The organism is Rhodococcus sp. NPDC059969, assembly GCF_042738325.1.
Lineage (GTDB): Bacteria > Actinomycetota > Actinomycetes > Mycobacteriales > Mycobacteriaceae > Rhodococcus_F.
The window spans coordinates 424,401-477,819 of sequence record NZ_JBHWUF010000002.1; the positions used below are offsets into that span (position 1 = coordinate 424,401).

Here is a 53,419-nt window from a genome sequence, read left to right on the forward strand (position 1 = left end):
CGACTGCGATGCCTGCCCGTACCGACCCCGTGATGGAGACGAGACCGAGGGCCGGGTTCTCCACCAACGTCGCGCCGGTTCCGCCGTTGCCGAGCACGACGTTCAACACACCGTCCGGCAGGATGCCCTTCGAGAGCTTCGCCAAGACCAGCGTGCTGCCCGGTGTGGTGTCGCTGGGCTTGAGGACGATCGTGTTGCCGGCTGCGAGCGCGGGCCCGATCTTCCACAGCGCCATCATGAACGGGTAGTTCCAGGGAGTGACCTGCCCGACGACACCGATCGGCTCACGGCGGACGTACGAGGTGAAACCTTCCATGTACTCTCCGGCAGCCTTGCCCTCGAGGAGGCGTGCGGCTCCAGCGAAGAACCGCATCTGATCGGCTCCGACCTTGACCTCTTCGTCGGCGATCATCTGGTGGGCCTGGCCGGTGTTGGCGCTTTCGGCCGCGACGATTTCGTCGCTGTGCGCTTCGATGGCGTCGGCGAGCTTGAGGAGTGCGGCCTGGCGCACGCTCGGAGTCGTCTTGCCCCAGGTCTCGAAGGCGCGCTGCGCGGCTTCGACGGCGGCGTCGACGTCTTCCTTGGTGGAGACCGGCGTACGCCCGACCACACTCTCGTCCACGGGGTTGATCAGGTCGAGCGTTTCCGTCGCGGCTGAGGCGACGAATTCACCGTTGATGTAGTTCTCGAGTACGACGATCGACATCGGTACCGGTTCCTCTCGAGGTCGAACGAGTTCCGGCTGAGGTGATCAGCGCGGAACTCGCACTTTGTGGGGCGTGTGTGAGCAAGTGTGCGCTGACTCACAGGTAAAGACAGCTGCCAAAAAGGTGAAATCTTTGATCGCGAACGCGCCGAGTTGTACAGTCCAGCGCATGACGATCGCTGTGCGGTGGATGTTGGCGCAGCCGGACCTCGCGCTGGAACTCAAAGGTGGGGCGCAGGGTGTCGGTCGCGAAATCACATTTGCGCACGCCACGGAGTTGCTCGACCCGTTCCGATGGTTGACCGGCGGCGAATTCATCCTCACCACCGGCATTCGATTGCCGTCCACTCAGCAAAAGCGCGGCCGTTATCTCCGGATGCTCGACGCAGCGGGTGTGGCGGCGGTGGGGTTCGGGACCGGACTCTCGTACCCCGAGGTCCCGGCCGATCTGGTGGCCGTCGCCGACGAGATCGGGTTGCCGCTGATCGAGGTGCCACTGCCAACGCCCTTTGCCGCCGTAGTCAAGCGCGTGATGAGCCGGTTGGCAGAGCAGGAATACGAAGCTGTCCTTCGGGCGTCACGGGCGCAACCGCGGATGACACGCGCAGTCATTTCCGGTGGGACTGCTGCGACCGTGCGTGAACTGGCGATCGCGACTTCGGCGACGGTGCTCCTGCTCGACGTCGCCGGACGGGTTCTCGAGAGCTCACCTCAACTGCCGACCGACGACGTGATCGACGAACTGCGAGCAACTCTCGGGGGCGGCGCGTCCAGCAGCGTGACGCTTGCACGTTCCGGAGCGTCCATCGCCGTGCAGCAGATCAGTGTCGGGCGAACACCGTACGGATACCTGGCGGTCATCAGTTCGTCTGCGCTCAGTTACGTCGATCAGATACTTCTCGGTCACGCGAACTCGTTGTTGGCGTTGGACTTCGAGAAACCTGCGCGCCTGCGTGCCACTCAGGATCAGTTGAATTCGCATGCCCTCGGACTGCTGCTCACCGAAGACCGCGACCCGGCGCCGGCGTGGCAACAGATCCGTCAGGCCGCCGACGGCGAGGGAATGATCCGTGGCCTGACAGTTCTTGCCGACACGTCCGATGTCGCGGGACGCGTCGCAGTCGAGATTGCCGAGTTCATGAACAAGGCAGGGCGGCAGTTGTTCTCGCGGATCAACGACACTCGCGTCACGGTGCTGCTGCGAGGAACCGACGACGTCGCGTTCGCCCGAGAGCTACTGAGCGGGGTATCGAGGTCGGATCTACGCTCACTTCGCGTCGGCCTGAGCGCGAGACGCGTGGTCGCGGCCCTTGCGGTCGCCGTCGAACAGTCCCAGCTGTGTGCGTCTGCGGCGGAAATCGGCGGTGAGCCTTTGGAATTCGCGGCGCTGACCGGAAGTGTGCTGCTGTCTTTCGATTCGACGCGTGAAGTGCTCAACACGCTGGCGGAAACGATGATCACTCCGATCGAGGATTACGACCGTGACAACGGCACCGAACTGCTGGCGTCGTTGCGGGCATTTCTCGAGGCCAACGGGCACTGGGAAGCGGCAGCCATCACGATGGGCGTCCACCGGCACACGCTGCGAAGCCGAATGGCGAAGGTGGAGAGCCTGATCGACTGTCGGCTCGAAGTTGCGAGAGTTCGTGCGGAACTGCTGCTCTCGATCATTGCCCGGCAGTCGTGACTGCCGGGCAATGATCGAGACTTGGCAAAGCGGCCGTCAGGCCTTGTTGCGGGCGATGATGTCGGCGGCGGTTCGCTGACCCATCCGGACGGCACCGTCGACGTGCTGGTACCCCTCGGCCGCGATGTCGGAGCACGAGAAGTGGATCGGGCCGACGGGCGTGCGGGAATCCGCGCCGTAGCGGTGAAGGCCGCCGAGGTCGAAGCTCGCCGCGTAGGCACCGCGTGTCCATTCCTCCGAGCCCCAGTCGGATTCGTAGTACACAACCGGCTCTTCGGCTTTCGGGCCCAGGTAGCGGGCGAGTGAGGCCAGAATCGTGGCCTTGCGCTCCTCGGCGGAAAGCTCGAACATCGCGTCGGCCTTCTCGTCGGAGACGAAAGCGACCAGGGTGCCGCGATCGTCCTCGTGGTTGGTGTTGTCGTACACCTCCTGCACTACCTCGGACGCGCCGAAGCCGGTGCCGGAGAGGCCGGCTTCGCGCCAGAAAGGCGTCTCGTACACCGCGTGCACCTTGATGACGAGGCCGAGGGACTGGTGTTGGTGCATCTGGTGCTGACGGCGCGGCAGCGGGGGATCGTAGGAGATCCGGGAGTAGAGGTTGGGCGGTACAGCCAGGATGACCCGGCTTGCCTCGACGCGAACGTCGCCGTCCGCCAACACCGTTGCGCCGGATTCGTTCCACTGCACCGTACGGACGGGCGCGTTGAGGAAGACGTCGTCACCGAGCGCCTCGGCCATGCGGATGGATACCTGCTGCATTCCGCCGACAACTCGCTTGTCGAGGATGAAGTCCTCGTCGACGAGGTGGGAGAACGAACCTGCGGAGGCGGCCATCAGGACTGCCTGCAGAGCGGAGAACGAGTGGGCGGGCTTGGTGAGCATGCCGCCGGCGATGAAGAGGCCGATGTTGTCGCGGGCCTCGGCGTCGTCGGACTGGTTGATCAGCCACTGCTTGAACGAGACGGTGTCGAGATCGCGGGCGAGGGGGTGTGCCCACGGCTCCTCCGCGCCGATCTGCGCTGCGAGATCGTCCATCTCGTCGATGAGACGGTCCATCTCCTTCTTCGTGGTTTCGTTCGTGGGGAAGGAGTCGCCCGTGTACTGCGTCCGCTCACCCGCTGACGAGATGTAGACGGATTCGCCCTCTCGGTAGCGCTCGAACGTCGTGAGGCCGAGCTCGTCGAGCAAGGAGATCAGCGCTGTCTGGTCCGGGGAGACCCACTGGCCGCCAATTTCCAGGACTGCGCCGTCGATGGTGTCGGTCCACGTGCGGCCGCCGACACGGTCACGTGCTTCGATCACGGCGACGGACAAGCCGGCCTTGCGCAGCGCGGTTGCCGCTGCCAGGCCAGAGGGGCCGGCGCCGACGATTGCAACGTCTCTCTGGAGAGTAGGCACTTGCGAGCTCCTTCATGTTGAGCACCGCTCGAGTCGAAAAGCTGCCGACGAGCGAGTGAACGGGTGTCGGTTTTCAGTCTGTCCCGAGGAGACGCACACCACACCTGACGAAACGGAGTGTTCGATCGTCGAACCTGTGCCGTTTAGGCGCGCGGCTAGCCGTTGATGACGTGACGATCGCCGAGCGGTCGGCTCAGCGGGACGTCCAAGCTGCCGAACACGGCAACCAGAATGCACATCTTGTCCGCGGCCTCGGGCAGTGCCCCGGTTCGTAGAGTGACGATCACCGTCGTATCGGTCTCTTCGACGGTTGCGTACGCGCCGTAGCACTCCGGAGTGCCGGTCACGAAGTGGACGGCCACCGTGTGATCGTCGACCTCGGACCACGATTCGAACATCGTGGCCGTTGCTCCCACGATGTCGGTGCGACTGTCGAACTCCGTGCCCATCTCGCTGTCGTCGACCTCGTCGGGAACGGGCGTTCCGAGCGACCAGTCGGCGGGACTCGCTTCGTTGGCCGCCATCGGATTCGGTGCGGCAACCGGCCCGGTTGTCTGGGCCCCGACGGAGCATCCGGCCAAAGCAAGGCAGGCCAGAACGGCGAGGGTTAGTACACGCATGGATCCACCGTAACCCTGCTCAAGCGAGTAGTGCCGTGACCAGCGCAATTGCCGGAATCGACGCCAAAGTGGTGACAAAGGCGCTGTCTCGGGCGAGGACCATTCCGCGCCGGTAGCGGCTTGCGTAGATGAAGACGTTCTGCGCAGTCGGCAAGGTCGAGACGACCACGATCGCGAACAACTGATGGCCGTCGATGCCGAGGAGGAAATGCGCCATCAGATAAGCCAGCACAGGTTGGACGACGATTTTGAGCGTCGACGCCAGCGCGACGTCGCGGCGCGGACTCGAGCCCTTCTCCAGCACCCGCACGCCGTACAGCGAGAGCCCGAATGCCAACAGCGCTCCGGGTACCGACGTGGCGCCGATCAATTCGAAAGGCTGCATCAGCGGCCGGGGCGGCGACCAACCGGCCAACGCGACGATCAATCCCGCTGCGCCCGCGAGCACGATCGGGTTCTTGAACGGGGCGGTGACGGTGTCGATCAACGAGAGCTTCTCGGCATTCTCGCCGCGAAGCGCCGTCAGATCGAGGATCGTCAAAGCGATCGGGGAGTAGACGACGATCTGGAACAGCAGGAGCGGGGCAACGAACGTGGCATCGCCGAGCACGAATACCGCGATCGGGATTCCGAGGTTTGCCGAATTCACGTACGAAGCAGACAGCGCGCCGATAGTCAGTTCGGGCAGCGGCCGATTGAGCCAGATCTTCGCAACCAGAACGTACAGAGCGCCGACGGCAAAGGCCGTCGCCGACGCAACCGCGAGCGTCGGCGAGAAGATCACCGACAAATCGGACGACGCGAGGGTCGTGAACAGCAGGGCAGGCGTCGCGACGAAGAACACGAGTCGACCGAGAACGAACTGTCCTTGGCTACCGAGGGTGCCGAGACGGCCGAGGAGATACCCGACCGCGATGACAACAAAAATTACGGTGAAACCCGCAACAACTCCCGACACGCTGCGGGCACCTCTCGACTGGAATGAACGACTTCGAGAAATCTTAGTCCGGGCAGCAAAAAGGCCGCGCAGTCGAGTGACTGCGCGGCCTCTTCGGTACTTCTACGTGTGACTACCGTGCGGCGGTGAAGGGGAGCAACGCCATTTCGCGTGCGTTCTTCACGGCAACGGCGACCTGACGCTGCTGCTGCGGGGTCAGGCCCGTGACGCGACGGCTGCGGATCTTGCCGCGGTCCGAGATGAACGTGCGAAGCAAGTTGATGTCCTTGTAATCGACATGCGTGATCTTCGCTGCGAACAACGGGTTCTTCTTGGGCTTACGACCCTCTACGGGGCGTGGCTTCTTCGACGGTGAACGCTTGACTGCCATCCGACTTCCTTACCAGCTCGACTTGTGTACGCCAGGCAGTTCCCCACGGTGCGCCATTTCTCGCACGCGAATCCGGGAGAGCCCGAACTTCCGCAGGTGGCCGCGCGGACGTCCATCCGCAGCGTCTCGATTGCGCAATCGTACCGGACTGGCGTCGCGTGGTAGACGTTGCAGGGTCGCTTGGGCCTTCGCGCGCTCCTCGGGCGAGCTTTTCGGCGAGCGGATCGCCTCCTTGAGAGCGGATCGCTGCTCCGCGTACCGCTCGACGATGACCCGTCGCTGGTTGTTCTTGGCGATCTTCGACTTCTTGGCCATGCCTACTTCTCTTCTCGGAAATCGACGTGCTTTCGCAGCACCGGGTCGTACTTCTTCAGCACGAGCCGATCGGGGTCGTTGCGACGGTTCTTGCGGGTCACGTACGTGTATCCGGTGCCCGCGGTGGACTTGAGTTTCACGATCGGACGGATCTCGTTGCGCGCCATCTGCTCAGACCTTCTCGCCGCGGGCGCGAATCCGGGCGACGACGGATTCGATGCCGTCGCGGTCGATCGTCTTGATCCCCTTGGTCGAGAGAGTGAGCGTGATGCGGCGACCCTCGCTGGGCAGCACGTAGGTCTTGCGCTGGATGTTCGGGTTCCAGCGACGGTTCGAACGCTTGTGGGAGTGCGAGACGGATTTTCCGAACCCCGGCACACGTCCGGTCACTTGGCAGTGAGCCGACATGGGTGTTCCTTTCAACTTGCAGATGACAATCATTTTCGACAATGCGGTGAGATCAATGTACCGTTCAACCTCGGTAATGACAATCATTCCCAGAAAGGCCCGCTGTGAACACGATCTTGGACGGCAGGACTCCGCTGGTCCTGGTCGCCGGCATGAGCGAATCCACCCCACACACCGCACGAGCGTTGCTGCGAACCGGAACTGTTCTGGTCCATCACGACCTGAGCCACGTCCGTGAAGGGGTGGTCCGGCGGACGGTCACCTCGATGACCGGGAGTGCCGGGTCTGCCAGCACTGTGTCCGAGCGCGAGACGATCCTCGAGCTCGCGCACGGCTGCGTCTCCTGCACCCTGCGCGAAGACTTGCTGCCGCTCCTGCGCCGGCTTCACTCGCACAGTTCGGTCCAGCGGATCGTCTTGCTGCTGGACCGCCAACTCGAGCCCGAGGCGCTGTGCTGGGCGATCGAGCACGTCGTCGTGACCGGCGTCGTCGGCCAACTGGACGGACCGGCACAGCGCGATGTCCGCGTCGACGCTGTCGTGACGTGCATCGACGCGCAGACCTGGCTCGCCGACGCGACCGGCGACGAAGCTCTCGACGACGACCGCACCCTGGCTCAGGTCGTCGTCGGGCAGGTCGACTTCGCCGACGCGCTCGTCCTGCGCGGGTCCGACGGGCTCGACGGCTGGCAGCGGTCCCGCCTGAACGCGGTTCTCGCGCGCATCGCTCCGCGGGTACCCGTCTTCGATGAGGGAGACGACATCGAGGCACTGCTCCTCGAGGTGCCTGCGGATGCGCGACGCGGTGAACTGGCCGACGCACATTCACCGTTGCTGCGTCGCCAGCCGCCGCTCGACGACGACGGCGGAGTGATGCTGGTCGAGTTCACCGCGAACCGGCCGTTCCACCCCGGGCGTCTGCACGAGGCGATCGACGTCCTGCTCGAAGGCGTCGTGTACTCCCGGGGGCGCGTCTGGGTGGCGACGCAACCGGGTGAAGCGCTCTGGCTCGAATCGGCCGGCGGTGGCTTGCGGGTTGCCAGCGCAGACACCTGGCTGGCCGCGATGACGCCGGAGCAACGAGAGCGCGTTCCGGCCGAGCGCCGTGCCCTCGCAGCCCTGAAATGGGACGAGCGTTTCGGTGATCGCGACACCTCGATGGTTGTTCTGACCTGCGGTGCGAACCCGCTCGAGATCGACCGAACACTGCAGCACGCCTTGGTCACCGACGACGAATTGGCAGATGAAACGTCGTGGGCCACCTGGGAAGACCCGTTCGGTGAGTTCCACGAAGACCCGTGTGACGAATCCGAATCGCCTTATGCCGAAACCGAATCAACGCGAGAGGGAAACGAATGAAGAAGCAGATGCACCCCGACTACCACCCGGTGGTGTTCCAGGACGCCAGCACCGGCAAGAGCTTCCTGACCCGATCGACCGTGACGAGTGACCGCACCGTCGAATGGGAAGACGGCGGCACCTACCCGTTGCTGGTCGTCGATGTCACGAGCGACTCGCACCCGTTCTGGACCGGAGCGCAACGCGTGATGGACACCGCCGGACGCGTCGAGAAGTTCGAGCGTCGCTACGGGAAGCGCAAGGCACTCTGATGGCCGTTCCTAAGCGGAAAATGTCCCGCTCCAATACGCGCAGTCGCCGTGCCCAGTGGAAGGCGACGGCGCCCGATCTGGTCGAGGTCACGGCCTTCGGCCAGACCCACCGGGTTCCCCGGCGACTGGTCAAAGCAGTTCGACTCGGGGTGATCGACCCGAGCCGCATCTGACCGTGCGATCCTTGGCCGGTGCTGCTGAGGATCCTCGAACTGGTGGGCATCGTGGCGTTCGCGGCCTCGGGTGCCCTGGTGGGCGTCACCAAGCGACTCGACATCTTCGGGGTGTGCTCGGTGGGTGTGTTCACCGGTATCGGCGGCGGTATCGTCCGCGACGTTCTCCTCGGCGTCCATCCGCCCAGCTCGCTGAGCAGTTGGCCGTACTTCGGAACGGCCGCCGCCACCTCACTCGCCGTGTTCTACCTCCACGAGCCGCTGAATCGACTGCGTCGTGAAATCCTGGCGCTCGACGCACTGGGAATGGGCCTGTTCGCGAGCACCGGCGCCGTCATCGCGCTGGACAACAACGCCAGTTCGCTGGCGGCGACGTTGATCGGTGCGACCGCTGCAATCGGCGGCGGAGTGATCCGCGACGTCCTCGTCAACGAGGTGCCGCTGCTCCTGCACAAGGACCTGTACGCGGTTCCCGCACTGCTCGGCGCTGCGTTGGTGGTCACAGTCTCGCAAGCCGGACTGTCCACCAACGCCGCGCTGGTATGCGGCACCGCATTCGCCGCAGTGTTCAGACTGCTTGCGTTGTGGCGTCATTGGAGTCTGCCGGGACCCCGGCGAACCCGGGACTGATCGCGACACGCCGGAGCCCGGAATCGGACCCTCTCAGCCGCATCTCAGCACTTCAGTCCAAACTGTCGGTATGCGTATTTTGGTGGTCGACGACGACCGGGCGGTTCGCGAGTCGCTTCGGCGGTCGCTCAGCTTCAACGGCTACACGGTCGAACTCGCGGTCGACGGACTCGACGCTCTCGAGAAGATCCTCGCCAACCGGCCCGACGCCGTCGTTCTCGACGTCATGATGCCGCGACTCGACGGACTCGAAGTGTGCCGCCGATTGCGTAGCGCCGGCGACGACCTACCCATCCTGGTACTCACCGCTCGCGATTCGGTCAGCGAGCGAGTCGCCGGCCTCGACGCCGGAGCCGACGACTACCTGCCCAAGCCGTTTGCCTTGGAAGAACTGCTCGCGCGACTGCGCGCTCTGCTGCGTCGCACCGCACCCGATCTCGACGCCGATTCCGAGATGATGGCGTTCGAGGACCTCACCCTCGACCCGGTCACCCGCGAGGTCAAGCGCGGCGAACGATCGATCAGCCTCACCCGAACCGAGTTCTCCCTCCTCGAAATGCTCATGGCCAACCCGCGCCGCGTGCTGACTCGTGGACGCATTCTCGAAGAGGTGTGGGGATACGACTTCCCGACGTCCGGCAATGCGCTCGAGGTGTACGTCGGTTACCTGCGTCGTAAGACGGAGGCGGACGGCGAACCGAGGTTGATTCACACCGTCCGCGGAGTCGGCTACGTCCTGCGGGAGACGCCTCCGTGATCACCGCTCCGTTCGGCAAGAACGCCGAACCGAAGAAATCCTCCACCACCCAAGCGTCCGTCGAAATGCGCCCGCCGATGCCACTGACCCGTTCGGTGTCGCTGCGTTGGCGCGTGACATTGCTCGCTGCGTCGGTGGTGGCCATTGCCGTCGCAGTCATGGCCATCGCGGCGTACGCGGTGGTTTCGCGTGCGCTCTACGCGGACGTCGATCACCAGTTGCGGACCAGAGCAGCGGTGCTCATCGACAGTAATGTCGTGCGCTTCGATCCTCGCTACATCTCCGGCGCGACGCTCTACACCACCGACATCAGTGTTGCCCTGATCTTCTCGGATCTGAGCACGTACCAGCCGCCCGGTTCCGACGTGCCGATCGGCGAAGCCGAAGATGCCGTCGCGCGGGGCGAATCGGATTCCTCGCTGCGAACCGTCGACGGCCAGCGCGTGCTGGCCCAACGAACCCATGACGGAAGCACTTTGGTGATCGGGCAGCGGCTCGCGCCGACCGTGGCGGTACTGGACCGGCTGGCCTGGGTCCTCTTCGTGGTCGGCGGGTGTGGTGTCATTCTCGCAGCGGTGGCGGGTACTACCGTGGGCCGCACCGGTTTACGGCCCATTGCCAGGCTGACTGCAGCCACCGAACGCGTCGCCCGGACCGACGATCTGACGCAGATCCCCGTGACCGGCAGCGACGAATTGGCGCGTCTGACAGAGAGTTTCAACACGATGCTGCGGGCACTCGCCGAGTCCCGCGAGCGTCAGTCGCGTCTCGTTGCGGACGCCGGACACGAGTTGCGCACACCGCTGACTTCGTTGCGTACCAACATGGAATTGCTGATCGCGTCCAGCCGACCAGGCGCGCCGCAGATTCCCGACGAGGACATGGCCGAACTGCGTGCCGACGTCGTCGCGCAGATCGAGGAACTGTCGACTCTTGTGGGCGACCTCGTGGATCTGGCCCGCGAAGACGCGCCCGAAACCGTGTACGAGCGCGTCGACGTCAGCGACGTCGTCGAGCGGGCGCTCGAGCGAGCACGGCGCAGGCGCAACGAAATCGAGTTCGAGGCGGTCACTACTCCGTGGTACGTCTACGGAGACCAGGCGGGCCTCTCGCGTGCCGTGCTCAACGTCCTCGACAACGCTGCGAAATGGAGCCCGAAGGGCGAACAGGTACGCGTCGAAATGCGTCCGGTCGGCCAAGGATTGTTGGAATTGACCGTAAGTGATGCGGGACCTGGCATTCCGGAGGAGGATCGGGAGTTGGTGTTCGATCGTTTCTACCGGTCGACCGCGGCTCGCTCCATGCCGGGATCGGGTCTGGGACTTGCGATTGTGCGTCAGGTCGTCGTCAAGCACGGCGGCACCATTGCGATCGACGAATCCGATCGTGGGGGAGCGCTGGTTCGAATCGTGCTTCCCGGCGAACCGGGTCCGAGCGCCGAGTAGCGTGTTCGGGCGGCTGCCCAGGCCCGTCGGTCCCGCATATCGGTGACCGAGGTCACGGGGTAATGCGTTCGGGCCGAAAGTATTTCGGGCCGAGCCGGCAACACCGGCTTTTCACGTCGAACTCTGGGTAAAGTGACAGGCACGTCTCAGCGCCTTCTCAGCAGCGCAAGGCAGCATTGTCGGCAGAACAGTTGTGACTGCCCGTCCGGTGGTCACCGTAGACGAAAGCGAGCCGATGACCGAGGACCGTAACGTCGGGCCGACCCGGCCCGAGCAGCCCAACAGCGAGCCCACCACCCAGGCGCAGCCGCAGCAGCCTCCTGTGCAGCCGCAGCAGCCGTACCAGCCGACCGAATCCTTTGCCCGACCCACCGAAAGCTTCGGGCAGGCGCCGCAGCAGCCCACGCAGGCTTTCGGCCACCCGCACGGTGCTCATGAGGCGGCGTACCAGCAGAACGCTCCGTACGGCGCACCCAACCCGGGTGGCCCCGGCGGCCCGAACGGTCCGGGCGGCCACAATCAGATCCCAGCGCCGCTGCAGGGGCCGAACTCCGGTTCGACCACCACCAAGCCGAAGTCAGGACGCATGGCGCTGGTTGCCGGCGCTCTCGCCCTGGTCCTGGTCAGTGGTGGTGTCGGTGGCGTGGTCGGTGCCGTCGTAGCGGACCGCAACGGTGGAACCGCGACGGTCACCAACTCGCTGAACGCCCCCAAGCCCACTGCCACCAACACGTCCAACGCTCCTGCCGGCTCGGTTCAGGCCGTTGCCTCGAAGGTGGTGCCCAGCGTCGTGCAGATCGAGGTGGCCACCGCGCAGGGACAGGGCGGTGAGGGTTCCGGCGTCATCCTGTCCTCCGACGGCCTGATCCTGACCAACAACCACGTTGCCGGTGCTCAGGGAGCGCAACTTCGCGTCGCGTTCTCCGACGGAACCAAGGCCTCGGCCACCCTGGTCGGTGCCGATCCCGTCTCCGACATCGCCGTCATCAAGGTCGACGGTCGCAACGACCTCACGCCCATCGATCTCGGCAACTCCGGCGACGTCCAGGTCGGACAGCAGGTAGTTGCCGTCGGGTCCCCGCTCGGTCTGGCTGGCACGGTCACCGAAGGCATCATCTCCGCCCTCGATCGTCCGGTGTCCACGAGCGGCGAGTCCGGCAACCAGAACACCGTCATCGACGCTCTGCAGACCGACGCAGCGATCAACCCCGGTAACTCCGGTGGTGCCCTCGTGAACATGGACGGCCAGCTGATCGGCATCAACACGGCGATCGCCTCCCTCGGAGCGTCCTCGGGTACCCAGGGCGGCTCCATCGGCCTCGGATTCGCCATCCCGATCGATCAGGCACGCCGCGTCGCCGACGAGCTGATCAAGACCGGCAAGGCGACCCAGGCCATGATCGGCGTGACCGTGCCGTCGCAGGACAACGCCGACGGCGCAACCGTCATGGATGTCACCGCTGACGGACCGGCTGCAAAGGCCGGCATCCCGAAGGGTGCAGTCATCACCAAAGTCGACGATCGTGTTGTCGCAGATGGTGATTCGCTGATCGCGGCAGTGCGTTCGCATGCTCCCGGAGACAAGGTCTCGATCACGTACAGCGACGGCGGGCAGACCAAGACCGTCGATGTCACGTTGGGAACCGCGGCGGCGCAGGGCGGCCGATGATGTTCGGCGATCAGCAGACGATCGACCCGATCTTCGGCCAGATCGCAACGGCGTCGGGATCGGACACTACGGTAGGAGTCATGGAACTCGAAGCCACATCGGCCGGCCGCGCTCTGGTCGTCATCGTCGACGATCGAACAGCCCACGGCGACAACACCGACTCCATCGGTCCTCTGGTCACGGAACTGCTGAACGAAGCGGGTTTTCTCGTCGATGCGACGGTTGCCGTCGCCGCCGACGAAGTGGAAATTCGCAACGCTCTCAACACCGCAGTCATCGGTGGCGTCGACCTCGTCATCTCGGTCGGCGGTACCGGGGTGTCCCCGCGTGACGTCACTCCCGATGTGACCGCCGAGGTTCTCGATCGCGAGATCCCGGGAATTGCCGAAGCACTTCGCGCTTCCGGTCTTTCGGCCGGATCACTCGATGCAGGCTTGTCCCGTGGCCTCGTCGGGGTTTCGGGCAGCACGTTGGTCGCCAACCTGGCGTCGACCAGGCCGGCGATTCGCGACGGCATGGCAACCCTGACGGCTCTGGCGAGCCACGTCATCGCCGAGCTGTCCAGCCTCGAGGGCTGAGACGGTTTGCCCGAGCAGCCAGATATCCCGAAGAAGCCGCCAGTCGACAAGAAGCGCCTGGCGCGCATCTTCGGGGACGTCTTTCCCGAGACGACGTCGGACGAGCGGGGTCCGGAAGGATCGTCGCGATCCTCGGACGACGATTGGCTGCGTAGTCAGCGCCCCCCGCACCACGGTGGTTGAGTAGAAAATCAGGCCGTCGGACGCAATGTCCGAGGGCCTGATTTGTTCTGCGGGCACTGCTTATTCGAGCGTCTTGGCGTGCGCTCCCGTGTCGGCGCCACTGTTGGCGGAGAGGATATCGCGGATCTGGATGAGCAGATCGGTTTCGCTGGCTTCCTTGTCCTCGGGCTCGGAGACGAACTTCTTCTTCGCCGCATTCGCGGGAACGATGAGCACGAAGTAGACGACCGCCGCGATGATGACGAAGTTGATGATCGCGGTGACCACTGCGCCGAAGTTCAGGAACGTCTCAGAGGTGTCACCCGTCAGCTGAATACCCCACCCGTATTCGTTGCCGCCGCCGATCGAAGCGACGAGTGGGTTGATGATGTTGCTGGTGAAGGCCGTGACGATGGCGGTGAAGGCTGCGCCGATGACCACTGCGACGGCCAGGTCGAGCACGTTTCCGCGAAGCAGGAAATCCTTGAATCCCTTGAGCATGTCGGTGTCCCCTCGAGTCTCCGATGGCAAGTGCCAGATGGTCCGTTGATACCGAACCGACTGGAAAAATCCTAGAGGAGCTTCGGCCGCTTTGTGCGGTCAGCGAAATGTCACGGTGATCGCATTGGACAGAGATGCCGCGGCTACGACGTTTGCCGCCGGTGTCGGCAGGGCCAGCAGAATCACCTGTTCCTGCTGGTTACGTGTACTTTCCGAGGTGGTGACCAACGCGACGACCGCCCCCGCGGCAAGAATTTGCGGTGCTTTGTCGGCAATCGATTCGTTGGGTGTGTCGGGGCGGGGTGTGTCTGGGCCGACAGTCAGGACGTCGACGACATCGCCGCTGCGCAAGATATCTGCAACGGCCGCATCGGCGAGTCGAACGGGAACGATGCGGGCGTCGTCGGTGCCCACCGACAACCCGGCCAACCGGGGGCTGAGAACACGCACGTCGGTGACGGTTTCTCCGGAGCGAATCGGGCCGGCAACGGTTCTGCCGACTACCAGGTCGGTATCGGAGACAACTCCTTCGGGAAGGTGTTTCGAGTCGATCTCGCTGACCTCGACATCCGAATCCGCGATCACCTGCCCCGGAGTGAGATCGCGACTCGAGACAACTACGGCGACGGTGTCGGTCGCGGGATCGCCTCGAAAGAAAAGAACAACGCCGAGTGTGGCCAGGACAACGGCTGCGAACTTGCGGACGGTCGCCGAGCGAAATCGCGTGCCGCGTGTCAGTTCGACGAGGCGATCGAAGATGTTCGGCGTGAGATCGAGTTGGGCGCGCAATGGATGGGAGCGCCTCGGCGAACGAGAACGTACTGACGGCATTCATGCACGTTAGGGCCGGAAGCGGTGCTTCCGGCCCTAACGATGTGAACCTGTGGACAACCCGGAGGTTGTGGAAATCAGCTTGCGGCAGCCTTCGCGGGCGCCGGCGTGCTGGTCGACGAACTCGAGGTCGAAGAGGAGTCCGACTTGGACTCGGACTTCGGAGCGGGTGCCGAATCGCTCTTGGCCGGCTCGCTCGCTGTTCCGGAGCCGCCGCGGCTGTCGGTGCGGTAGAAGCCGCTGCCCTTGAACACGATGCCAACAGAGTTGAACAGCTTGCGGAGCTTGCCTGAGCAGGCTGGGCAGACCGTCAGCGAATCTTCGCTGAAGGACTGGACGATGTCGAAACGGTTGTCACATTCCGTACATGCGTATGAGTAGGTGGGCACCGGGCTTCCTCCGCACTGTGATGTTCGAGCAGCCGCGTATTTACACCGCAGCCTTTAGCACTCTACAAGTGACAGTGCCAACAGCGCTAATCAGGGATCTATTCCCGCAGATCATTCGCGATGGAGCCGCGTGAGACCGCCGCCCGGCGTCAGTGCCCAGCCCATGGGAATGTCGTGGTCGTCTGCCGGCAAGGTCTCGACGAGTTCGGAGTCTCTGACGAGGGCCACCAATCGAGTCTGCGAGCCGACCGACCCGAGAGTGCGGTCGTAGAAGCCTGCGCCACGGCCGAGGCGTGTTCCGCGAAAGTCCACCGCAAGTGCAGGGATCAGCATGCATTCCACCTCGGACAGGGTTTCCGGTGGTAGGACGGGTCCGACGGGCTCCCGAATGCCGTACTTCGCCGGGCGCAAACCGTCGGCGCCGCTGTACTGGACCCAGGACAAGGGTCCGGGCTCCCCGGTGATCGGAAGTAGTACTCGCTGGGCGATCTCGGCAACGGCGTCGAGCAAGTCGGTGGATCCGGGTTCGGTGCGAGTGGGGACATACGCACATACCGTTGACCCGTCGACGATCACCGACCGCAGGTGCGTGATCAACGCCGCAGTTTCCGTGTTTCGAGTGTGCTCCGAGACTGCTTCACGGGCTGCGAGTGCGATTTGTCGCCATTGCGCTTTTGTCCGAGGTGTCACCCCGCAACGATATTCGTCTTGCTGACCGAGCGGTAACAAGCGGCGGCTAAGGTGTTGGCATGACAGACGTTGTCGCTAGCAGCACGAGGGCCTTCCGTACGGCCGTGGTCCCCGCAGCCGGACTTGGTACGCGCTTCCTGCCTGCCACCAAGACGGTTCCGAAAGAATTGCTGCCGGTCGTGGACACACCGGGTATCGAACTGGTGGCTGGTGAAGCCGCGGACTCGGGAGCCGAGCGGCTCGTCATCGTGACGTCCCCGGGTAAAGACGGAGTGGTTGCTCACTTCGTCGAGGATCTCGTACTCGAAAGCAAGCTGGAGGCAAGCGGAAAACTTGCTGCGCTGGCAAAGGTGCGCAAAGCGCCCGGTTTGCTCGAAGTCGATTCCGTGATTCAGGAACAGCCCCTCGGGCTCGGGCATGCCGTCGGTTGTGTCGAGTCGGTTCTCGATGACGACGAAGATGCCATCGCAGTCCTTCTGCCCGACGATCTCGTACTGCCGCGTGGTGTCCTGGAGATCATGGCGCGAGTTCGGGCCAAGCGCGGCGGCTCCGTTCTCTGCGCAATCGACGTACCCAAAGATGCGGTCAGTGCGTACGGCGTCTTCGACGTCGAGATCGTTCCCGACGCGGTCAATCCCGACGTACTCAAGGTCGTCGGCATGGTCGAGAAGCCCGCTGTGGAAGATGCGCCGTCGACCTTTGCCGCGGCGGGTCGCTACCTGCTCGACCGTGCGATCTTCGACGCACTTCGTCGCATCAAGCCGGGAGCCGGCGGTGAGTTGCAACTCACCGACGCCATCGCGCTCCTGATTTCCGAGGGCCATCCGGTTCACGTGGTTGTGCACCGCGGAACACGTCATGACCTGGGCAACCCCGGCGGGTACCTCCGCGCTTCGGTTGACCTGGCTCTCGACAGTGACGACTACGGCCCGTCCTTGCGCAAGTGGCTCGCGGATCGACTCGACCGCTGAGCGTGTCGCCACGGTGGTTGATCGCCCGATAACGCAGTATCAATGTGCTTGTCCCTTTTCGAAGGCAAGGCATCATGAGCTGACGGATATCACCGAATTTCCAGACACAGGAGGACGCGGACCAGATGCGGTCGGTTGAGGAGCAGCAGACCAGGGTTACCGCTGCTGCAGTGGCACCCCGTCCGGTTCGGGTCGCCATCTCGGAGGCGCAGGGACTGCTGTGTGCCGAGGAAGTGGTGACCGAACGCCCATTGCCAGGATTCGATCAAGCTGCCATCGACGGTTACGCGGTTCGCAGCGTCGACGTCGCCGGTGCGGGAGCCGATCTCCGAGGAGAGGACGGCGAGCCCACGGACCTCAGCTTGCCGGTGGTCGGCGAGGTGACGGCGGGCTCACGCCAACCGATCCGGCTGCAACCTCGTCAGGCCGTCCGAGTCGACACCGGCGCGCCGTTGCCCACGCTGGCCGACGCAGTCCTTCCGCTCGAAAACACCGACGGTGGTCGCGCTCGTGTTCGGATCTTCGAGCCGGTGCGTTCGGGCGATTACGTTCGCCGTGCAGGTGACGACGTCCAACCGGGTGATGTCGCCGTTCGTGCAGGCACCATCATCGGAGCCGCACAGGTCGGGTTGCTTGCCGCCGTCGGCCGCGACAAAGTGCTCGTCCATCCGCGTCCGCGCCTCTCGGTCATCAGTGTCGGTGGAGAACTCGTCGACGTCGATCGCACGCCGGGGCCTGGTCAGGTCTACGACGTCAATTCGTATGCTCTCGCCGCGGCCGCGCGCGATGCCGGTGCCGACGTCAACCGCGTGGGAATCGCAGGCAACGACTCGCGTCGTCTTCGTGAAGTAGTCGAGGGTCAGCTGATTCGCTCGGAAATCGTTGTCATCGCCGGTGCAGTGGGCGGCGGAGCGTCCGACGAAGTTCGTGAGGCGCTCGCCGATCTGGGGACACTCGAGGTCGAGCGCGTTGCCATGCATCCGGGATCGGTCCAGGGCTTCGGACAGCTGGGACGAGACGAGGTTCCGACCTTTCTCCTACCGTCGAACCCGGTCAGCGCACTGGTGGTATTCGAAGTCATGGTTCGCCCGCTGATCAGAATCGCGCTGGGACGACGCCAACCGATGCGACGAGTAGTGAAGGCGCGCACGGTGGGAACGATTACGTCGATCGCCGATCGCAAGGGTTTCCTGCGTGGTCAGCTGATGCGTGACGAAGCGACGGGGGAGTACCTGGTGCAGGCCCTCGGCGGTGCACCCGGCGCGTCCTCTCACCTCCTCGCGACCTTGGCGGAAGCCAATTGCCTGGTTCTTGTCGATCGAGACGTCACCGAAGTGCACATCGGTGAAGAAGTCGACGTAGCTTTTCTCGCCCAACGTGGGTAACGCCGACCCGAGTGGGGTGTGATGTCAGTCCATCCAGGATGGCCGGAAGATCTCGGCCCGCTGCGAGTGCCCGCGGGCGTGGTGACCGTCCGCCCCGTCAAACTTCGTGACGCTGCCGTGTGGAGTCGTCTCCGCATTCGCGATCGCGAGCACCTCGAGCCGTGGGAGCCCACCGGAGAATCGCCCTGGGATGCTCGCCATCACATCACCGTCTGGCCCTCCCTGTGCGGAAACCTTCGCTCCGAAGCGCGCAAGGGCAGGATCCTTCCCCTGGTGATCGAACTCGACGGGAAGTACTGCGGGCAGGTCACCATCGGAAATGTGGTGCGCGGCGCCCTGAGGTCCGCCTGGGTGGGCTATTGGGTCGCCTCGCACGTCACCGGTGGGGGCGTTGCCACAGCGGCCGTTGCGCTCACACTCGATCACGCATTCTCGAAGGTCGGTCTGCATCGAGTGGAGGCCACTGTTCGGCCGGAGAACGCGTCGAGTCGCGCAGTCCTACGAAATGTGGGGTTCCGGGAGGAAGGTCTCCTCAAACGCTATCTCGATGTTGACGGCCAATGGCGCGACCATCTTCTGGTCGGAATGACGATCGAGGAAGTCCCCACCACCGTCGTCGACAGATTGGTGCGATCCGGGCGCGCTTCGTGGGTGTGACGAAGACGGCGCCAGAAGCGTGAGAAACGCGAGCTAAACAGCAGTTACCGCTGAGTAGTCCTACTTTTGGTCGGAAATTTGTGATTTTTGATTCAACTAGAACTTGAGACTTTTGGGACTGAACCGGAAGTTCAGTTCGGTACGCGTGTGACACATGAGTATGGTGGGGTTCGGCGCGTCGGCAACGATGCGAGGGCGTCGGCCGTTAACCTTGACTCGTCAACGGCTGGCATAGGTGCTGGTAGGTGATCGGGAGGAGGCCGCGGCATGCCTAGCTCATTCGTGTGGATCGGGCTGGTGGCCGTGTGGCTGTTCGTCCTGGTGCCGATGCTTGTCAACAAGCGCCCCAGGATCCGGCAGACGAGTGACGCGGCGCTCGCGACTCGAGTACTCCACCGCGGCGACAGCAACCCTGTTCAGCGCGGGCCGGCAGCAGGACATCGAAGCGATCCGAACTGGCAACCAGAACCAGTGCGCAGCAGCTACGACGCGGAGGACCAGATGGACACTCACGCAGAAGACGATTACGCCGGCGGTCGTGCACCGGTCGGAGAATTTGTTCCCGTCAGGCGCGGCCGAGGCGGGTTCGACCCCGAAGCGGATGCCATCGCCCGGGAGGCGCGGTATGCCTTCCGTCAGCGGACATTGCTGGGACTTGCGTTCGTCGCAATTCTTTCGGGCGCTCTCGCATTGATCATCTCGCCGATGGTGTGGTGGTTGTTCGCGCTCACCGTGTGCGGCCTCGGCGGGTACATGGCTTACTTGCGTCGGCAGGTTCGGATCGAGCAGGAGATTCGCCGCCGCCGCACTGAACGCCTCAACCGATCGCGACTCGGAGTCGAGTCGCACACCGACGAAGAGCTGCGCCTGATTCCGGCGCGACTGCGTCGGCCCGGAGCGGTTGTCCTCGAGGTCGACGACGAAGATCCGGTGTTCGATCACTTGGACCACTATGAAGAAGAGGTCAGGCACACCGAGATGCGTCGCGCGTCCGGTCAGTGATCCTCTGGGCCGATCTGTCGGGCCGAAAGTTCGTGTCGGGTGATTCCAACGGGAGTAATCGTTCCTGTTAGAGTTGCCGAGCACCGCTGAGGCGGTGGCACGGGGCTGTGGCGCAGTTGGTAGCGCGCTTCGTTCGCATCGAAGAGGTCAGGGGTTCGATTCCCCTCAGCTCCACCAAGAAGTACCAGCAAAAAGGGTCTTTCAACGAAAGTTGAGCGACCCTTTCCTGCATTTTCAGGGCCTGCCCGAATTGCGAAGATTCGGTCTGAGTGTGCGCCGTTTCATACGATTGCGACCGCCGATCCGGACCGTTGAGCTTCCAAGTGAGGGATGATCCTTGGGCGGATACATGTTTGCCGGAAATGTAACGAGGGTCTGCCCGCTGCGATAGGCACGATGAGTCCGCTGCAGTTTTCCGCAGGTAGGACGTATATGTCGGGGAGGAATGTCGATGAGCCAGCCACGACGGCTAGCGATGATGCTTGTTGCTGTGATGTGCCTGATGGGAATCGGCGTCCTTGCCGTATCGGTCTTCCCCGCCATCGTCGCCGCCCAGCCTGGTGGCAATAACGGCAATGGAAACAACAGTAACAACGGTGGCAATTACGGCAACGGCAACAACGGTGGCGGCAACGGCAACTACGGCAACGGCAACGGCAACAACGGTGGCGGCAACGGCAACTACGGCTGGCATTGCCATCACCACAACTGCGGAACGACGGTAGTGCCGACGACCACGACGACTGTGCCGACGACCACGACGACTGTGCCGACGACCACGACGACTGTGCCGACGACCACGACCACGACTGAGCCGACGACGACGACTGAGCCGACCACGACGACCACGACGACGACTGAGCCGACGACGACGACTGAGCCCACGTCGACGACTGAGCCGACGACGACGACGACGACTGAGCCCACGACGACGACTGAGCCCACGTCGACGACTGAGCCCACGACGACGACTGAGCCGACGACGACGACTGAGCCGACCACGACTGAGCCGACCACGACGACTGAGCCCACGACCACGACTGAGCCCTCAGCGAACCCTTCGGCGTCGCAACGTCCGAGCAGCAGTGCGTCACCGGTGACCAGCCCAACCTCGCAGACCGAGAGTTCTCCGAGCGAAGCACCCTCCGAGTTGCAGACGTCAGAGACGCAGTCCCCTTCCGAATCGCAGCCGAGTTCCGAGCAGTCGTCCGCGGTAGCGGCTCCGCCGGCGGGACCGTCTGATCCGCAGGGACCGTCAGCGGGCGGAGGGCCTGCACCCTCTTCCGGTGGACCGGCGAACGCTGCGCCGGGCGCAGTCGCAGCACCATCGGTCCCCGAGGTCCTGGCCGCTCCGGCACCCGTGGCTCCCCAGGTGCCGTCGAATACGCCGAACGTCGCGGCTCCCAGTGACAACCCGCAGGCATTTCCGACGGCGTTCACTCAAGGGCTTCCGCCGATTCTCAACGCTGCCGCCGTCGCCGGCGGTGTGGGCGGAATGGCAGTTGTAGCGGCCGGTGCGGGAGCAATGACTTTCCGCGGAGCATCGCTGCAGAAGGCGCGATTGGCTGCCGCTCGTGCCGAATTCCTGGCACCCGGATCACAGGGAGGTGCGTGAGTCGTGCCGGACAGACGTTCACATCGCCGCGTTCTGGCTGCGGTGGATGCCGTATGTGACGCTGCAGCGTCGTCGGAGGCTGTGTCACTGCTGACGGTGGTGCAGACAGTCGCCCGCGAGCGTGGGCGCCCGATCGAGATCGATCTGGAAACCCCGCTCGCCACCGGAGTGTGCGGTCAGCGTCGAGCCTACGACGATCACGATGTCATCGTCCTGGCTCCCGGACTGCCCAATGTCGAGCGAACCCTGGCACATGAATTGGGGCACATAGTGTTTCGTCACGAGGGTGCCGAGATCGCCGAAGCGACGCTCGAAGTCAGTGACGATTTGATCGCGTACATGCTGAGTCAACGTTCTTTGCGGCGCAACGAGCCTGTGCCGATGGATGACATCGCCGAGTGGGAAGCCGAGACGTTTGCGTCCATGTTGATCATGCGTCTGCGAACGATGAGTGGCCGTGGGACACCGCTGTCGGTGTTGCGGTACGACGAGGCGATCGGATGATCTTTTGGGCTGTCGCCCTTCTCGTCTGGGTTGCAGCCGGCGCGAGACTGGGTCGAGTTGTCGCGCGCACCGCTACGCCCTTGCGAATGTCGATGGTCTTTGCCGGCTTCTCGGTCGCATTGTCCTCGACGGTCATGGTGCCGGCGGTGTGGGACATCGTCGATCGCATTGCACCGGAGCAGCATGCCGCAGCGATGATCGTCATCGTGTTGTGGACAGCGTTGTCTGCGGCCAGCGCAGTCGGTGCCGTGTCTGCCTGGCCGGTGATGTCGCGCCCAGCTATGCGCGGTCTCGCTACGGTGCTGTACTCGGTGGGGCTGCTGGTGGCGATCGCGGTTCTTTTCGGTTACCCGGCGCCGGCTCTGATCTTTGTCATAGTCGCTCTGTCCCTTGTCATTTCGACAGGTCTACGGCACGTGGCGTGGGCGCCGTTGGGCCGTGGTATCGCATTGATCGTGACGGGTTCGTCGATCCTGCTTGTCGTGGTCGTCGTGATGCTGGTCGAATCGATCGGTGGCACAGGAGCACTCGAATCGGATGTCTGGACGGGCGCAGGGGTTTGGTTCATCGCTGCGTCGAGTGTTCTTATAGCGCTGGGCATCACATGGGTGCTTCTCGAGACCTGGTTGCGCGCACGACGAGATTTGTATCGTCTGCGGCGAATGCATGCGCTTCTCGTCAAGCGATTTCCCGAGGTTGTCGACGCGGACAGTGCCGGAAGTACGTCTGTGCTGCGAGCATCGGACATGATCGCCCAGATCATGGATGCAATGTACATCCAGTCCGGCGCCGGGATGTTCGACGTCGGCGGACAGGAACCGCCACGGGCAGTCACTGCACATGCGGGAATAATGGCAGGGTGGATCGCGGATCCGTTGGCCTCGGATGTGTTGGACACCAGGTGGATTGCACCACCGGAGAAGATGTCTGCGCGCCGCTGGGTCTTGTTGTTGGCGAAAGAACTCGATGAAACGACAAAAGTAGGTCGACGTCCATAGTCGACCTACTCCATGTCATTTCAGTATTTCAGTGCTCTCGCCACTTCAGCACTTTCGCATCAGCGTGACGCGTCAGGCGGAACCTCTGGCAATCCTTCACTCGCGCGGAGCTTTTCAGCCATCGTGGTGAGCAGGTTCTGCGATTCTTCCGAGAGGTCGAATGCACGGCTCGAGAGGCGGCGAAGACCGTAGCCTTGGAGCTGCGAGAGCAGCTCGAGGTCGTGATCGATCTTGGCTGCGTAGATGTCGTTGAAGAAGTAGTCGGGCTTCACCTTGAAGAACCTGGCGAATGCGGCGACTGTCTCGTCGGACGGATTGGTGCGCTGTCCCGAGCGGAGCTGCGAGATGTACGGCTTGGAGATCTGATGGCCGTCTTCGATGAGCGCTGCCGCAACCTCGGCATTGGTGTGGGGTTTGCGCCCCGGAGGATGAACACTGTCGAACAGTTTGTTCAATCGTTCTGCAAAGTCAGCCATTGTGAACCGCCCCGTAATCCTCTCTAGCTAGCAATTGTCCGTTCAGTGAATCCTACGGTATCACGCGGATAACCGATCGGTAGCTCACCGTAGTCTGTTTAGTGGACTAGTTGTCAAATGTGTCCGAGATTCGATTCATCGGGTCGTTGAGTGCTCAGCTATGTCCCAGCGCACATTGAGTATCCGCCGCACGGAAATGCGCAGCTACGGCTGCGCTATTCGAACCTTCCAGTACTTGGCTAATATGCCCATTATCAAACTATTTACCTGTTTTGGCGATATTAGCTAAGCGTTAGCCTGGTTTTTCGAGAGTGTTTCGGTTGAAAAACTGCAGTTCAGAGGCGGTTTGAATGAATGGGGCCGCAATCTGACTGCTTATTCGCGATGTCGTGGGGATCACTTCTGGGTTGAACCTTGAACGGTTTGCCGGAATGCGATCTGTGCTAGCTAAACCCGCTGGACAGGTGCAGAATTGTGATATGAAACACACGATGAGCGATGACGAACTGCGCCGCGCAATCCGTGAAATTCAGGATCGAGCCCACGACGCGCGCAAGCGCGGGGACGATGTAGCGGCGGAAGAACTCGACCGTACGGTCAGGGGCTATCAAGAGCAGATGATGCAGCGTCTGTAGTACTGCGTGCGGTCGTCTCCACCGAACATTTTTGGAGTGCGGCCTCACTCGCAGGTCGCCTTGCGTGTTTCGGGGCGGCCGCACCGTGCGTGCGTAGACTTTCCCGCATGTCCACAGTACGAGTGCGGGGGAGTGTTCATCCATGTCTGTAAGGTCGCTCGACGGCAAGAAATGCCTGATCACCGGCGCTGGTAGTGGAATTGGACGCGCAACCGCGCTGCGCGCATCCGAGGCTGGTGCAGAATTGTTTCTCACCGATATCAATGACCTCGGATTAGAGGAGACCGTTGTGATGGTCGGTGCCGGCGGCGGCACGGTCAGCATGGCGAAGGCGCTCGACATCTCGGACTACGACGAGGTCGTGAAATTCGGTACCGAGATTCACACTCAATTCTCACCGATGGATGTCGTCATGAATATCGCCGGCATTTCAGCTTGGGGAACTATCGAGAACCTCGAACATCGGCATTGGAAGTCGATGGTGGACGTCAACTTGATGGGGCCTATTCATGTCATGGAGACGTTTGTTCCGCCCATGATTCGTGCAGGCAAGGGTGGACATCTGGTCAATGTGTCTTCGGCCGCCGGACTCTTGGCCCTGCCGTGGCACGCTGCCTACAGTGCGAGCAAGTTCGGCCTTCGCGGGGTCTCCGAGGTGCTGCGATTCGATCTGAAGCGGCACGGGATCGGCGTCAGTCTGGTTGTGCCTGGTGGGGTGAAGACGCCTTTGGTGGGAACCGTGGAAATCGCGGGTATCGACAGGGATGACCCGCGGGTAAAAAAGCTCACACATCGGTTCGAGAAGCGTGCGGTTTCGCCGGAAAAGGTGGCGTCGTGCATTGTTCGGGGGATCGAGAAGAACAAGTATCTCGTTTACACGTCCAATGACATCCGTTTCGGATACTGGTGGGCGCGCAAATTCGCCCCGCCTTACGAGTTCGTCATGCAAAAAGCGAATGACCAGTTCGGTAAATTGCTCGAGCGATGAGCATTAACTCAGTCGGGACTTTTATCTAGTCGAATAGGGACCAAGGTCATGCCGAAGAGTTTTCATTTCGATATCGATTTCAAATATCCGATCGACGACGTTCATCGAACTTTGACAGACCCGAGTTATTGGGAAGTTCGACTGGGCGATCTGTATGCCACCTCGGACATCGCGGTACTGGACGGATCCATCGAAGTATCGGTGTCCGAGGAAATCGACTCCGCCTCCCTGCCGAGCTTGGTTGCGAAGGTTGCGCCGAGTCGACTCGGTCTGCAGCGGATCGATCGGTGGGGACCTCTGTCGGACGGGCGTGCGGCAGGTTCGGTGACTGGAATTGCGCAGGGACTGCCGATACGAATCGAGACGACGCTCGATCTCACCGCTGCCGAGTCCTGCACGCGGTTGGTCGTCGACGGAACGGCTGAGGTGAAGATGCCGATTATCGGCGGCCAGATCGAGAAGTTGCTGAAGAAGACCGTCGAGGACTTGCTGGGGCGCGATCGGGACGCCGTCGAGTCATTTCTCGCCTGAATCGGCGCCGAAATCGACCTCCAGAACGCGCGCACCCGGACCGGCGGACGCGAGTTGATCGTGAGGGTTGGCGAGGGCACACCCCTCCAGCGAGAGACACCCACAACCGATACAGCCGGTGAGGTTGTCTCGTAGGCGTTCCAACTGCTCGATGCGTAGATCGAGGTGGCGCCGCCACCCGGTCGACAACCTTTCCCAATCTGCGCGGTTCGGGGTCCGGCCTTCAGGCAGTGTGCCGAGTGCCTCCCGGATTTCCGACAGCGGAATTCCGACGCGTTGCGAGATTCTGATGAAGGCGACGCGTCGAAGCGTGTCTCGTTGGTATCGACGCTGGTTGCCGCTGGTCCGGCGACTGACGATCAGGCCTTCCCGTTCATAGAAATGCAGGGCTGAGACGGCCACACCGCTGCGCTCGGAGAGTTGGCCGGGCGTCAGTTCCTTGGCTTTCCACGACGGCATCTCCATGACGACTACCGGTCCGTTGCCCGATGAAGAGTGGCGTGGAGGTGATGCGTCAGCGGGGTGTCTCCATGCGCCATCCACACGTCGTATGTCAGCGTGTCGCCCTGGACCCGCAAGACGCGTCGGACGTCGTGAACGGGTTTTGCGTCGGGCGATGCTGCGAGCGTGAGACGGGTCAAGGCGAGAGTGCCTTCGGAGTCGACGGTGCCGCGGTGGATCTCGACAAATCCGGTGGGTTGACTGACGAGCAGTTCGAGTTCGCCACCAGGTGTTGGACGCAGGTATCCCGATTCCATGTGAAGCGGTCGGCCGTCGGGAAGCCCGCGAGTGCGCGACGAGTAGGTGACAAATGGTTTGGGAGTGGCCGCGAACTCGATCTCCTCGGAGTACTCGAAGTCGTCGATGGTCGGGAAATGTCCGGCTCCAGCGCCGACCCAGCGTCCGGTGAACCTGTCGATTCCGGCGCCGCTCAGCGCCGCCTGATCCGTACTGTCCATTGCTTAGTCCTCTCGCCTGCGTCGGATCAGACGTTACGCGGGCCGGTAAGGCAGCTGCTTCTCCCTGCTGGGTGGGGCCTACGGGATTAGTGTTCACTCATGAACGCTTCTGGCTCCGTCCCCCTCGGTGTCGATTCCGAGGTGGGCCGCTTGCGATCGGTCATTCTTCATCGGCCTGGCGACGAGTTGAAACGGTTGACCCCGCGCAACAACGACGAGCTGCTGTTCGACGCGTTGCCGTGGGTGGACCGTGCGCAGGAAGAGCACGACCAGTTTGCGACCGTCCTTCGTGAGCGCGGCGTGGAGGTACTGCTTTTGTCCGATCTCCTCACCGAGTCGCTCGAGGTCAGTGGCGCAGCCAGGATCCAGGGAATCGCGGCTGCCGTCGACGCACGCAAGATCGGACACGCGCTCGGGCAACACCTGGCCGCGTACCTGCGACAGGTGGAGCCGAAGGAGCTGTCGTCGATCCTCACTGCCGGAATGACGTTCGACGAGCTGCCGATCGATGCAGACTCGACCTCGTTGGTGCGCAGGATGCATCACGGCGGTGACTTCGTGATCGACCCTCTGCCCAATTTGCTCTTCACCCGTGATTCGTCGTTCTGGGTCGGGCCGAGGGTGATCATCACGTCCTTGGCGTTGTCGGCGCGAGCTCGCGAATCCTCGATCACGGATCTCGTGTACGCGCATCACCCTCGATTCAAGGGCGTGCGACGCGCGTACGAGTCCCACACCGCTCCTGTCGAGGGAGGGGACGTGCTGCTTCTCGCTCCGGGGGTGATCGCAATCGGTGTCGGTGAGCGGACGTCACCCGCGGGAGCAGAAGCATTGGCGCGCAGCGTGTTCGACGACGGTCTCGCTCACACCGTGTTGGTTGTTCCGATCGAGCAGCGCCGAGCGTCGATGCATCTCGACACGGTCTGCACCATGGTCGAGGCCGACGCGGTCGTCATGTACCCGGCCATCCAGGACACGTTGTCGGCTTTCACCCTGCGCAAGGAAGACGACGGGGTGAGTATTCGCGGTGCGACGCCGTTCCTCGAAGCGGCAGCCGACGCCATGGGAATCGGAAAACTTCGTGTGATCGACACCGGACTCGACACGGTGACGGCCGAGCGCGAGCAGTGGGACGACGGCAACAACACGTTGGCCGTCGAACCTGGCGTCGTCGTCGCGTACGAGCGCAACGTCGAAACGAACGCCAGGCTCGAGGCCTCGGGTATCGAGGTCTTGCGAATCGCGGGTTCCGAACTGGGCTCCGGCCGCGGCGGGCCTCGGTGTATGTCCTGTCCGATCGCCCGCGATCCGCTGTGAGTGGTAGACGCTGTTAGAGAATCTCTTCCACCTTGGCTGCCGGACGCGCGAGCACGGTGCCCTTGTCAGTGACGACGAATGGGCGTTCGATCAGAATTGGGTGCTCGATCATCGCGTCGAGGATCTCGGATTCGGAAGCGTCGGCGAGTCCGAGTTCCTTGTACTGCGCTTCGCGCTTGCGAACCGCTTGACTGGGCTCGAGGCCGGCGTCGGCGAGGAGTTTTTCCAGCTCGGATCGGGTAGGCGGAGTATCGAGGTACTTGACGATGGTGGGTTCGATTCCGGCATCCCGGATGAGCCCGAGAACAGTCCGCGAGGTGTTGCACCGTTGATTGTGGAAGATGGTTGCAGATGCCATGTTCGTCATTCTGCCTCTGCGTCCGAACTCGTGGGACAAACAGGGGAACAACGGGCCGCTCCGGCGTGCTGCACTTTAAGTACCGACGTGTGAGGAGAAAACGATGACGGAACATCGAAGTGTGGACGAACGACGCGTAGTCATTGCCGGTGGGCACGGCAAGATTGCGCAGCACCTGACATACCTGCTGGCCGGGCATGGTGATCGGCCGGTAGCGCTGATCCGCAATTCTGCGCACGAGGGTGCCGTCCGCACGCTTGGCGCGTTCCCCGTGGTTATCGATCTGGAATCGTCGACGGTCGAGGAAGTTGCGAAGGTACTCGACGGTGCCGACGTCGCGGTCTTCGCCGCGGGCGCCGGACCGGGCAGCTCGATCGAACGCAAGGACTCCGTCGACCGAGCGGCGGCCGTGCTGTTGGCCGATGCCGCCGAGAAAGCAGGAGTGCGTCGGTTCATCCAGATCAGCGCCATGGGTGCTGGTGACGACGTGCCAGAGGGCACCGACGAGGTTTTTGCCGCGTATCTGCGGGCGAAGACTGCGGCGGAGGAAGACCTCCAGGCAAGGACTTCGCTGGACTGGACGATTCTTCGGCCAGGCCTCCTGACGGACGACGACCCAACCGGTGAAGTGTTGCTTGCACAGCCGCCCGTCGATCGCGGCTCTGTTCCGCGTGCCGACGTTGCCGCCGTAGTGGAGGCGCTCATCGATGCGCCGTCCAGCGTCGGCAAGATATTGGTTCTGACCTCCGGCCCCCATACGATCCGCGAGGCTGTCGAGGGTCTGTGATCGAGAAGATGCTGTGGCCTGTGACCGAGAAGATACGACGAGGGTGACGATGAAGATCGCGATCGAACACGATTCCTCCACGGCTCCGTACGACCAACTGCGGCAACAGATTATCGAGCAGGTTCACGGCGGCGGATTGATCGCGGGAACCAAGATCCCGACGGTGCGGGCGCTCGCCTCGGAGCTGGGTTTGGCGGCCAACACCGTTGCGAAGGCTTATCGCGCGCTCAGCGATCAGGGCGTCATCGAGACGCGGGGAAAGCAAGGGACCTTCATCGCCTCCGGGACCGATCCGGTGCAGGCGCAGGCCGAACAAGCGGCGACTGCGTTTGCGCACAGCGTCCGCTCGCTCGGGTACTCGGACAGTGAGATCGTCGCCATGGTGGAGTCGGCATTGAGAGGTGCGTGACACAGTGATTAAGTTGACGCTTCAAGTTAAAGCTGTCAGTCTTGGCTCATGAATTCGTCGATTGCTCGTGACCTCGGACTCCTCATCGCCCGTGTCGGCCTCGGGATCATCTTCATCGCCCACGGTTGGCAGAAGTTCTTCACCTACAAGATCGCCGGAACACAGGCTGCATTCGAAGGGATGGGCGCCCCGCTCCCCAAGATTTCTGCAGTTCTCGCCGCATCCATCGAACTCGGCGGCGGAATCCTGCTCATTGCGGGTCTGCTGACCCCGCTCGTCGGAGCGCTGCTGTTCCTCGACATGGTCGGCGCGTTCTTCATCGTGCACGCGGACAAGGGTGTCTTCATCGACAACGGTGGCTACGAACTCGTCGTCGCTCTCGGTGTTGGTTCGCTCTTGATCGCCGTGATCGGCGCAGGACGCATCAGCATCGACGGATTGATCGGCAAGGGCAACGGTTGGGTTAAAACCCCAGCTTGATCGGGGTGAGAAGGCGGGCTCAGCGTACGTTGAGCCCGCCTTCTGGCTTGCTTTTGGACCACAAAGTGACGAACGTAGTCATCTATGGTGACGAAATCTGATCGATCCGAACAAGATTCCGGGGCCAACGAAGAGCGTCCGGAGACGGGCTTTACTCGGGTAGGCGTTCGGACCGACTACGTGGTGTTTTCCGTGGCGGCCGCAGCGGTGTCGGCCATTGTCGTGTGGGGCCTGGTAGCTCCCGACAACCTCGACTCGGTAACCGGAAGTGTTCTCGGCTGGTTGGTGACCAACATCGGCTGGCTCTTCGTACTCGCGGCTTCGGCTTTCGTGCTGTTTTCCATCTACCTCGCAGTGAGCCGATTCGGCGACATTCCGCTGGGTAAAGACGGCGAGAAGCCCGAGTTCCGCACCGTCAGCTGGATCGCCATGATGTTCAGCGCCGGTATGGGGATCGGCCTGATGTTCTTCGGTGTGGCGGAACCGCTTGCGCACTACGTGACTCCGCCTCCCGGCACCGACGGCGGCGTCGGAACTGCCATGGCTACCACCATGTTTCACTGGGGACTTCACCCTTGGGCGATGTATGCCGTTGTGGGCCTTGCCATTGCGTACGGGTCGTACCGTCGCGGACGCAAGCAACTGTTCAGTTCGGCCTTCATCCCGTTGCTCGGTCGCAAGGCTGAAGGGCCGATCGGCAAGGTCATCGACATCCTGGCAATCTTTGCGACACTTTTCGGAACCGCAGCATCCTTGGGGCTCGGCGCCCTGCAGATCGGCTCCGGTTTCGAGGTAGTCGGCTGGATGGAAGAAGCCGGCGTGTTCCTGCTCGTTGCCATCGTCGCGGTGCTCACCCTGGCGTTCGTCGCTTCCGCAGTTTCCGGTGTGGCCAAGGGAATTCAGTGGCTCTCCAACATCAACATGGTGCTCGCGCTGGTCTTGGCCCTGTTCGTGTTCGTTCTCGGGCCCACCGTACTGATTCTCAATCTGCTCCCGACGACCATTGGTGCATACGTTTCCGACCTTGCCCAGATGTCCGCCCGCACGGGTGCGTCGTCGAATCCTGAAACGGGCGCGTGGCTTTCGTCCTGGACGATCTTCTACTGGGCATGGTGGGTTTCCTGGACGCCGTTTGTCGGCATGTTCCTGGCGCGCATCAGCCGTGGTCGTACGATCCGTCAGTTCATCGTCGGCGTCATCGCCGTTCCCACGACTGTCAGCTTGCTCTGGTTCGCGATCTTCGGCGGCGCAGGCATCGGCGAGGAACGCGACGGAATCGGCTTGTCCGGCCGAGGCTCGGAAGAGGCTCAACTGTTCGGCATGCTCGACAATCTGCCGTTGGCCGGAGTGACGACTGTCCTGGTCATGCTGCTCGTCGCGGTGTTCTTCGTCTCCGGCGCGGACGCCGCGTCGATGGTGATGGGCACGCTCTCGCAGCGTGGAACGCTCGAACCGAGTCGCTGGGTCGTGGTCTTCTGGGGCATGTTGACCGGTGGCGTCGCAGCGCTTCTGCTGTGGACCGGTGGTTCCGAAGCGCTAGACGGCTTGCAGACGATGACGATCATCGCTGCGGCGCCGTTCGTGCTTGTCATGATCGGACTGTGCTTCTCGCTGTACAAGGATCTTTCGCACGACCCGATCATCGTTGCGGCGAAGGAGCAGAAACGTGCACTCCTGCGCCCGCGGCGGGGGCGTCGCGTCGGTAAATCGGCGGAGTAAGCGTGAAAAGAAGGAGGCACCGAACTGGGTTCGGTGCCTCCTTCTTTGTCCTGTTACTTCCAGCTCGGCAACCAGAGGTGGTTCTGCCACGATTCCGGCGTGATCGGCATGGCGGTAAGCATCGGCCAGAGGTAGACGAAGTTGGCCACCACCAGACCGATGTACAGGCTGACTGCAAGAAGTCCGGTGGTACGACGCTCGACGGACGCGCTCGCCTTGCCCAGAACGTCGCCGAGGACGAGCGCAAATCCCATGACCATGAACGGGGCGAGCGCAACGGCGTAGAAGTAGTACATCTGGCGGTCCAGCGTCGCGAACCACGGAAGGTAGGCGGCACCGTAACCCGTCAGGACCACTGCGTATCGCCAATCCCTGCGCACGAACGTCTGCCAGATCGCCCACGCCAGCATCGGCAGGGCCAGCCACCACATCGCCGGTGTGCCGATCAGCATCACGGCCTTGACGCAGCTGGCGGCCCCGCAACCGGTGACCTGCTCACCGTCGGCGTAGTAGTAGAGCATCGGTCGCAGCCCCATCGGCCACGTCCAGGGTTTCGACTCCCACGGGTGGTGGTTTCCGGCGGAGTTCGTCAGACCGGCATGGAATTGGAGAACGTTTCCGCTGTAATACCAGAGTGAGCGCAGCGCGGCGGGGATGAAACTCCACGTGCCGCCCTCACCGATCTCGTTACCGACGGCGTGACGGTCGACGCCGGTCTCGCTGGTGAACCAAGCCCAGTAGCTCGCGAGGTACACACCGAGCGGAATGATCACCAGCGCATACAGAGCCGGTCCGATGTCGCGAACGGCGGTGCCGACCCATGGGCGCTGCACGCGGTATGCGCGGCGCGCTGACAGGTCGAAGGCAACACTGAGCAATCCGAAGAACAGAATGAAATACATGCCGGACCACTTGGTTCCGCAGGCCAGACCGAGCAGGATGCCGGCGCCGAACCTCCACCAACGGAAACCCAGTCGCGGACCCCAGGCCGAATCATCGATTCGACCTTCTTCGTATACCTTCGCCATCCGTTCACGGACTTGGTCGCGATCAACCACCAGGCAGCCGAGAGCGGCGAGGACGAAGAAAGCCAGGAAGATGTCGAGCATCCCCAGACGCGAGGAGACGAAGGTGACGCCATCCACGATGAGCAGGATTCCGGCAATCGCGCCGATCAGCGTGGAGCGCGTCATGCGGCGCACGATGCGGATGATGAGCAAGACCATCAGTGTCCCGACCAGGGCCGACGAGAATCGCCACCCCCAACCGTTGTAACCGAAGAGTGCTTCTCCGATCGCGATCATCTGCTTGCCGATCGGCGGGTGAACCACCAATCCGTAGCCGGGGTTGTCTTCGATGCCGCCGCCGGTGAGAACCTGCCAACCCTGCGGAACGTAGTGCTTCTCGTCGAAGACCGGAGTGCCGGCGTCGGTCGGATAGGCGAGCATCGTGAAGCGTGTGATAGCCGCGATGGCGGTGATGAAAGCGGTGACGATCCAGCCGCGCAATCTGTCGGTCGGGCCGAAATCAGGATCCGGTACCAGCGGCCCGGGACTACGCACTACCCGATCGCTCGTGGCGGGCGTTGGCCGCTCGTCCGTCTGCACAGTCACCTGGCAATCGTAGGCTGTCAGGTATGACTGGTCGTTTGGTACTCGCCGCAACACCCATGGGAGATGTCGGTGACGCGTCTCCGCGTCTTCGGTCTGCTCTCGCAACCGCCGACGTCGTCGCTGCGGAGGACACACGACGCACCAAGTCTCTGGCGTCCGCGCTCGACGTAACAATCACCGGAAAGATCGTCAGTTTCTACGATCAGGTCGAGATTTCGCGGCTGCCCGCACTGGTCGCCGACGTCGCCGAAGGCAAGACCGTCCTTCTGGTTACGGACGCCGGCATGCCGTCGGTCAGCGATCCTGGATACCGCCTCGTTGCCGCCTGCGTGGCCGAGAACCTCGCCGTCACGTGCCTTCCCGGCCCGTCGGCGGTGACGACTGCGCTGGCACTCTCGGGTTTGCCGGTGGAGCGGTTCTGCTTCGACGGATTCCCACCGCGTAAGCAGGGGCAGCGCAAGACGTGGCTCTCGGCATTGGCAACCGAGCAGCGAGCATGTGTGTTCTTCGAAGCACCCCATCGCCTTGCCGACTGCCTCGCAGATGCGGTGGAAGTTCTCGGGCCGAATCGGCGCGCGGCCGTGTGCCGGGAATTGACCAAGACTTACGAGGAGGTCAAGCGCGGCACTCTCGGGGAGTTAGCTGCCTGGGCGGCCGAGGGTGTTCGCGGCGAGATCACGGTGGTGCTCGAAGGCGCCGTGCTGGTGGCATCCGATCCTGCCGATCTTGTCGACGAGGTGGAAAGGCTGGTCGAGGGGGGAACGCGCTTGAAGGACGCATGCGCTCTGGTCGCAACGGCCGGAGTATCCAAGCGTGAGTTGTACGAGACGGTTCTGGCCGCTCGCAAGGACTAGCGGGAGCGGTGCACTGCTGGCGCACCGGGACGCAGGTTGGCGTCGTCGGCTGCTGCCTGGCCGGCGTGCCAGCCCTCGGCGTCGACGGATCGTCCGCGAGTCTTGCGGGTTGTCGGGAACAGTCGATCGAATTCGGCGTCGACAGCCTCGGACGTGGTGGCGAGGATCGGTAGAAGATCCGCGACGTCCATCGATGCTGCGTCGGCCGCTTCGGCTGTGGCCTTGGTGCCTGCGTCGCGTAAGCGGTGTCCGATGCGGCTGGCGAAACCGGCCAGGAACCCCTTGCGGAACGATGTGGTGCGGGAGCCGCCGCGATTGCTCGAATCGGCGAATTGCATTGCACGGGTTGCCTGTACAAGCAGTGAGGTGAACAGCATGTCGACTTGCTGAAGGTCGACCGGAGTGCCGACGACGGTCGCGAGCGCGATATCACTGAACCACACCGTCCTGACACGATTCGATTCGCCGATCTCGGTCAAGAGGTGAACTTTTTCTTTCACGTACGGGTTCTCGATGTGAATGCGTCGTGCATTCACGGACGTGTCGGTGACCCCGGCGCGACTGTGGAGCAGTGCGGAATCGATCGCATATCGCGTCATCAACTCCTGGGCCTTCGCGGTGAAGATCTCGGCTTCTTCCGCGAAGTTGGTGGCTTCCGCTTTGGCGAGTAGCCCACGAATTCGCTTGAGTACCTTGGCGTCGACCTCGGTGTCACCGACGCCGGCATAGCTGGTGTGGGTGCGTTGCGACGGCCAGGTGGATGGTGGCGCGAGCAATACCGTCCACTGAGGTAGGCGCATCCACGATCGTGTGACATCGACGATCTGCGAAACAAGGAAGTAGGGGTCCTGGAACAGTAGGCCGGCCGCGAGGGAGCGGAAAGCGTCGTCGTCCACGGTGATTCGAGAGGCGACGCGCCGAGACTTCGGGTACTGCTCGCCGATCGTCTGCAACTGCCCCACCCACTCGAGTGGTGCGCGATCCGACGCGCGGGATGCGTGCGCGTCGAACAGGATGGTGGTGGCAGCGAGATCGGCGTCGGACGCGTCTTTGCTTCGGCGAGCCAGATGGATCAGATCTGCCGGTTGCCATCCGCGTTCGTAGGCGGCCGTCAGTTCGCTGACGAGACCCTGCGCCGCAGAGACGGATTGAGGGCTGACCTCCTGAGTGGACACCCGTGCTCCGTTCCAAGGCAGTGTCTGCGCCGAAGCGCTGGTTCGAATGTATGTTCTATTCGTAGTCATGGCTGGAGTGTGCACGTGGGGTCCGACACATCCGCCGGTAGACGGATATTTCGGACCCCACATGCGGCACTCGTGCCTAGGTCATTCCTCGACGAAGCGGGGGAAGACCGGTGCCGGAGCAGGCAGTTTCCGGTTCGCGTCGATGCGAACCGCGATGTCGGTGAACTGACGGTTCTCTTCGCTCTGACCAAGCAGATCGAGGATGCGTGACGCCGCGTCGGGCATGACGGGCTGAACGAGAAGGCCGACGATACGGACAACTTCGATCGTCACGTAGAGGACCGTTGCCATCCGTGCCGGATCGGTCTTGCGCAGAACCCACGGTTCCTGCTTGGAGAAGTACCGGTTGGTCTCTCCGAGGACGCCCCAGATGGCTTCCAACGCGAGATGCAGTGCTTGCACGTCGAACTCGCTGCGGCACTTGGCAAGCAAGGCATCCGCCGACGCCAGCATCGCCAGGTCGTCTGCGGTGAACTCACCGGGGGTGGGGACCTGGGCGTCGCAGTTCTTCGCGACCATCGTCAGTGAACGCTGCGCAAGGTTGCCCAGTTCGTTGGACAGGTCTGCGTTCATTCGAGTCACGATTGCTTCGTGGCTGTAGCTGCCGTCCTGGCCGTACGAGATCTCGCGGAGCAGGAAGAAGCGGACCGCGTCGAGGCCGTACTGATCGACCATCGCGATCGGATCGACCACGTTGCCGACCGACTTCGACATCTTCTCGCCCTTGTTGTACAAGAACCCGTGGACGAAGACTCGTTCCGGCAGTTCGATGCCGGCCGACATGAGGAACGCCGGCCAGTACACGGTGTGGAACCGTGTGATGTCCTTGCCGATGATGTGCAGGCTCGCGGGCCAGAACTTCTTGAACTCCTCCGAGTCGACGTTCGGATAGCCCACGCCGGTCAGGTAATTGGTGAGGGCGTCGACCCAGACGTACATGACGTGGTCGGGGTCGCCGGGAACCTCGACGCCCCAGTCGAACGTAGTGCGCGAGATCGACAGGTCCTTGAGGCCGCCCTTGACGAAGCTGACGATCTCGTTGCGGCGAGTCGTGGGGGCGATGAACTCGGGATGCTCTTCGTACAGTGCGAGGAGACGGTCCTCGTACGCCGAGAGACGGAAGGTGTAGTTGGACTCCTCGGTCCACTCCACCGGCGTACCGGTCTCGGTGGACTGACGGGTGCCGTCCTCGAGAAGCGTTGTCTCGGCTTCGGTGTAGAAGGCCTCGTCACGAACCGAGTACCACCCCGAGTACGTGTCGAGGTAGATGTCGCCCGATGCGGCCATCTTCTCCCAGATTGCCTTGCTGGCGACCTGATGATCTGCGTCGGTGGTGCGGATGAACCGGTCGTACGAGATGTTCAGGACCTTGTCGAGGTTCTGGAACACGTCGGAGTTCCGAGCCGCGAGTTCGCGGACGTCGATGCCCTCTTTGATCGCTGTCTGCTGCATCTTCAGACCATGCTCGTCGGTGCCGGTCATGAAGAACACTTCATGTCCGTCCAACCGCTTGAAGCGGGCGAGCGCGTCCGAGGAGATGTACTCGTACGCGTGGCCGATGTGCGGAGCGCCGTTGGGATACGCGATCGCTGTCGTGATGTAGAACGGCGGTCGTTCCGCGCCTTCCGAGGCGGCGGAGTCCGGGCGCGGGGTCTGGGAGGGTGAGGCAGGCACAGTCATGGTGCGCTTACTCTATCGGGCGTGAGCAAAGACCGTCCCGCCCCCGATGCCCCTGAGCCCTTGTCGCCTCTGATCGACGCCCATACACACCTCGACGCGTGCGGTGCGCATGACGCTGCAACCGTGGCCGAGATAGTCGATCGAGCCGAGGCAGTCGGCGTCGGGCGAGTCGTCACGGTGGCCGACGACCTCGACGCCGCGCGATTTGCCGTCGACGCGGCTCATTGGGATTCGAGGGTCTACGCAGCCGTCGCAATCCATCCGACCAGGGCAAACGTTCTTGATGCCGGCACCCGAGCCGAGATCGAGCGTTTGGCGTCCGATCCACGAGTCGTTGCCGTGGGGGAGACCGGGCTCGATCTCTACTGGCCCGGCAAACTCGAGGGGTGCGCCACCATCGAGGAGCAGATCGACGGTTTTCGCTGGCACATCGACTTGGCGAAGTGTCTGGGCAAGACGTTGATGATTCACAACCGCGAAGCCGACCATGATTTGCTGCGGGTGCTGAACGAGGAAGGTGCACCGGAGACGGTGGTGTTCCACTGCTTCTCCTCGGATTCGGAGATGGCGCGGGAGTGCATCGACGCCGGGTACGTGCTGAGTTTCTCGGGAACCGTCAGCTTCAAGAACGCGAAAGCGTTGCGTGAGGCCGCGCTGCTGGTGCCGTCGGATCAGCTGATCGTCGAAACGGATGCGCCGTTCCTGACGCCGCACCCGTTTCGCGGGGCCCCCAACGAGTCGTACTGCCTGCCCTACACAGTGCGTGCGCTCGCAAGCATCCGCGGTGAGGATCCGCAAGCTCTCGCGGCAGCGTCCACGGCGACAGCGGAGCGCGTCTACAAACTCTGACGCTATGGTGGTCTGACAGGTAACTCCGCGCCCGGGACCGTCGTGTCCCGGTCCGTCTACTGCGCGGGGTATTTCAGATGAATGACTGCATCTATCCCCACGACGTCTATCCCCACGACGTCTATCGCGATGACGTCTATCGCGATGACGTCTATCGCACAGCCGAACAGTCCGCTCGATCCGGCTCGAGCGCGGCGAATTTCTCGCATCCCGGGAGGGAATGAAGGCACACAGCTTCACTGAGCCGACCCCGGTCGACTCTTCGGTCCAGATCGTGTCCGTTCATCTCGACATGGTCGAAGTCGAGTGCTGTGGGCCATTTCCGGTTGTCGGTGAACCATGCTCGTGGACGTTGACACCGCGATCGCAGGAGCCACCGCGATCGCAGTACGGCGAGTTCGACGGTTGGGTTCACGGCGGGATGCCGGCATCAGGAGTCAAGACCTCAGGCGTAGTCCTCGGGATTCTGGTGGAGACCACCAGCTACGTGGAAGTCGGAAACCCGAAGATGTGGTTACCCGTCGACGGCAGCGAGACATATCGACGGGTCGACGCCAGTCCTCGGTGGTTCCGAAGGTTCGGTGACTTCGAATTCGGGCCGCAGAATCGGATCGAGACCGGGCTGGTCGTCGAATTGGCCACCACCCGTGCGCCTTTCCGGTAGGCCCCACTACCAAAAAGGCGCACAGGGGGCTTGCCCCCTAGAGAACCTTCGCCAGGAAGTCCTGGGTGCGCTGCTGCTGGGGGTTGCCGAACAGACTCTCCGGCTTACCTTCTTCGACGATGTATCCGTCGGCCATGAAGATGACCCGGTCGGAAACCTCACGGGCGAAGCCCATCTCGTGGGTTACGACGACCATGGTCATGCCCTGCTTGGCGAGGTCGCGAAGAACCTGCAGAACCTCGCCCACCATTTCGGGGTCGAGGGCGCTGGTGGCCTCGTCGAACAGCATGATGTCGGGGCTCATCGCCAGCGCGCGGGCGATGGCGACACGTTGCTTCTGCCCACCGGACAGGCTGGCGGGCTTGGCATCTGCCTTCTCTGCGAGGCCGACCTGGCCGAGCAGTTTGACGGCGATCTCGCGAGCCTGTTCCTTGGACGATCGCCCGGTCTGCACCGGGGCGAGCATTACGTTTTCGACGACGCTCATGTGTGGGAATAGGTTGAAGTGCTGGAACACCATCCCGATGTGCTGGCGCACCTTGTCGATGTCGACGTCCTTGTTCGTGAGGTCGAACTGGTCGACGCGCACGGAACCAGCGGTGATGTCCTCGAGGCGGTTGAGGCAGCGCAGGAAGGTGGACTTGCCCGAACCGGAAGGTCCGATGACGCAGACCACTTCACCGCTCTTGATGTCGACGTCGAGGCCTTTGAGAACCTCGTTGTCGCCGAACGACTTCTTCAGTCCCTGGACCGAAATCTTGACCTCGGTGTCGGACTTGCCCATGTTGACGGCTGTTTCGGTCACTTGTTGATCCTCTTCTCGAGGCGGTTCGACAGCTTGGTGAGCGCCATGATGATGATGAAGTACATGACGCCGATGATCAGCCACATGTTGAACGACTGGAAGTTGCGCGCGATGATGATGCGCCCCGTCTGAGTGAGCTCGGCAAGTCCGATGACCGACAGGATCGACGTGTCCTTGAGGGTGATGACGAACTGGTTGATGTACGACGGGATCATCGTGCGAATTGCCTGCGGCATGATGACTTTTCGCATCGACTTCATGTAGCTGATGCCCAGGCTTCGTGACGCTTCCATCTGTCCCTTGTCGACGGACAGGATGCCGCCGCGGACGATTTCAGCCATGTACGCGCCGGCGTTGAGCGAGAGCGTGATGATGCCTGCCGTGAAGGCGGACATCTGGAAATGCAGAGCCGCCGGGATACCGAAGTAGATGAAGAATGCCTGCACCAACAGTGGTGTGCCGCGGAAGATGTCGACGTAGGTCGTGCCTATTCCTCGGACGAACATATTGGTCGACACCCGGCAGAGACCGAAGATCGCACCGAGTACCAGAGCGATCGCGATCGAGACGACCGAGAGGACGATGGTCAGCCACAGACCCTTGAGGAGTTGGGGGTAGGTGCTCTTGATCAAGCCGATGATCGAGTTGTCCGACGTCGATGCTCCCTGACCGAGGTAGGTCGAGACGATTTCGTCGTACTGGCCGTCGTCGCGCAGGTTCTGCAGTCCGGCGTTGAACATCTCGAGCAGTTCGGCGTTCTGGCCCTTGTTGACGGCGAAGCCGTAGCTCGCGCCCACCTCTTTTTCGGTGACGGTCTTGAGGCCGTTGCCCTGCGTGATGCCGTAGGCGAGGACGGGATAGTCGTCGAAGACGGCGACGGAGTTCCCGGTTCGGACCTCGTCGTACATGCTGGCGGAGTCAGCGAAATAGACAGTGGTGAAACCGTATTGGTCCTTGATGGACTCGGCGAAGCTGGCGCCCTCGGTGCCGTTCTTGACGGCGACGCGCTTGCCCTTCAGGTCTTCGTACGACTTCACGTCGTTGTCGGTCTCGAGGACGGCCATCTGCACGCCCGACTCGAAGTACGGGTCGGAGAAGTCGAAGACCTGCTTGCGGGCGTCGGTGATGGACATGCCGGCGATGACACCGTCGGCCTGCCCCGCCTGCACGGCCTGAAGGGCCGCGTCGAAGCCGAGCTGCTTGATGTCGACCTTGAAACCTTGGTCCTCGGCGATCGCATTGAGCAGGTCGATGTCGATGCCGACGAGTTTGCCGTCTTCGTTCTCGAATTCGAACGGGGCGAATGTCAGATCGGTGGCGATCGTGTAGGTGCGACCGGGTTGCGCGCTCGCGATTCCGGGGGCGAACAGCGCTGCGATCAGCGCCAGCAGGATGGCCAGGATCGGCCACCTGGCATTACGTGGTCTGTCGAATCTTCTTCGCACTATCGCCCAGCTTTCTTCTGTCGCGCCCGGGATCGCCGGACTGCTTTGAACCAGACGAGAACATACTGCGCCCAGAGCTGAATCGATACACGGGTATCGGAGCCGGAAAGTGCAGAACACACGACACGCCGTTGCCGTTCCGTGACAAAAGTCGCATTTCGTTGTGATTTGGTTGCCGATACAACGCTCGGTCGTTACCGTATTGTGATCGAACGTCGTCTGCCTTGGGATTTCCTGTGTCGCCTTTTGCCAAGATCAACTCCACGAAGTCACCACTTCTCTACTCAGTGGTGGGTGCGTTGCTTCTGACGCTCATCGTCGGGGGTGCGCTCGCCGTAGTCCGGCACAAGACGATCACCCTTGATGTCGACGGCGACATGATCTCGCTGTCCACGATGTCGAGCAGCGTCGGTGCCGCTCTCGAGGACGCCGGATACCCGGTCGATCCCAAGGACGCTCTCGCTCCCAGCGCCGATTCCTCCCTGTCCGACGGCGATACCGTCGTACTGCGCCGTGCCCGTGAGTTGGCGCTGACCGTCGACGGTCAGCCGACCACCATCTGGACCACCGCATTGACGGTCGACGAGGCATTGAAGCAAGTAGATGTTTCCGACGACTTCGCAGTTTCGGCTTCGCGCTCGCATCGTCTGCCCCTCGAACGGACCGAACTCGACGTCGTCAGCCCGAAGACCGTCAGCGTCAGCGACGGCGGCGCTCCCGCATCGGAGATCAAGCTCGCCGCCGTGACCGTCGGTGATCTTCTCGCGGCGAAGAATGCGCCGCTCGAGCAGGCCGACTCGGTTGTTCCCACCGCGGACACACCAGTCACCAACGGCCTGACCATCCAGGTCACCCGCTACCGCACGGACACTCGCGTCGAGACGCAGCCGATCGCGCCGCCCGAGAACAAGGTCGAAGATCCCGAGCTCGAGAAGGACAAGACCGTCGTCGAGAACCCGGGTGTTGCGGGCGAGCGCACGGCCACCGTCGAGGTCAAGACCGTCAACGGCGTCGAGGCCGGCCGAACCGAACTTTCCGCGACCGTGATCAAGGAACCGGTCGCAGCAGTAGTGAAGGTCGGCACCAAGCAGACTTCCGCGCCCGCCGTGTCCAACGCGTCGACGTGGGACTCCATTGCTCAGTGCGAAGCGACCGGAAACTGGGCCATCAACACCGGCAACGGTTTCTACGGCGGACTTCAGTTCACCCAGAGCACCTGGGAGGCATTCGGCGGCGGTCAGTACGCGGCTCGCGCCGACCTCGCATCACGTGAACAGCAGATCGCGATCGGCGAGAAGGTCCGCGCCGGTCAGGGCTGGGGTGCGTGGCCGTCCTGCACCAGCAAATTGGGCCTGCGCTGACCCGCCCTCACTCCACACAGAACTCAGGAACCCATGTCACCGTTCGCCAAGATCAACTCGACCAGGTCGCCGTTGTTGTACTCGGCGATCGCCGCGCTCCTTCTCACCGTCCTCGTGGGTGGTGTTCTCGCTGTCGTCCGGCACAAGACCATCACCCTCGACGTCGACGGTGAGCAGATTCGCCTGAGCACCATGTCGACCAACGTCGACGGCGCTCTCGAGGATGCGGGTTACCCGATCGGTGACAAGGACGCAGTTGCTCCCGCGGCCGACGCTTCGCTGTCCGACGGCGACACCGTGGTGCTCCGTCGCGCGCGAGAGATCACGCTGACGGTCGACGGTCAGCCTCAGAAGCTCTGGACCACCGCTTTGACCGTCGACGACGCGTTGAAGCAGTTGGATGTCGCAGCAGATGTGCACGTGTCGGCGTCGCGCTCGCAGCGTCTTCCGCTCGACGGCGCCGCGCTGGACGTGCTGACACCGGTTGTCGCAAAACTGGTCGACGGCGCAAACGCGGCAGCAGACGTGCGTATCGCGGCTCCGACGGTAGGGGAGTTCCTCACCGCAAACGGAACGCCGCTCGAGCAGTCGGACACGGTTGTTCCCGCCGCAGATGCTCCGCTGACCGAGGGCCTCGAGGTCACGGTGACGCGTAACCGCACCGAGAACAAGATCGAGACCTTGCCGCTCGATCCGCCGGATCAGCGCATCGAGGATCCGACGATGAACCAGAGCCGTACGACCGTCGAGAACCCGGGCGTTCCCGGCGTGCGCGACGTGACGTTCGCCGTCAATCTCGTCAACGGTGTCGAGGCCGGACGCACACAGGTGTCGGAGACGATCACCACACCGGCTCAGCCGAAGGTCGTGCGTGTCGGAACGAAGCCGGGCACCGAGGTGCCGCCCGTCGAGAACGGTTCGACGTGGGATGCGCTCGCACAGTGCGAGGCCACCGGTAACTGGGCTATCAACACCGGCAACGGTTTCTACGGCGGCGTGCAATTCGATCAGAACACCTGGGAGCGACAAGGCGGGTTGAAATATGCGCCCCGCGCCGACCTCGCCACCCGTGAAGAGCAGATCGCGATTGCGACCCAGACGCAGCGCACTCAGGGCTGGGGCGCATGGCCGTCGTGCTCGGGTCGCCTCGGACTGGGATAAGTTCTACTGGTGTCAGACGCCGAACAATCGAACGAACCCATCGCTACTCCGCGCGGGCAGGCAGCCCTGCTCGGTCCGGTCGAGGTGCGCGCTCTTGCCGAGGAATTCGGTGTCCGACCCACGAAACAGTTGGGGCAGAACTTCGTTCACGACGCCAATACCGTGCGACGCATCGTCACCACCGCAGGCGTCACTCGTGACGACGTCGTCCTCGAAGTAGGGCCCGGTCTCGGTTCGCTGACGATGGCGCTGATGGACGTGGTCGATCGGGTCATCGCGGTCGAGATCGATCCCAACCTCGCGGCCCGCCTCCCCAAGACGGTGGCCGAGCGAGCGCCGGAACTGGCCGATCGCCTGACCGTCGTCGAAGCCGACGCAATGCGTGTGTTGCCTTCGCAGATACCCGGCGAGCCGACCGCGCTGGTCGCGAACCTTCCGTACAACGTCGCGGTGCCGGTACTGCTGCACCTGTTTGCATCGTTGCCGAGTCTGCGGACCGCACTCGTGATGGTGCAAGCCGAGGTTGCCGATCGCCTGGCGGCTGATCCGGGAAGCAAGATCTACGGCGTTCCCAGCGTCAAGGCCAACTTCTTCGGCGAGGTTCGCCGCGCCGGCGCCGTCGGACGCAACGTCTTCTGGCCGGTACCCAAGGTGGAATCAGGTCTGGTTCGTATCGACCGGTATGCGGAGCCGCCGTGGCCGATGGACGAGAAGCATCGCAAGCAGGTTTTTGCGGCGATCGACGCCGCATTCGCGCAGCGCCGCAAGACTTTGCGTGCCGCGCTCAGTGGTTGGGCAGGTTCGCCTGCCGAGGCCGAACGACGGCTCCTCGCTGCCGGCATCGAGCCACAGACGCGTGGCGAGATGCTCGACGCAGCAGCCTTCGTTCGGCTGGCTGGAGGCGAATAGCCCCGTGCGCGGTTAAGGAGTGCAGGGACTCCCTAACCGCGCACAGGGGCCTTGCCCCCCGCTATTTGAACCGCCGCAACCTCAGGCTGTTGCTCACCACGAACACACTGCTGAATGCCATTGCGGCGCCGGCGAGCATCGGGTTGAGCAGACCGGCCGCAGCCAGCGGAATCGCTGCCGTGTTGTAGGCGAATGCCCAGAACAGGTTGCCCTTGATGGTCTTGAGCGTCTTGCGGGACAGTCGAATTGCATCGGCTGCCGACCGCAGGTCACCGCGCACCAGGGTGATGTCGCTGGCCTCGATTGCAACGTCGGTACCCGTGCCCATTGCCAGACCGAGATCGGCCTGGGCCAGGGCTGCCGCGTCGTTCACGCCGTCGCCGACCATGGCCACGACGCGTCCTTCCGCTTGCAGTTTCTTGACGGCGTCGACCTTGTCGGCCGGCATGACCTCGGCGAACACGGTGCTGATTCCGACTTGATCCGCGACAGTGCGGGCGACGGTGGCGTTGTCACCGGTCAGCAGAACCGGTTCGAGGCCGAGTGCCTTCAACTGCGCGATCGCTTCGGCGCTCGTGTCCTTGACCGCGTCGGCGATCACGAGGATGCCGTGCGCCTTGCCGTCCCAGCCCACCGCGATTGCGGTGCGCCCGGCCTTCTCTGCTGCAGCCTTCGCCTCGCGGAGATTTTCCGGCAACGGCATCGACCAGTCGGCGAGCAGCGCGTCTCGGCCGGCGACGACGGCGTGACCGTCGACCATTCCCTGTACGCCGCGCCCGGCGACGTTCACGAAATCCTCGACCGTAGGCAATTCGCCCACGGCTTCGGTCGCACCCTTCGCGATCGCTGCGGCGATGGGGTGCTCGGAGCGATGTTCGAGTGCGCCCGCCAGCCGAAGGACCTCGTCGACGGTTGTTCCTTCGCCCACCACGGTGTCCAGCAATGTCATCTGACCGGTAGTGACGGTTCCCGTCTTGTCGAGCACGACGGTGTCGACTGCGCGCGTCGATTCGAGCACCTCGGGTCCCTTGATGAGGATTCCCATCTGAGCTCCGCGACCCGTGCCCACCAACAGGGCTGTGGGCGTTGCCAATCCGAGGGCACAGGGGCACGCGATGATCAGCACGGCGACCGCAGCGGTGAAGGCCATCTCGATAGGGTTACCGGTACCGAGCCAGTAGCCCAGTGTCGCAACGGCAATCGCGATGACGACCGGCACGAAGATACCGGCGATCCGATCGGCGAGGCGCTGAACTTCGGCCTTGCCGTTCTGGGCGTCTTCGACCAGTGCCGCCATCTGGGCGAGTTGGGTGTCGCTCCCGACGCGGGTGGCCTGGACGGTCAAGGTTCCACCGACGTTGACGGTGGCGCCGACTACGGTGTCCCCGACACCGACTTCCTCCGGCACGGATTCACCCGTCAACATGCTCATGTCGACGGCTGAGCGGCCCTCGGTGATGATGCCGTCGGTGGCGATCTTCTCGCCGGGCCGAACGATGAAGGAGTCGCCCGCTGCCAGTTCTTCGGCGGGGATTCGTACTTCGACGCCGTTGCGCAATACCGCGACGTCTTTCGCACCGAGCTCCATGAGTGCGCGTAGTGCGGCGCCGGACGTGCGCTTGGACTTGTGCTCGAAGTAGCGTCCGGCCAGTACGAACGTGATGACGCCCGCGGCAACTTCGAGGTAGATGTTGGCGCTGCCGTCCATCCGGTCGACCGTCAGCCGGAAGGCGTGCTTCATACCGGCTTCGCCCGCGGTGCCGAAGAACAGTGCGTAGAGCGACCAGACGAATGCCGAGATGGTGCCCAGGGAGATGAGCGTGTCCATCGTGGCGGCGCCGTGACGCAGGTTCACCCATGCGGCACGGTGGAAGGGAAGGGCCGCCCACACGATGACCGGTGCGGCCAGCGTGAGGGAGAGCCACTGCCAGTTGTCGAACTGCAGCGCAGGAACCATCGCCATCGCGATGACCGGTACTGAGAGCAGAGTCGAGATGATCAGGCGGGTGCGAAGCTCGCGCAGATCACGATCCTGCGGGGTTTCCGCGTCCGGGTCGACGGTGTCGGGCGCGCTCGGCGGCTTGGGGAGCGCGGCAGCGTAGCCGGCATTCTCGACGGCAGTGACCAAATCTTCGACGGGTACCCCGTCCGGGAAAGTGACCTTGGCCTTTTCCGTCGCGTAGTTGACGGTGGCTGTGACGCCGTCGATCTTGTTGAGCTTCTTCTCGATTCGTGACGCGCAGGAAGCGCAGGTCATTCCGGTGATCGCGAGTTCGACGCTACTCGAGTTGGCAGCATTGTCGACCACAGTCGGTGACGTCATCAGTGCCCTCCCTCGTGATTGTCTGGAACTGAAGCCGTGGAAGTGCCTGCATCAACAGTGAATTCGGCGGTCCGAACCACGCCTTCGTGCTGGAAGTCGAGGAACAGCCGGTATGTGCCTTCGCTCGGTGCCTGTGCGTGGAAGGAAATGTCCGGACCAGGAGCTGTGACGCCGTCGCCCGGCTCGCCTTCGGGGTGCACGTGCAGGTAGGCGAGGTCGCCGGTGCGCAGGGCAACGAGGTGACCGAAGGCACCGAGGTACGGATCGAGATCGGTGACCGGGGCTCCGTCGCGAGCAACGCTCAGCGTGATCGGGCCGCCGGCAGTGGTCAGATCACCGTCGAGAGTCACGGTGTATCCGTCGACAGTTGCGGTCGCACTCTTCGCAGGCAGCGGAGCAGGAGCGAATTCGCCTGCCACGTCGAAGTTTCGGCCGAGTGTCAGTTGGGTGCCGTCGGTGGGGTCGAAGTCCGCGAAGACTCGGTAGGTACCGGCGACAGGCCAGGTCCAGTCGATCGACCAGGTGCCGTCTGCGGCGAGCGAAGGATGCACGTGGCGGAACTCGCTGGTGTCGTTTCTGACGACGATGAGGTGGAGCTCCTTCTCGTGCAGAAGGTCGAAATCGACGACGGGCTCGTTGTTGCTGTCGAGAATCCGGAAGGTCAAGGTTCCCGGCTCCCCAGCTCGATCGGGTGCGGTCACTTCGGTGAGTGTGTATCCGCCGGAGGAGACTTCGAGCCCTGAGGGTGTTGCCGAATCCATGCCTGGCATCGATTCGATGGTTGATTCGTGGGTGCTGTGCTGGGTAGTGGACATGTCTATCGGGCTTCCGATTGCGGCCCCCACACCGAGGGCGGCGCCGAAGACGGCGACCAACCCTACGGCGTAGGCGGCAAGTGTTGTCGAGGTGCGCACGGCTGACTCAGCTTGGTGCGACTGCGTAGCCGGCTTCGTCGACTGCTGCGACGACGTCGGCTGCGGAGACGGGAGCATCGCTGGTGACAACGACGCGTCCGCTCGCCAATTCGACATCCACCGCGGTTACGCCCGCGATGTTGCCGATCTCTTCCTTGACGGATCCGACGCAGTGTCCGCAGGTCATTCCGGAAACGGTGTATTCGGCGGTGGTCATCGCAGATCCCTTCGGTTGTGGAAAACTCATTTTACGGATACCCGGTGTAGGTATCGCTCTGCCATCGAAGGTACCCCCAGGGGGTATGCCTGTCAACGGGTTGGTCAGTGATGAAGACCTCAGGGAAGACAACACGGCGGATGTGTGGTCTACTTGTGTTGGTCGTAAGTGTTTGTGTTTGTGTTTCCACGCTCGCAAATGGTTAGGTTGCGAGCGTTTGGACATCCTCCACGGATTTGTCTCAGAACGGTCGTAGTAAGTGACCCGGGCGGTCGAAGCGACTGCCTGTTGACACTGTGTTAGAGGAGATTTACATGGCAGAGGGCATCGTGAAGTGGTTCAACTCCGAGAAGGGGTTCGGCTTCATCGCTCCCGAAGACGGCAGTGCTGACGTCTTCGTTCACTACTCCGAGATCCAGAGTGGCGGCTTCCGCACTCTCGAGGAGAACCAGCGCGTGGCGTTCGAGATCGGTCAGGGCAACAAGGGCCCGCAGGCCACCGGCGTTACCATCGTCTAAGACGTCCATGTAAGTCGGGCAACCGACGCATGACGTACTGACAAGACCCCAACTCTTCGGAGTTGGGGTCTTGTTGCGTCTGGGTGAAAAACGCTGTCACGCATCGAGATACCGCTGAGCGGCGACTGTCGTTTCCGCCGCGATGGTCCGGCATTCTTCGCGGAGTTCAGGTGGATTCACAACGGTGAAATCGACGTCGAAAGCCCTGAGCCACTGTGCGATCGACCGTAGGGAAGTGCCCGAAAGCACTATGACGCAACGCCCTTCGTCGGTGGACTCCACTGACCCCCACTGTTCGCTGACCATGGGTGCTACCTGCTCGATGGGTGCGTGCAGTAGAACTGTTGCGCGCGTGGAGGAATAGGCCCGAGCGACACCGCGGGAAACGAAGTCTGCTGCACCGCCCGCAGGTAGTTCCCGAGGCGTGAACCGCGGACCGGTGGGGATCTTGGGTTCCATCCTGTCGACGCGAAATGACCGCCAGTCTTCGCGAGCGAGATCCCAGGCCACCAGATACCACCGAACACCCGACCTCACGAGCCGATACGGTTCCACTTCGCGCCGGCTCTGCGTGCCGTCGTGTGTGCTGTAGTCGAATCTCAAGCGTTCGTGGTTGTGGCACACGGACGCGATGGCGGACAGGACCGACGCATCGACCGCGCTAGCTGCCGGTTCGCGCGGCACGACGTCGATCGACAGTGACTCCAGACGGTGCCGCAGCCTCGACGGCATGATCTGACGCAGTTTCGCCAGCGCGCGCATCGAGGCCTCGCCGATGCCGACCACGGAGCCGGTCGCTCCGGACTGCAAGGAGAGCGCAACCGCGAGCACTTCCTCGTCATCGAGCTGTAGCGGGGGCATCTCCGCGCCGGCACCCAGGCGATATCCGCCGCCGACGCCGACCGTTGCGTCGACGGGGTAACCGAGATCGCGGAGGCGGTCCACGTCACGTCGAACCGTGCGCGGGGTAATCGCGAGTTTGTCTGCGAGTTCGGCACCGGACCAGTCTCGACGCGTCTGGAGCAGTGACAGCAACCGCAGTAGGCGAGCCGATGTCTCCTTCATGGCAAGAAGTCTGCCAAACATTTAGGACCGTATGAGTCCTCAATTGAATTTAGGTTGGTCCATATCCGACCAGTCGAGCAGAAATTGGGGCCACATCATGAGCAGACCGATGATCGAGACGAAGGCGCTCACCAAGCACTTCGCTCAGGGCAAGAAACTCGTGGAAGCAGTCAAGGGAGTCACGCTCGACGTAGCGGAGGGCGAATTGGTCGCCTTGCTGGGGCCGAACGGTGCCGGAAAATCGACGACGTTGCGAATGCTGACCACCTTGCTCGAGCCCACCTCCGGCAGCGCGCGAATCGCAGGATTCGACATCTCCGCGGCACGAAACGAGGTGCGCTCGAGCCTTGGATACGTAGGACAGGGGAACGGCGCCGGCCACAACCAGCGGGTTCGCGACGAGTTGGTGACGCAGGGGTTGTGCTACGGAATGTCCAAGGCCGATTCGCAGGTCCGGGCCGACGAGTTGCTGGGTGATCTCGAACTCACCGATCTGGGCACTCGGAAGGTCAGCACTCTGTCGGGCGGGCAGCGTAGGCGGCTCGATATCGCTCTGGGCCTGGTCCACCGCCCACCCCTCCTGTTCCTCGACGAGCCGACCACGGGAATGGACCCGCAGAGTCGGGCCAACCTCTGGGACCACATCCTCCGCTTGCGGCGCGAGATGGGCACGACGATCGTGCTGACCACGCATTACCTCGAAGAAGCGGATTCGATGGCAGAGCGGGTCATCGTCATCGACGAGGGCACTGTCATAGCGGACAACACCGCTGCCGCGCTCAAGGCGGACCTTGCGGGAGATCATCTTCTGCTCACCTTCGACAGCGTCGAGGCGGCCGGCGTCGCAGCGTCGGTGGCCGAGCAACTAGTCACTGTCCGTGAAGTCACTGTCGACGCAAGCACGGTGAGTATCCGTGCCGGCGAGGGCGATTCGACGCTACCGGTGTTGCTGCGTGAAGCGGATGCCCGAGGTGCCCGCGCTCTCACCGCCGACATCACCAGGCCGACTCTTGACGATGTCTTCCTCACCCTCACCGGTCGCAGCCTGCGCGAGAGCGCCGCCGCGGTCGCTTCCTGAAACCACGACAAAGTACTTCGAAGAACAGGAATCTGCCATGACAATCACGCTCGATACCCCACGTACCGTGCACGGCAACATCGTTCGAGACAGCGCAATCGTGATGGGTCGTGAACTGCGACCGATGTTGCGCGACCCGGTCAGCGTTATCTTCAGCCTGATTCAGCCGCTGATCCTGTTGGCGTTGTTCGGGCCCCTGCTCAAAGGGGTCCCGGGTACCGGTGACGGCGTATGGAATTGGTTCATTCCCGGTGTGTTGGTGATGATCGCGATCTTCGGAACGACGATGACTGGGTCCAACCTCCTGATGGAGATGCAGCAGGGATCGCACGAGCGAATGTTGGTGACTCCGCTCAGACGCTCGTCCTTGTTGATCGGGCGAGCGTGCAAGGAGATGGTTCCGCTTGCCGCGCAGGCGATTTTGATCATTCTGGTTGCGCTTCCGCTCGGGTTGGACGTCAACGCAGCGGGCGCCGCGCTCGGGATCGTCCTGCTCGGAGTGTTCGGCGTCGGACTCGGTGCGCTCTCGTACGCTCTCGCTCTGGCTGTGCGGGAGCAGGATTGGATGTTCTGGGTCGTTCAGCAGACGCTGATGTTCCCGCTCCTGATCCTGTCCGGAACCATGCTTCCACTCGATGATGCGCCAGGTTGGATGAAGGTCCTCGTGAACGTCAATCCGCTGGGCTATGTCGTCGATGCCGAACGGGCACTGTTCGCCGGTGACTTCGCGTCGGGCAGCGTTCTGGCAGGAATCGTGGCCGCTGTGGGCGTTGCGGTTGTCGGTCTGGGCGTGGGTGTGCGCGCGGTGAAATAGCGTGGGTGTACTGGCTGTCGGACGGGGTGTGGCGGTCGCAGGTTTTCGCCCAGGTGTTCGCAGCGCCTATTGTTGTTCCTTGTGCTCTCCGTCGTTCCTCGCCCCGTAGTCGTCCGGGCCCCGTCCAAGGTGAATCTCCACCTTGCCGTCGGGGACCTGCGCGAGGACGGCTATCACGAACTGACGACGGTGTTTCAGGCATTGTCCCTGGCAGACGCCGTCACGGTGGCGCCTGCGGACACCCTGACCGTGCGGGTTATCGGCGACGACGCCGCGGCCGTGCCTACCGATCGCACCAATCTCGTGTGGCGTGCCGCCGAGATGCTGGCGGTCGAGGGTGGCGTGGCCCCGAACGTCGAGATAGTCATCGAGAAAGGCATCCCCGTCGCAGGCGGAATGGCCGGCGGGAGTGCCGACGCAGCCGCCGCTTTGGTTGCGCTCAACGCTTTGTGGAAGCTCGACTTCTCGCGGCCTGATCTCGACGCTTTTGCGGCACGCCTCGGGAGTGACGTTCCGTTCTCGCTGCACGGTGGCACTGCCCTCGGAACCGGCCGCGGCGAACAACTTGTGCCTGTCTTGACCCGCCACACCTTCCACTGGGTGCTGGCGCTGGCCAAGGGTGGCTTGAGCACACCGGTCGTGTTCCGCGAACTGGACAAGCTGCGGGCCGAAGGTTCCCCGAAACGGCTGGGCAGCGCCGATGCGTTGATTCAGGCGCTCACCACCGGTGACGCTCATCTACTTGCGCCGCTCCTCGGCAACGATCTGCAGGCGGCAGCACTCTCACTCAACCCGGACCTACGACGGACGCTGCGAGCGGGCGTCGAAGCCGGAGCTTTGGCCGGCATCGTCTCCGGCTCCGGACCGACATGCGCGTTTCTCTGCGCCGACGCACAGTCCGCGGTGGAAGTGAGCGCAGAACTTGCGGGAGCGGGGGTGTGCCGCACCGTTCGCGTGGCGAGCGGACCTGTTCCCGGAGCACGAATACTCGACAATGCGGCAAAGGGACAGCACTGATGGCGAATCTGATCAATCTGGAAAACGTGTCGAAGTCTTTCGGCGTCAAGCCGTTGCTCGACGGGGTCTCCCTGGGCGTCGAGGAAGGCGAGCGCATCGGCGTCGTCGGTCTCAACGGTGGCGGCAAGACAACGATGCTCGAGGTCCTCGCGGGTGTGGAGCAGCCGGATTCGGGACGAGTGAGCCGCGTCGGCGGATTGCGGATGGCCGTCGTGACGCAGCGCGGTGTACTGCCTCCCGGCTCCACGGTCGGTGAAGTGGTCCTGGGGCCGCTCGGAGTAGCTCAGCACGAGTGGGCCGGCGATGCGCGCATCCGTTCAGTGCTCTCGGGTATCGGCATCGACAATCTGGGCGCCGGCGGCGAGCGGTCTGCATTGGACGCCAAGGTCGACGGCCTGTCCGGCGGCGAGCGCCGTCGCGTCGCGCTGGCTGCAGCTCTTGTTCAGGACCTCGATCTGCTGGTGCTCGACGAGCCCACCAACCACCTCGACGTCGAAGGTGTTCAGTGGTTGGCCGAGCACCTCGTCTCACGTCGCAGTGCGCTTGTTGTCGTGACCCACGATCGCTGGTTCCTCGACACCGTCGCCACCCGCACCTGGGAGGTTGTCGGGGGCGGCGTCGAAAGCTACGAGGGTGGCTACAACGACTGGGTGTTCGCCCGTGCCGAGCGTTCCCGTCAGGCCGACGCTTCCGAAGAGCGTCGCCGCAACCTTGCGCGCAAGGAACTGGCGTGGCTGCGCCGCGGTGCTCCTGCCCGTACGTCCAAGCCGAAGTACCGCATCGAAGCAGCAGAAGCCTTGATCGCCGACGTTCCGGCACCTCGTGACGCGGTGGCGCTCGCGTCGTTCGCGCAGCGTCGGCTCGGCAAGGTAGTCATCGAACTCGAAGACGCGCGTCTGGAAACCCCGGACGGCCGCGTACTCGTCGAGGATCTGACCTGGCGTCTGGCGCCGGGCGAGCGTGTCGGCCTGGTCGGCGTCAACGGCTCGGGCAAGACGACGCTGCTGCGGACGCTGGCCGGCGAACTCGAGCCTGCAGCCGGAAAGCGCATTCAGGGACAAACCGTCCACATCGGTTGGCTCAAGCAGGAACTAGACGATCTTCCGACCGACATGCGCGTACTCGACGCGGTCAAGGACGTAGCCGAGCGAATCACCCTGGGTGACAAGGAAGTATCGGCTGGTCAGCTCGCTGAGCGGCT

63 protein-coding genes and 1 tRNA gene (2 of these 64 only partly in view) are annotated in these 53,419 nt (G+C 63.1%); 36 read left to right on the forward strand and 28 right to left on the reverse strand.

Annotation, left to right across the window (positions count from 1 at the left end):
• Positions 1-706, reverse strand: the 5' end (the start) of a protein-coding gene (locus ACFWAD_RS10925; protein ID WP_378446420.1) for a gamma-aminobutyraldehyde dehydrogenase. It extends 725 nt beyond the left edge of the window; only the first 706 of its 1,431 coding nucleotides appear in the window; the start codon lies at positions 704-706; its stop codon lies beyond the left edge, outside the window.
• 169 nt (positions 707-875) lie between these two features.
• On the opposite strand from ACFWAD_RS10925, the gene ACFWAD_RS10930 reads away from it, so the two are divergent.
• A complete protein-coding gene (locus ACFWAD_RS10930) occupies positions 876-2,393 on the forward strand; it encodes a PucR family transcriptional regulator (RefSeq protein WP_378543556.1) in 1,518 nt (505 codons plus the stop codon).
• Positions 2,394-2,429: 36 nt separating this feature from the next.
• Here the strand turns inward: ACFWAD_RS10930 and ACFWAD_RS10935 are convergent, their stop codons facing one another.
• The 7 genes from ACFWAD_RS10935 to rpmB all read right to left on the reverse strand — a co-directional run bounded on the left by ACFWAD_RS10935 (position 2,430) and on the right by rpmB (position 6,462).
• Entirely contained in the window at positions 2,430-3,791 is a 1,362-nt protein-coding gene (locus ACFWAD_RS10935; protein WP_378543559.1) for a flavin monoamine oxidase family protein, read from the reverse strand.
• 155 nt (positions 3,792-3,946) lie between these two features.
• On the reverse strand, positions 3,947-4,411 hold the full coding sequence (locus ACFWAD_RS10940) for a hypothetical protein (RefSeq protein WP_317827301.1): 465 nt from the start codon (positions 4,409-4,411) through the stop codon (positions 3,947-3,949).
• A 19-nt stretch (positions 4,412-4,430) separates the two neighbouring features.
• The gene (locus tag ACFWAD_RS10945; protein ID WP_378543562.1) at positions 4,431-5,369 is read right to left on the reverse strand and encodes an AEC family transporter; all 939 of its coding nucleotides are present in this window, start codon (positions 5,367-5,369) and stop codon (positions 4,431-4,433) included.
• Positions 5,370-5,481: 112 nt separating this feature from the next.
• On the reverse strand, positions 5,482-5,739 hold the full coding sequence (rpsR, locus tag ACFWAD_RS10950) for a 30S ribosomal protein S18 (RefSeq protein ID WP_003946414.1): 258 nt from the start codon (positions 5,737-5,739) through the stop codon (positions 5,482-5,484).
• 9 nt (positions 5,740-5,748) lie between these two features.
• A complete protein-coding gene (gene rpsN / locus ACFWAD_RS10955) occupies positions 5,749-6,054 on the reverse strand; it encodes a 30S ribosomal protein S14 (protein ID WP_019744735.1) in 306 nt (101 codons plus the stop codon).
• A 2-nt stretch (positions 6,055-6,056) separates the two neighbouring features.
• Complete coding sequence (gene rpmG, locus ACFWAD_RS10960) at positions 6,057-6,221, reverse strand: 50S ribosomal protein L33 (protein ID WP_003946358.1); 165 nt, start codon at positions 6,219-6,221, stop codon at positions 6,057-6,059.
• A 4-nt stretch (positions 6,222-6,225) separates the two neighbouring features.
• Positions 6,226-6,462, reverse strand: coding sequence for a 50S ribosomal protein L28 (gene rpmB, locus ACFWAD_RS10965; protein WP_020908631.1), 237 nt, complete (start codon positions 6,460-6,462; stop codon positions 6,226-6,228).
• Positions 6,463-6,566: 104 nt separating this feature from the next.
• Between rpmB and mrf the strand changes: the two genes are divergently transcribed.
• The 8 genes from mrf to ACFWAD_RS11005 all read left to right on the forward strand — a co-directional run bounded on the left by mrf (position 6,567) and on the right by ACFWAD_RS11005 (position 13,323).
• Entirely contained in the window at positions 6,567-7,820 is a 1,254-nt protein-coding gene (mrf, locus tag ACFWAD_RS10970; RefSeq protein ID WP_378543565.1) for a ribosome hibernation factor-recruiting GTPase MRF, read from the forward strand.
• Positions 7,817-8,071, forward strand: coding sequence for a type B 50S ribosomal protein L31 (locus tag ACFWAD_RS10975; protein ID WP_019744731.1), 255 nt, complete (start codon positions 7,817-7,819; stop codon positions 8,069-8,071). Before mrf ends, ACFWAD_RS10975 begins: the two co-directional genes overlap by 4 nt.
• Entirely contained in the window at positions 8,071-8,244 is a 174-nt protein-coding gene (rpmF, locus tag ACFWAD_RS10980; RefSeq protein ID WP_007727540.1) for a 50S ribosomal protein L32, read from the forward strand. The genes ACFWAD_RS10975 and rpmF overlap by 1 nt, the downstream gene beginning before the upstream one ends.
• A gap of 18 nt (positions 8,245-8,262) precedes the next feature.
• A complete protein-coding gene (locus ACFWAD_RS10985; RefSeq protein ID WP_003946409.1) occupies positions 8,263-8,874 on the forward strand; it encodes a trimeric intracellular cation channel family protein in 612 nt (203 codons plus the stop codon).
• 70 nt (positions 8,875-8,944) lie between these two features.
• Positions 8,945-9,631 carry a response regulator transcription factor gene (locus ACFWAD_RS10990; RefSeq protein ID WP_003946387.1) on the forward strand — a complete coding sequence of 229 codons (687 nt, stop codon included), beginning with the start codon at positions 8,945-8,947 and terminating at the stop codon, positions 9,629-9,631.
• A 65-nt stretch (positions 9,632-9,696) separates the two neighbouring features.
• Entirely contained in the window at positions 9,697-11,076 is a 1,380-nt protein-coding gene (locus ACFWAD_RS10995; protein ID WP_020908630.1) for a HAMP domain-containing sensor histidine kinase, read from the forward strand.
• 235 nt (positions 11,077-11,311) lie between these two features.
• On the forward strand, positions 11,312-12,745 hold the full coding sequence (locus ACFWAD_RS11000; RefSeq protein WP_378543568.1) for a S1C family serine protease: 1,434 nt from the start codon (positions 11,312-11,314) through the stop codon (positions 12,743-12,745).
• Positions 12,746-12,825: 80 nt separating this feature from the next.
• A complete protein-coding gene (locus tag ACFWAD_RS11005; protein ID WP_283303020.1) occupies positions 12,826-13,323 on the forward strand; it encodes a molybdenum cofactor biosynthesis protein B in 498 nt (165 codons plus the stop codon).
• Positions 13,324-13,566: 243 nt separating this feature from the next.
• On the opposite strand, the gene mscL is transcribed toward ACFWAD_RS11005, so the two are convergent.
• From mscL to ACFWAD_RS11025, 4 genes are all read right to left on the reverse strand, one after another.
• Positions 13,567-13,986: a large conductance mechanosensitive channel protein MscL gene (mscL, locus tag ACFWAD_RS11010; RefSeq protein WP_317554387.1), complete on the reverse strand. Its 420-nt coding sequence runs from the start codon at positions 13,984-13,986 to the stop codon at positions 13,567-13,569.
• A gap of 99 nt (positions 13,987-14,085) precedes the next feature.
• The gene (locus tag ACFWAD_RS11015; RefSeq protein ID WP_378543571.1) at positions 14,086-14,817 is read right to left on the reverse strand and encodes an SAF domain-containing protein; all 732 of its coding nucleotides are present in this window, start codon (positions 14,815-14,817) and stop codon (positions 14,086-14,088) included.
• Between the two features lie 77 nt (positions 14,818-14,894).
• Entirely contained in the window at positions 14,895-15,206 is a 312-nt protein-coding gene (locus ACFWAD_RS11020) for an FmdB family zinc ribbon protein (protein WP_162113687.1), read from the reverse strand.
• 111 nt (positions 15,207-15,317) lie between these two features.
• Positions 15,318-15,896: a 5-formyltetrahydrofolate cyclo-ligase gene (locus tag ACFWAD_RS11025; protein WP_378543574.1), complete on the reverse strand. Its 579-nt coding sequence runs from the start codon at positions 15,894-15,896 to the stop codon at positions 15,318-15,320.
• A 59-nt stretch (positions 15,897-15,955) separates the two neighbouring features.
• Between ACFWAD_RS11025 and ACFWAD_RS11030 the strand changes: the two genes are divergently transcribed.
• The 5 genes from ACFWAD_RS11030 to ACFWAD_RS11050 all read left to right on the forward strand — a co-directional run bounded on the left by ACFWAD_RS11030 (position 15,956) and on the right by ACFWAD_RS11050 (position 20,088).
• The gene (locus ACFWAD_RS11030) at positions 15,956-16,867 is read left to right on the forward strand and encodes a UTP--glucose-1-phosphate uridylyltransferase (protein ID WP_019744725.1); all 912 of its coding nucleotides are present in this window, start codon (positions 15,956-15,958) and stop codon (positions 16,865-16,867) included.
• A gap of 125 nt (positions 16,868-16,992) precedes the next feature.
• A complete protein-coding gene (gene glp / locus ACFWAD_RS11035) occupies positions 16,993-18,252 on the forward strand; it encodes a gephyrin-like molybdotransferase Glp (protein WP_317554289.1) in 1,260 nt (419 codons plus the stop codon).
• A 21-nt stretch (positions 18,253-18,273) separates the two neighbouring features.
• Positions 18,274-18,909 (forward strand): GNAT family N-acetyltransferase, encoded by a 636-nt coding sequence (locus ACFWAD_RS11040; protein ID WP_007727523.1) that lies wholly within the window; start codon positions 18,274-18,276, stop codon positions 18,907-18,909.
• Between the two features lie 267 nt (positions 18,910-19,176).
• Positions 19,177-19,911, forward strand: a complete 735-nt coding sequence (gene glpR, locus ACFWAD_RS11045) for a gephyrin-like molybdotransferase receptor GlpR (protein WP_095971057.1) — start codon at positions 19,177-19,179, stop codon at positions 19,909-19,911.
• A 101-nt stretch (positions 19,912-20,012) separates the two neighbouring features.
• Positions 20,013-20,088: transfer RNA gene (locus ACFWAD_RS11050), tRNA-Ala, on the forward strand.
• Positions 20,089-20,380: 292 nt separating this feature from the next.
• On the opposite strand, the gene ACFWAD_RS11055 is transcribed toward ACFWAD_RS11050, so the two are convergent.
• Positions 20,381-20,605: a hypothetical protein gene (locus ACFWAD_RS11055; RefSeq protein WP_378543577.1), complete on the reverse strand. Its 225-nt coding sequence runs from the start codon at positions 20,603-20,605 to the stop codon at positions 20,381-20,383.
• A gap of 5 nt (positions 20,606-20,610) precedes the next feature.
• Positions 20,611-20,949, reverse strand: coding sequence for a hypothetical protein (locus tag ACFWAD_RS11060; protein WP_378543579.1), 339 nt, complete (start codon positions 20,947-20,949; stop codon positions 20,611-20,613).
• Between the two features lie 58 nt (positions 20,950-21,007).
• On the opposite strand from ACFWAD_RS11060, the gene ACFWAD_RS11065 reads away from it, so the two are divergent.
• Genes ACFWAD_RS11065 through ACFWAD_RS11075 form a run of 3 tightly spaced genes read left to right on the forward strand, consistent with a single transcriptional unit; the run spans position 21,008 to position 23,028 of the window.
• Positions 21,008-21,526 carry a hypothetical protein gene (locus ACFWAD_RS11065; RefSeq protein WP_378543582.1) on the forward strand — a complete coding sequence of 173 codons (519 nt, stop codon included), beginning with the start codon at positions 21,008-21,010 and terminating at the stop codon, positions 21,524-21,526.
• A 3-nt stretch (positions 21,527-21,529) separates the two neighbouring features.
• Positions 21,530-22,030, forward strand: coding sequence for an ImmA/IrrE family metallo-endopeptidase (locus ACFWAD_RS11070; protein WP_003946241.1), 501 nt, complete (start codon positions 21,530-21,532; stop codon positions 22,028-22,030).
• Positions 22,027-23,028: a hypothetical protein gene (locus ACFWAD_RS11075; protein ID WP_378543585.1), complete on the forward strand. Its 1,002-nt coding sequence runs from the start codon at positions 22,027-22,029 to the stop codon at positions 23,026-23,028. The genes ACFWAD_RS11070 and ACFWAD_RS11075 overlap by 4 nt, the downstream gene beginning before the upstream one ends.
• 59 nt (positions 23,029-23,087) lie before the next feature.
• Here ACFWAD_RS11075 and ACFWAD_RS11080 read toward each other — a convergent pair whose 3' ends face one another.
• A complete protein-coding gene (locus ACFWAD_RS11080) occupies positions 23,088-23,504 on the reverse strand; it encodes a helix-turn-helix domain-containing protein (protein ID WP_003946231.1) in 417 nt (138 codons plus the stop codon).
• A gap of 479 nt (positions 23,505-23,983) precedes the next feature.
• Here ACFWAD_RS11080 and ACFWAD_RS11085 point away from each other — a divergent pair, with 479 nt between their 5' ends.
• The 3 genes from ACFWAD_RS11085 to ACFWAD_RS11095 all read left to right on the forward strand — a co-directional run bounded on the left by ACFWAD_RS11085 (position 23,984) and on the right by ACFWAD_RS11095 (position 25,658).
• The gene (locus ACFWAD_RS11085) at positions 23,984-24,139 is read left to right on the forward strand and encodes a hypothetical protein (RefSeq protein ID WP_166813907.1); all 156 of its coding nucleotides are present in this window, start codon (positions 23,984-23,986) and stop codon (positions 24,137-24,139) included.
• A 142-nt stretch (positions 24,140-24,281) separates the two neighbouring features.
• Positions 24,282-25,127, forward strand: coding sequence for an SDR family oxidoreductase (locus ACFWAD_RS11090; RefSeq protein WP_378543588.1), 846 nt, complete (start codon positions 24,282-24,284; stop codon positions 25,125-25,127).
• Between the two features lie 48 nt (positions 25,128-25,175).
• Entirely contained in the window at positions 25,176-25,658 is a 483-nt protein-coding gene (locus ACFWAD_RS11095) for a DUF2505 domain-containing protein (RefSeq protein ID WP_378532652.1), read from the forward strand.
• On the opposite strand, the gene soxR is transcribed toward ACFWAD_RS11095, so the two are convergent.
• Together soxR and ACFWAD_RS11105 are read right to left on the reverse strand one after the other, a co-directional pair.
• Complete coding sequence (soxR, locus tag ACFWAD_RS11100; RefSeq protein ID WP_050654499.1) at positions 25,644-26,123, reverse strand: redox-sensitive transcriptional activator SoxR; 480 nt, start codon at positions 26,121-26,123, stop codon at positions 25,644-25,646. The genes ACFWAD_RS11095 and soxR overlap by 15 nt on opposite strands.
• Before the next feature lie 5 nt (positions 26,124-26,128).
• A complete protein-coding gene (locus tag ACFWAD_RS11105) occupies positions 26,129-26,617 on the reverse strand; it encodes an FABP family protein (protein ID WP_378543591.1) in 489 nt (162 codons plus the stop codon).
• 99 nt (positions 26,618-26,716) lie between these two features.
• Between ACFWAD_RS11105 and arcA the strand changes: the two genes are divergently transcribed.
• Positions 26,717-27,934, forward strand: a complete 1,218-nt coding sequence (gene arcA / locus ACFWAD_RS11110) for an arginine deiminase (protein ID WP_378532657.1) — start codon at positions 26,717-26,719, stop codon at positions 27,932-27,934.
• A 13-nt stretch (positions 27,935-27,947) separates the two neighbouring features.
• Here arcA and arsC read toward each other — a convergent pair whose 3' ends face one another.
• Positions 27,948-28,301, reverse strand: coding sequence for an arsenate reductase (glutaredoxin) (gene arsC / locus ACFWAD_RS11115; protein ID WP_378532659.1), 354 nt, complete (start codon positions 28,299-28,301; stop codon positions 27,948-27,950).
• 94 nt (positions 28,302-28,395) lie between these two features.
• Here arsC and ACFWAD_RS11120 point away from each other — a divergent pair, with 94 nt between their 5' ends.
• The 4 genes from ACFWAD_RS11120 to ACFWAD_RS11135 all read left to right on the forward strand — a co-directional run bounded on the left by ACFWAD_RS11120 (position 28,396) and on the right by ACFWAD_RS11135 (position 31,687).
• Entirely contained in the window at positions 28,396-29,079 is a 684-nt protein-coding gene (locus tag ACFWAD_RS11120) for an SDR family oxidoreductase (RefSeq protein ID WP_378446439.1), read from the forward strand.
• 49 nt (positions 29,080-29,128) lie between these two features.
• Positions 29,129-29,488, forward strand: coding sequence for a GntR family transcriptional regulator (locus tag ACFWAD_RS11125; RefSeq protein ID WP_378446440.1), 360 nt, complete (start codon positions 29,129-29,131; stop codon positions 29,486-29,488).
• 48 nt (positions 29,489-29,536) lie between these two features.
• On the forward strand, positions 29,537-29,968 hold the full coding sequence (locus ACFWAD_RS11130) for a DoxX family protein (protein WP_003946228.1): 432 nt from the start codon (positions 29,537-29,539) through the stop codon (positions 29,966-29,968).
• 84 nt (positions 29,969-30,052) lie between these two features.
• A complete protein-coding gene (locus tag ACFWAD_RS11135) occupies positions 30,053-31,687 on the forward strand; it encodes a BCCT family transporter (protein WP_378532661.1) in 1,635 nt (544 codons plus the stop codon).
• Between the two features lie 53 nt (positions 31,688-31,740).
• On the opposite strand, the gene ACFWAD_RS11140 is transcribed toward ACFWAD_RS11135, so the two are convergent.
• Positions 31,741-33,300, reverse strand: coding sequence for a dolichyl-phosphate-mannose--protein mannosyltransferase (locus ACFWAD_RS11140; RefSeq protein ID WP_378543594.1), 1,560 nt, complete (start codon positions 33,298-33,300; stop codon positions 31,741-31,743).
• A 23-nt stretch (positions 33,301-33,323) separates the two neighbouring features.
• Between ACFWAD_RS11140 and rsmI the strand changes: the two genes are divergently transcribed.
• Positions 33,324-34,154: a 16S rRNA (cytidine(1402)-2'-O)-methyltransferase gene (rsmI, locus tag ACFWAD_RS11145; protein ID WP_378446442.1), complete on the forward strand. Its 831-nt coding sequence runs from the start codon at positions 33,324-33,326 to the stop codon at positions 34,152-34,154.
• On the opposite strand, the gene ACFWAD_RS11150 is transcribed toward rsmI, so the two are convergent.
• Positions 34,151-35,398 (reverse strand): DUF2786 domain-containing protein, encoded by a 1,248-nt coding sequence (locus ACFWAD_RS11150; RefSeq protein WP_378543597.1) that lies wholly within the window; start codon positions 35,396-35,398, stop codon positions 34,151-34,153. The two genes, rsmI and ACFWAD_RS11150, sit on opposite strands and share 4 nt — an antisense overlap.
• A gap of 81 nt (positions 35,399-35,479) precedes the next feature.
• Positions 35,480-37,078, reverse strand: a complete 1,599-nt coding sequence (metG, locus tag ACFWAD_RS11155; protein ID WP_378543600.1) for a methionine--tRNA ligase — start codon at positions 37,076-37,078, stop codon at positions 35,480-35,482.
• Between the two features lie 21 nt (positions 37,079-37,099).
• On the opposite strand from metG, the gene ACFWAD_RS11160 reads away from it, so the two are divergent.
• Complete coding sequence (locus ACFWAD_RS11160) at positions 37,100-37,927, forward strand: TatD family hydrolase (RefSeq protein ID WP_378543603.1); 828 nt, start codon at positions 37,100-37,102, stop codon at positions 37,925-37,927.
• Positions 37,928-37,983: 56 nt separating this feature from the next.
• Here ACFWAD_RS11160 and ACFWAD_RS11165 read toward each other — a convergent pair whose 3' ends face one another.
• Positions 37,984-38,136 carry a hypothetical protein gene (locus ACFWAD_RS11165; protein WP_378543606.1) on the reverse strand — a complete coding sequence of 51 codons (153 nt, stop codon included), beginning with the start codon at positions 38,134-38,136 and terminating at the stop codon, positions 37,984-37,986.
• Positions 38,137-38,147: 11 nt separating this feature from the next.
• On the opposite strand from ACFWAD_RS11165, the gene ACFWAD_RS11170 reads away from it, so the two are divergent.
• Positions 38,148-38,591 carry a DUF6578 domain-containing protein gene (locus ACFWAD_RS11170; protein ID WP_378543609.1) on the forward strand — a complete coding sequence of 148 codons (444 nt, stop codon included), beginning with the start codon at positions 38,148-38,150 and terminating at the stop codon, positions 38,589-38,591.
• A gap of 37 nt (positions 38,592-38,628) precedes the next feature.
• Here the strand turns inward: ACFWAD_RS11170 and ACFWAD_RS11175 are convergent, their stop codons facing one another.
• Complete coding sequence (locus tag ACFWAD_RS11175; protein ID WP_378543612.1) at positions 38,629-39,396, reverse strand: amino acid ABC transporter ATP-binding protein; 768 nt, start codon at positions 39,394-39,396, stop codon at positions 38,629-38,631.
• Positions 39,393-40,841, reverse strand: a complete 1,449-nt coding sequence (locus ACFWAD_RS11180; RefSeq protein WP_378532670.1) for an amino acid ABC transporter substrate-binding protein/permease — start codon at positions 40,839-40,841, stop codon at positions 39,393-39,395. Before ACFWAD_RS11180 ends, ACFWAD_RS11175 begins: the two co-directional genes overlap by 4 nt.
• Positions 40,842-41,077: 236 nt before the next feature.
• Here ACFWAD_RS11180 and ACFWAD_RS11185 point away from each other — a divergent pair, with 236 nt between their 5' ends.
• From ACFWAD_RS11185 to rsmA, 3 genes are read left to right on the forward strand one after another with little or no spacing between them, the layout of a single operon-like run.
• The gene (locus ACFWAD_RS11185) at positions 41,078-42,202 is read left to right on the forward strand and encodes a transglycosylase family protein (RefSeq protein ID WP_378543615.1); all 1,125 of its coding nucleotides are present in this window, start codon (positions 41,078-41,080) and stop codon (positions 42,200-42,202) included.
• Between the two features lie 33 nt (positions 42,203-42,235).
• Positions 42,236-43,363, forward strand: a complete 1,128-nt coding sequence (locus ACFWAD_RS11190) for a resuscitation-promoting factor (RefSeq protein WP_214885100.1) — start codon at positions 42,236-42,238, stop codon at positions 43,361-43,363.
• 9 nt (positions 43,364-43,372) lie between these two features.
• Positions 43,373-44,272, forward strand: a complete 900-nt coding sequence (gene rsmA, locus ACFWAD_RS11195) for a 16S rRNA (adenine(1518)-N(6)/adenine(1519)-N(6))-dimethyltransferase RsmA (RefSeq protein ID WP_003946263.1) — start codon at positions 43,373-43,375, stop codon at positions 44,270-44,272.
• 61 nt (positions 44,273-44,333) lie between these two features.
• On the opposite strand, the gene ACFWAD_RS11200 is transcribed toward rsmA, so the two are convergent.
• The 3 genes from ACFWAD_RS11200 to ACFWAD_RS11210 are packed head-to-tail and all read right to left on the reverse strand — an operon-like array spanning position 44,334 to position 47,726.
• On the reverse strand, positions 44,334-46,595 hold the full coding sequence (locus tag ACFWAD_RS11200) for a heavy metal translocating P-type ATPase (protein WP_378543619.1): 2,262 nt from the start codon (positions 46,593-46,595) through the stop codon (positions 44,334-44,336).
• A complete protein-coding gene (locus ACFWAD_RS11205) occupies positions 46,595-47,509 on the reverse strand; it encodes a hypothetical protein (RefSeq protein WP_378543622.1) in 915 nt (304 codons plus the stop codon). The genes ACFWAD_RS11200 and ACFWAD_RS11205 overlap by 1 nt, the downstream gene beginning before the upstream one ends.
• Positions 47,510-47,516: 7 nt before the next feature.
• Positions 47,517-47,726 (reverse strand): heavy-metal-associated domain-containing protein, encoded by a 210-nt coding sequence (locus ACFWAD_RS11210; protein ID WP_378543625.1) that lies wholly within the window; start codon positions 47,724-47,726, stop codon positions 47,517-47,519.
• 314 nt (positions 47,727-48,040) lie between these two features.
• Here ACFWAD_RS11210 and ACFWAD_RS11215 point away from each other — a divergent pair, with 314 nt between their 5' ends.
• Positions 48,041-48,244 (forward strand): cold-shock protein, encoded by a 204-nt coding sequence (locus tag ACFWAD_RS11215; RefSeq protein ID WP_003946232.1) that lies wholly within the window; start codon positions 48,041-48,043, stop codon positions 48,242-48,244.
• 96 nt (positions 48,245-48,340) lie between these two features.
• On the opposite strand, the gene ACFWAD_RS11220 is transcribed toward ACFWAD_RS11215, so the two are convergent.
• The gene (locus ACFWAD_RS11220; protein WP_378543628.1) at positions 48,341-49,309 is read right to left on the reverse strand and encodes a helix-turn-helix transcriptional regulator; all 969 of its coding nucleotides are present in this window, start codon (positions 49,307-49,309) and stop codon (positions 48,341-48,343) included.
• A gap of 97 nt (positions 49,310-49,406) precedes the next feature.
• Here ACFWAD_RS11220 and ACFWAD_RS11225 point away from each other — a divergent pair, with 97 nt between their 5' ends.
• The 4 genes from ACFWAD_RS11225 to ACFWAD_RS11240 all read left to right on the forward strand — a co-directional run.
• On the forward strand, positions 49,407-50,387 hold the full coding sequence (locus tag ACFWAD_RS11225) for an ATP-binding cassette domain-containing protein (protein WP_378446453.1): 981 nt from the start codon (positions 49,407-49,409) through the stop codon (positions 50,385-50,387).
• Between the two features lie 37 nt (positions 50,388-50,424).
• Positions 50,425-51,201: an ABC transporter permease gene (locus tag ACFWAD_RS11230; RefSeq protein WP_378446454.1), complete on the forward strand. Its 777-nt coding sequence runs from the start codon at positions 50,425-50,427 to the stop codon at positions 51,199-51,201.
• A gap of 81 nt (positions 51,202-51,282) precedes the next feature.
• Entirely contained in the window at positions 51,283-52,218 is a 936-nt protein-coding gene (locus ACFWAD_RS11235; RefSeq protein ID WP_378543631.1) for a 4-(cytidine 5'-diphospho)-2-C-methyl-D-erythritol kinase, read from the forward strand.
• On the forward strand, positions 52,218-53,419 hold the 5' portion of the coding sequence (locus tag ACFWAD_RS11240; protein WP_003946255.1) for an ABC-F family ATP-binding cassette domain-containing protein. It continues 607 nt past the right edge of the window; only the first 1,202 of its 1,809 coding nucleotides appear in the window; it begins with the start codon at positions 52,218-52,220; the stop codon falls past the right edge of the window. Before ACFWAD_RS11235 ends, ACFWAD_RS11240 begins: the two co-directional genes overlap by 1 nt.

What these genes read in the sequence shown, in the direction of transcription:
- ACFWAD_RS10975 (WP_019744731.1), top strand. Translation starts at nt 7,817, where the DNA reads ATGAAGAAGCAGATGCACCCCGACTACCACCCGGTGGTGTTCCAGGAC.
- ACFWAD_RS11230 (WP_378446454.1), top strand. Translation starts at nt 50,425, where the DNA reads ATGACAATCACGCTCGATACCCCACGTACCGTGCACGGCAACATCGTT.
- ACFWAD_RS11220 (WP_378543628.1), bottom strand. Translation starts at nt 49,309, where the DNA reads ATGAAGGAGACATCGGCTCGCCTACTGCGGTTGCTGTCACTGCTCCAG.
- ACFWAD_RS11225 (WP_378446453.1), top strand. Translation starts at nt 49,407, where the DNA reads ATGAGCAGACCGATGATCGAGACGAAGGCGCTCACCAAGCACTTCGCT.
- ACFWAD_RS11085 (WP_166813907.1), top strand. Translation starts at nt 23,984, where the DNA reads ATGAAACACACGATGAGCGATGACGAACTGCGCCGCGCAATCCGTGAA.
- rpmG (WP_003946358.1), bottom strand. Translation starts at nt 6,221, where the DNA reads ATGGCGCGCAACGAGATCCGTCCGATCGTGAAACTCAAGTCCACCGCG.
- ACFWAD_RS10930 (WP_378543556.1), top strand. Translation starts at nt 876, where the DNA reads ATGACGATCGCTGTGCGGTGGATGTTGGCGCAGCCGGACCTCGCGCTG.
- ACFWAD_RS11130 (WP_003946228.1), top strand. Translation starts at nt 29,537, where the DNA reads ATGAATTCGTCGATTGCTCGTGACCTCGGACTCCTCATCGCCCGTGTC.
- ACFWAD_RS11170 (WP_378543609.1), top strand. Translation starts at nt 38,148, where the DNA reads ATGAAGGCACACAGCTTCACTGAGCCGACCCCGGTCGACTCTTCGGTC.
- ACFWAD_RS10995 (WP_020908630.1), top strand. Translation starts at nt 9,697, where the DNA reads ATGCGCCCGCCGATGCCACTGACCCGTTCGGTGTCGCTGCGTTGGCGC.
- ACFWAD_RS11095 (WP_378532652.1), top strand. Translation starts at nt 25,176, where the DNA reads ATGCCGAAGAGTTTTCATTTCGATATCGATTTCAAATATCCGATCGAC.
- ACFWAD_RS11015 (WP_378543571.1), bottom strand. Translation starts at nt 14,817, where the DNA reads ATGCCGTCAGTACGTTCTCGTTCGCCGAGGCGCTCCCATCCATTGCGC.
- ACFWAD_RS11080 (WP_003946231.1), bottom strand. Translation starts at nt 23,504, where the DNA reads ATGGCTGACTTTGCAGAACGATTGAACAAACTGTTCGACAGTGTTCAT.
- ACFWAD_RS11125 (WP_378446440.1), top strand. Translation starts at nt 29,129, where the DNA reads ATGAAGATCGCGATCGAACACGATTCCTCCACGGCTCCGTACGACCAA.
- soxR (WP_050654499.1), bottom strand. Translation starts at nt 26,123, where the DNA reads ATGGAGATGCCGTCGTGGAAAGCCAAGGAACTGACGCCCGGCCAACTC.
- glpR (WP_095971057.1), top strand. Translation starts at nt 19,177, where the DNA reads ATGCCTAGCTCATTCGTGTGGATCGGGCTGGTGGCCGTGTGGCTGTTC.
- ACFWAD_RS11090 (WP_378543588.1), top strand. Translation starts at nt 24,282, where the DNA reads ATGTCTGTAAGGTCGCTCGACGGCAAGAAATGCCTGATCACCGGCGCT.
- ACFWAD_RS11120 (WP_378446439.1), top strand. Translation starts at nt 28,396, where the DNA reads ATGACGGAACATCGAAGTGTGGACGAACGACGCGTAGTCATTGCCGGT.
- ACFWAD_RS11005 (WP_283303020.1), top strand. Translation starts at nt 12,826, where the DNA reads ATGGAACTCGAAGCCACATCGGCCGGCCGCGCTCTGGTCGTCATCGTC.
- ACFWAD_RS10990 (WP_003946387.1), top strand. Translation starts at nt 8,945, where the DNA reads ATGCGTATTTTGGTGGTCGACGACGACCGGGCGGTTCGCGAGTCGCTT.
- ACFWAD_RS11190 (WP_214885100.1), top strand. Translation starts at nt 42,236, where the DNA reads ATGTCACCGTTCGCCAAGATCAACTCGACCAGGTCGCCGTTGTTGTAC.
- metG (WP_378543600.1), bottom strand. Translation starts at nt 37,078, where the DNA reads ATGACTGTGCCTGCCTCACCCTCCCAGACCCCGCGCCCGGACTCCGCC.
- ACFWAD_RS11105 (WP_378543591.1), bottom strand. Translation starts at nt 26,617, where the DNA reads ATGGACAGTACGGATCAGGCGGCGCTGAGCGGCGCCGGAATCGACAGG.
- ACFWAD_RS11210 (WP_378543625.1), bottom strand. Translation starts at nt 47,726, where the DNA reads ATGACCACCGCCGAATACACCGTTTCCGGAATGACCTGCGGACACTGC.
- rpmB (WP_020908631.1), bottom strand. Translation starts at nt 6,462, where the DNA reads ATGTCGGCTCACTGCCAAGTGACCGGACGTGTGCCGGGGTTCGGAAAA.
- rpmF (WP_007727540.1), top strand. Translation starts at nt 8,071, where the DNA reads ATGGCCGTTCCTAAGCGGAAAATGTCCCGCTCCAATACGCGCAGTCGC.
- mscL (WP_317554387.1), bottom strand. Translation starts at nt 13,986, where the DNA reads ATGCTCAAGGGATTCAAGGATTTCCTGCTTCGCGGAAACGTGCTCGAC.
- arcA (WP_378532657.1), top strand. Translation starts at nt 26,717, where the DNA reads ATGAACGCTTCTGGCTCCGTCCCCCTCGGTGTCGATTCCGAGGTGGGC.
- glp (WP_317554289.1), top strand. Translation starts at nt 16,993, where the DNA reads ATGCGGTCGGTTGAGGAGCAGCAGACCAGGGTTACCGCTGCTGCAGTG.
- ACFWAD_RS11165 (WP_378543606.1), bottom strand. Translation starts at nt 38,136, where the DNA reads ATGCGAGAAATTCGCCGCGCTCGAGCCGGATCGAGCGGACTGTTCGGC.
- ACFWAD_RS11150 (WP_378543597.1), bottom strand. Translation starts at nt 35,398, where the DNA reads ATGACTACGAATAGAACATACATTCGAACCAGCGCTTCGGCGCAGACA.
- ACFWAD_RS11200 (WP_378543619.1), bottom strand. Translation starts at nt 46,595, where the DNA reads ATGACGTCACCGACTGTGGTCGACAATGCTGCCAACTCGAGTAGCGTC.
- ACFWAD_RS11000 (WP_378543568.1), top strand. Translation starts at nt 11,312, where the DNA reads ATGACCGAGGACCGTAACGTCGGGCCGACCCGGCCCGAGCAGCCCAAC.
- rpsN (WP_019744735.1), bottom strand. Translation starts at nt 6,054, where the DNA reads ATGGCCAAGAAGTCGAAGATCGCCAAGAACAACCAGCGACGGGTCATC.
- ACFWAD_RS11215 (WP_003946232.1), top strand. Translation starts at nt 48,041, where the DNA reads ATGGCAGAGGGCATCGTGAAGTGGTTCAACTCCGAGAAGGGGTTCGGC.
- ACFWAD_RS11075 (WP_378543585.1), top strand. Translation starts at nt 22,027, where the DNA reads ATGATCTTTTGGGCTGTCGCCCTTCTCGTCTGGGTTGCAGCCGGCGCG.
- ACFWAD_RS10940 (WP_317827301.1), bottom strand. Translation starts at nt 4,411, where the DNA reads ATGCGTGTACTAACCCTCGCCGTTCTGGCCTGCCTTGCTTTGGCCGGA.
- ACFWAD_RS11040 (WP_007727523.1), top strand. Translation starts at nt 18,274, where the DNA reads ATGTCAGTCCATCCAGGATGGCCGGAAGATCTCGGCCCGCTGCGAGTG.
- ACFWAD_RS11135 (WP_378532661.1), top strand. Translation starts at nt 30,053, where the DNA reads ATGGTGACGAAATCTGATCGATCCGAACAAGATTCCGGGGCCAACGAA.
- rpsR (WP_003946414.1), bottom strand. Translation starts at nt 5,739, where the DNA reads ATGGCAGTCAAGCGTTCACCGTCGAAGAAGCCACGCCCCGTAGAGGGT.
- ACFWAD_RS11030 (WP_019744725.1), top strand. Translation starts at nt 15,956, where the DNA reads ATGACAGACGTTGTCGCTAGCAGCACGAGGGCCTTCCGTACGGCCGTG.
- rsmI (WP_378446442.1), top strand. Translation starts at nt 33,324, where the DNA reads ATGACTGGTCGTTTGGTACTCGCCGCAACACCCATGGGAGATGTCGGT.
- arsC (WP_378532659.1), bottom strand. Translation starts at nt 28,301, where the DNA reads ATGACGAACATGGCATCTGCAACCATCTTCCACAATCAACGGTGCAAC.
- ACFWAD_RS11055 (WP_378543577.1), bottom strand. Translation starts at nt 20,605, where the DNA reads ATGCCAGCCGTAGTTGCCGTTGCCGCCACCGTTGTTGCCGTTGCCGTT.